This is a genomic window from Lacinutrix jangbogonensis (assembly GCF_000797445.1).
Lineage (GTDB): Bacteria > Bacteroidota > Bacteroidia > Flavobacteriales > Flavobacteriaceae > Lacinutrix > Lacinutrix jangbogonensis.
In genome coordinates this window covers 57,672-115,342 of record NZ_JSWF01000016.1, presented here as the reverse complement: position 1 = coordinate 115,342, position 57,671 = coordinate 57,672, and the positions used below count along the sequence as shown (strand labels likewise).

At 31.5% G+C, this 57,671-nt stretch carries 53 protein-coding genes and 1 other RNA gene (2 of these 54 cut by a window edge); 37 read left to right on the top strand and 17 right to left on the bottom strand.

Annotated elements, in window-relative coordinates:
• Window positions 1-982: the 3' portion of a DUF5018 domain-containing protein gene (locus RH82_RS03050; RefSeq protein ID WP_034057939.1), read on the top strand. The gene continues 512 nt to the left of window position 1, outside the view; only the last 982 of its 1,494 coding nucleotides appear in the window; its start codon lies off the left edge, out of view; its stop codon occupies window positions 980-982.
• A 207-nt stretch (window positions 983-1,189) separates the two neighbouring features.
• Window positions 1,190-1,723: a CIA30 family protein gene (locus RH82_RS03045; protein WP_034057937.1), complete on the top strand. Its 534-nt coding sequence runs from the start codon at window positions 1,190-1,192 to the stop codon at window positions 1,721-1,723.
• Between the two features lie 38 nt (window positions 1,724-1,761).
• On the opposite strand, the gene RH82_RS03040 is transcribed toward RH82_RS03045, so the two are convergent.
• The 3 genes from RH82_RS03040 to RH82_RS03030 all read right to left on the bottom strand — a co-directional run bounded on the left by RH82_RS03040 (window position 1,762) and on the right by RH82_RS03030 (window position 5,086).
• The gene (locus tag RH82_RS03040) at window positions 1,762-2,760 is read right to left on the bottom strand and encodes a hypothetical protein (RefSeq protein WP_034057936.1); all 999 of its coding nucleotides are present in this window, start codon (window positions 2,758-2,760) and stop codon (window positions 1,762-1,764) included.
• A gap of 129 nt (window positions 2,761-2,889) precedes the next feature.
• Window positions 2,890-4,101, bottom strand: coding sequence for a peroxiredoxin family protein (locus RH82_RS03035; RefSeq protein ID WP_034057935.1), 1,212 nt, complete (start codon window positions 4,099-4,101; stop codon window positions 2,890-2,892).
• Between the two features lie 115 nt (window positions 4,102-4,216).
• Window positions 4,217-5,086 carry a hypothetical protein gene (locus RH82_RS03030; RefSeq protein ID WP_034057934.1) on the bottom strand — a complete coding sequence of 290 codons (870 nt, stop codon included), beginning with the start codon at window positions 5,084-5,086 and terminating at the stop codon, window positions 4,217-4,219.
• A 549-nt stretch (window positions 5,087-5,635) separates the two neighbouring features.
• On the opposite strand from RH82_RS03030, the gene pheT reads away from it, so the two are divergent.
• From pheT to RH82_RS03015, 4 genes are all read left to right on the top strand, one after another.
• Window positions 5,636-8,062 carry a phenylalanine--tRNA ligase subunit beta gene (gene pheT, locus RH82_RS03025; RefSeq protein WP_034057932.1) on the top strand — a complete coding sequence of 809 codons (2,427 nt, stop codon included), beginning with the start codon at window positions 5,636-5,638 and terminating at the stop codon, window positions 8,060-8,062.
• 128 nt (window positions 8,063-8,190) lie between these two features.
• The gene (locus tag RH82_RS19200) at window positions 8,191-8,457 is read left to right on the top strand and encodes a T9SS type A sorting domain-containing protein (protein WP_081979171.1); all 267 of its coding nucleotides are present in this window, start codon (window positions 8,191-8,193) and stop codon (window positions 8,455-8,457) included.
• Window positions 8,458-8,539: 82 nt separating this feature from the next.
• A complete protein-coding gene (locus tag RH82_RS03020) occupies window positions 8,540-8,740 on the top strand; it encodes a hypothetical protein (RefSeq protein WP_034057931.1) in 201 nt (66 codons plus the stop codon).
• 104 nt (window positions 8,741-8,844) lie between these two features.
• Complete coding sequence (locus RH82_RS03015; protein WP_034057930.1) at window positions 8,845-9,081, top strand: putative signal transducing protein; 237 nt, start codon at window positions 8,845-8,847, stop codon at window positions 9,079-9,081.
• 103 nt (window positions 9,082-9,184) lie between these two features.
• On the opposite strand, the gene RH82_RS03010 is transcribed toward RH82_RS03015, so the two are convergent.
• Entirely contained in the window at window positions 9,185-10,810 is a 1,626-nt protein-coding gene (locus RH82_RS03010; protein WP_034057928.1) for an ABC-F family ATP-binding cassette domain-containing protein, read from the bottom strand.
• A gap of 283 nt (window positions 10,811-11,093) precedes the next feature.
• On the opposite strand from RH82_RS03010, the gene RH82_RS03005 reads away from it, so the two are divergent.
• On the top strand, window positions 11,094-12,521 hold the full coding sequence (locus RH82_RS03005; RefSeq protein ID WP_034057927.1) for a TlpA family protein disulfide reductase: 1,428 nt from the start codon (window positions 11,094-11,096) through the stop codon (window positions 12,519-12,521).
• Between the two features lie 88 nt (window positions 12,522-12,609).
• Here RH82_RS03005 and fsa read toward each other — a convergent pair whose 3' ends face one another.
• The 3 genes from fsa to ffs all read right to left on the bottom strand — a co-directional run bounded on the left by fsa (window position 12,610) and on the right by ffs (window position 14,603).
• The gene (fsa, locus tag RH82_RS03000) at window positions 12,610-13,263 is read right to left on the bottom strand and encodes a fructose-6-phosphate aldolase (protein WP_034057926.1); all 654 of its coding nucleotides are present in this window, start codon (window positions 13,261-13,263) and stop codon (window positions 12,610-12,612) included.
• A 280-nt stretch (window positions 13,264-13,543) separates the two neighbouring features.
• Entirely contained in the window at window positions 13,544-14,344 is an 801-nt protein-coding gene (locus RH82_RS02995) for an SDR family oxidoreductase (protein WP_034057924.1), read from the bottom strand.
• Window positions 14,345-14,504: 160 nt separating this feature from the next.
• An RNA gene (gene ffs / locus RH82_RS18095) (signal recognition particle sRNA small type) lies at window positions 14,505-14,603 on the bottom strand.
• A gap of 87 nt (window positions 14,604-14,690) precedes the next feature.
• Between ffs and RH82_RS02990 the strand changes: the two genes are divergently transcribed.
• The 3 genes from RH82_RS02990 to RH82_RS02980 all read left to right on the top strand — a co-directional run bounded on the left by RH82_RS02990 (window position 14,691) and on the right by RH82_RS02980 (window position 17,839).
• Window positions 14,691-15,719 (top strand): glutaminyl-peptide cyclotransferase, encoded by a 1,029-nt coding sequence (locus RH82_RS02990; protein WP_034057923.1) that lies wholly within the window; start codon window positions 14,691-14,693, stop codon window positions 15,717-15,719.
• A 2-nt stretch (window positions 15,720-15,721) separates the two neighbouring features.
• Window positions 15,722-16,111 carry an acyl-CoA thioesterase gene (locus RH82_RS02985; protein ID WP_034057921.1) on the top strand — a complete coding sequence of 130 codons (390 nt, stop codon included), beginning with the start codon at window positions 15,722-15,724 and terminating at the stop codon, window positions 16,109-16,111.
• A gap of 171 nt (window positions 16,112-16,282) precedes the next feature.
• Entirely contained in the window at window positions 16,283-17,839 is a 1,557-nt protein-coding gene (locus RH82_RS02980) for a hypothetical protein (RefSeq protein ID WP_034057920.1), read from the top strand.
• A 74-nt stretch (window positions 17,840-17,913) separates the two neighbouring features.
• Here RH82_RS02980 and glyA read toward each other — a convergent pair whose 3' ends face one another.
• Window positions 17,914-19,188 (bottom strand): serine hydroxymethyltransferase, encoded by a 1,275-nt coding sequence (gene glyA, locus RH82_RS02975; protein ID WP_034057918.1) that lies wholly within the window; start codon window positions 19,186-19,188, stop codon window positions 17,914-17,916.
• A gap of 221 nt (window positions 19,189-19,409) precedes the next feature.
• On the opposite strand from glyA, the gene fahA reads away from it, so the two are divergent.
• The 4 genes from fahA to RH82_RS02955 all read left to right on the top strand — a co-directional run bounded on the left by fahA (window position 19,410) and on the right by RH82_RS02955 (window position 26,211).
• Window positions 19,410-20,711 carry a fumarylacetoacetase gene (gene fahA, locus RH82_RS02970; RefSeq protein WP_034057917.1) on the top strand — a complete coding sequence of 434 codons (1,302 nt, stop codon included), beginning with the start codon at window positions 19,410-19,412 and terminating at the stop codon, window positions 20,709-20,711.
• Between the two features lie 56 nt (window positions 20,712-20,767).
• Window positions 20,768-22,966: a hypothetical protein gene (locus RH82_RS02965; protein WP_034057916.1), complete on the top strand. Its 2,199-nt coding sequence runs from the start codon at window positions 20,768-20,770 to the stop codon at window positions 22,964-22,966.
• Window positions 22,967-23,643: 677 nt separating this feature from the next.
• Window positions 23,644-24,825 (top strand): hypothetical protein, encoded by a 1,182-nt coding sequence (locus RH82_RS02960; RefSeq protein WP_034057915.1) that lies wholly within the window; start codon window positions 23,644-23,646, stop codon window positions 24,823-24,825.
• Between the two features lie 204 nt (window positions 24,826-25,029).
• On the top strand, window positions 25,030-26,211 hold the full coding sequence (locus tag RH82_RS02955; RefSeq protein ID WP_034057914.1) for a hypothetical protein: 1,182 nt from the start codon (window positions 25,030-25,032) through the stop codon (window positions 26,209-26,211).
• A gap of 60 nt (window positions 26,212-26,271) precedes the next feature.
• Here the strand turns inward: RH82_RS02955 and ytxJ are convergent, their stop codons facing one another.
• Window positions 26,272-26,649, bottom strand: coding sequence for a bacillithiol system redox-active protein YtxJ (gene ytxJ / locus RH82_RS02950; protein WP_034057912.1), 378 nt, complete (start codon window positions 26,647-26,649; stop codon window positions 26,272-26,274).
• A 240-nt stretch (window positions 26,650-26,889) separates the two neighbouring features.
• Here ytxJ and clpB point away from each other — a divergent pair, with 240 nt between their 5' ends.
• A complete protein-coding gene (gene clpB / locus RH82_RS02945; RefSeq protein WP_034057911.1) occupies window positions 26,890-29,496 on the top strand; it encodes an ATP-dependent chaperone ClpB in 2,607 nt (868 codons plus the stop codon).
• A 263-nt stretch (window positions 29,497-29,759) separates the two neighbouring features.
• Here clpB and RH82_RS17645 read toward each other — a convergent pair whose 3' ends face one another.
• Window positions 29,760-31,187 (bottom strand): hypothetical protein, encoded by a 1,428-nt coding sequence (locus tag RH82_RS17645; RefSeq protein WP_052158185.1) that lies wholly within the window; start codon window positions 31,185-31,187, stop codon window positions 29,760-29,762.
• 152 nt (window positions 31,188-31,339) lie between these two features.
• Between RH82_RS17645 and RH82_RS02935 the strand changes: the two genes are divergently transcribed.
• A complete protein-coding gene (locus RH82_RS02935; RefSeq protein WP_052158184.1) occupies window positions 31,340-34,474 on the top strand; it encodes a CRTAC1 family protein in 3,135 nt (1,044 codons plus the stop codon).
• 27 nt (window positions 34,475-34,501) lie between these two features.
• Here the strand turns inward: RH82_RS02935 and mqo are convergent, their stop codons facing one another.
• The gene (gene mqo / locus RH82_RS02930; RefSeq protein ID WP_034057910.1) at window positions 34,502-35,989 is read right to left on the bottom strand and encodes a malate dehydrogenase (quinone); all 1,488 of its coding nucleotides are present in this window, start codon (window positions 35,987-35,989) and stop codon (window positions 34,502-34,504) included.
• A 106-nt stretch (window positions 35,990-36,095) separates the two neighbouring features.
• Complete coding sequence (locus RH82_RS02925) at window positions 36,096-36,749, bottom strand: OmpW/AlkL family protein (RefSeq protein WP_034057909.1); 654 nt, start codon at window positions 36,747-36,749, stop codon at window positions 36,096-36,098.
• A gap of 174 nt (window positions 36,750-36,923) precedes the next feature.
• Between RH82_RS02925 and deoC the strand changes: the two genes are divergently transcribed.
• From deoC to RH82_RS02890, 7 genes are all read left to right on the top strand, one after another.
• A complete protein-coding gene (gene deoC / locus RH82_RS02920) occupies window positions 36,924-37,592 on the top strand; it encodes a deoxyribose-phosphate aldolase (RefSeq protein WP_034057908.1) in 669 nt (222 codons plus the stop codon).
• A gap of 54 nt (window positions 37,593-37,646) precedes the next feature.
• Entirely contained in the window at window positions 37,647-38,345 is a 699-nt protein-coding gene (gene deoD, locus RH82_RS02915) for a purine-nucleoside phosphorylase (protein ID WP_034057907.1), read from the top strand.
• A 10-nt stretch (window positions 38,346-38,355) separates the two neighbouring features.
• Entirely contained in the window at window positions 38,356-38,862 is a 507-nt protein-coding gene (locus tag RH82_RS02910; protein WP_052158183.1) for a SixA phosphatase family protein, read from the top strand.
• On the top strand, window positions 38,855-39,388 hold the full coding sequence (locus RH82_RS17640) for a GNAT family N-acetyltransferase (protein WP_052158182.1): 534 nt from the start codon (window positions 38,855-38,857) through the stop codon (window positions 39,386-39,388). The genes RH82_RS02910 and RH82_RS17640 overlap by 8 nt, the downstream gene beginning before the upstream one ends.
• A 43-nt stretch (window positions 39,389-39,431) precedes the next feature.
• Entirely contained in the window at window positions 39,432-39,887 is a 456-nt protein-coding gene (gene smpB / locus RH82_RS02900; RefSeq protein ID WP_034057904.1) for an SsrA-binding protein SmpB, read from the top strand.
• Window positions 39,888-40,066: 179 nt separating this feature from the next.
• Window positions 40,067-42,532, top strand: a complete 2,466-nt coding sequence (locus RH82_RS02895) for a DUF5686 and carboxypeptidase regulatory-like domain-containing protein (protein WP_034057903.1) — start codon at window positions 40,067-40,069, stop codon at window positions 42,530-42,532.
• Window positions 42,533-42,737: 205 nt separating this feature from the next.
• Window positions 42,738-43,481, top strand: coding sequence for a L,D-transpeptidase family protein (locus RH82_RS02890; RefSeq protein WP_034057902.1), 744 nt, complete (start codon window positions 42,738-42,740; stop codon window positions 43,479-43,481).
• Between the two features lie 138 nt (window positions 43,482-43,619).
• Here the strand turns inward: RH82_RS02890 and RH82_RS02885 are convergent, their stop codons facing one another.
• Window positions 43,620-43,832, bottom strand: coding sequence for a hypothetical protein (locus RH82_RS02885; RefSeq protein ID WP_034057901.1), 213 nt, complete (start codon window positions 43,830-43,832; stop codon window positions 43,620-43,622).
• Window positions 43,833-44,018: 186 nt separating this feature from the next.
• Here RH82_RS02885 and RH82_RS02880 point away from each other — a divergent pair, with 186 nt between their 5' ends.
• The 4 genes from RH82_RS02880 to RH82_RS02865 all read left to right on the top strand — a co-directional run bounded on the left by RH82_RS02880 (window position 44,019) and on the right by RH82_RS02865 (window position 47,397).
• Window positions 44,019-44,558, top strand: coding sequence for a Crp/Fnr family transcriptional regulator (locus tag RH82_RS02880; RefSeq protein ID WP_034057900.1), 540 nt, complete (start codon window positions 44,019-44,021; stop codon window positions 44,556-44,558).
• Window positions 44,559-44,642: 84 nt separating this feature from the next.
• Complete coding sequence (locus RH82_RS02875) at window positions 44,643-45,212, top strand: YceI family protein (protein WP_034057899.1); 570 nt, start codon at window positions 44,643-44,645, stop codon at window positions 45,210-45,212.
• A 50-nt stretch (window positions 45,213-45,262) separates the two neighbouring features.
• On the top strand, window positions 45,263-45,715 hold the full coding sequence (gene ribA / locus RH82_RS02870) for a GTP cyclohydrolase II RibA (protein ID WP_052158181.1): 453 nt from the start codon (window positions 45,263-45,265) through the stop codon (window positions 45,713-45,715).
• Window positions 45,716-45,888: 173 nt separating this feature from the next.
• Window positions 45,889-47,397 (top strand): glutamate synthase-related protein, encoded by a 1,509-nt coding sequence (locus RH82_RS02865; protein ID WP_034057898.1) that lies wholly within the window; start codon window positions 45,889-45,891, stop codon window positions 47,395-47,397.
• A 154-nt stretch (window positions 47,398-47,551) separates the two neighbouring features.
• On the opposite strand, the gene RH82_RS19195 is transcribed toward RH82_RS02865, so the two are convergent.
• Window positions 47,552-47,755, bottom strand: coding sequence for a T9SS type A sorting domain-containing protein (locus tag RH82_RS19195; RefSeq protein WP_081979170.1), 204 nt, complete (start codon window positions 47,753-47,755; stop codon window positions 47,552-47,554).
• 406 nt (window positions 47,756-48,161) lie between these two features.
• Between RH82_RS19195 and RH82_RS18760 the strand changes: the two genes are divergently transcribed.
• From RH82_RS18760 to RH82_RS02845, 4 genes are all read left to right on the top strand, one after another.
• Window positions 48,162-48,629: a WG repeat-containing protein gene (locus RH82_RS18760; protein WP_241147995.1), complete on the top strand. Its 468-nt coding sequence runs from the start codon at window positions 48,162-48,164 to the stop codon at window positions 48,627-48,629.
• Window positions 48,626-49,066, top strand: a complete 441-nt coding sequence (locus tag RH82_RS18755) for a WG repeat-containing protein (protein ID WP_034057896.1) — start codon at window positions 48,626-48,628, stop codon at window positions 49,064-49,066. The genes RH82_RS18760 and RH82_RS18755 overlap by 4 nt, the downstream gene beginning before the upstream one ends.
• 104 nt (window positions 49,067-49,170) lie before the next feature.
• A complete protein-coding gene (locus RH82_RS02850; RefSeq protein WP_034057895.1) occupies window positions 49,171-49,680 on the top strand; it encodes a hypothetical protein in 510 nt (169 codons plus the stop codon).
• A gap of 200 nt (window positions 49,681-49,880) precedes the next feature.
• Window positions 49,881-50,387 carry a DUF4377 domain-containing protein gene (locus RH82_RS02845; protein ID WP_034057894.1) on the top strand — a complete coding sequence of 169 codons (507 nt, stop codon included), beginning with the start codon at window positions 49,881-49,883 and terminating at the stop codon, window positions 50,385-50,387.
• Window positions 50,388-50,464: 77 nt separating this feature from the next.
• Here RH82_RS02845 and RH82_RS18750 read toward each other — a convergent pair whose 3' ends face one another.
• The 3 genes from RH82_RS18750 to RH82_RS02835 form a co-directional block, all read right to left on the bottom strand.
• Window positions 50,465-50,836: a T9SS type A sorting domain-containing protein gene (locus tag RH82_RS18750; RefSeq protein WP_052158180.1), complete on the bottom strand. Its 372-nt coding sequence runs from the start codon at window positions 50,834-50,836 to the stop codon at window positions 50,465-50,467.
• An 89-nt stretch (window positions 50,837-50,925) separates the two neighbouring features.
• Window positions 50,926-51,744, bottom strand: a complete 819-nt coding sequence (locus tag RH82_RS18745) for a cyanophycinase (RefSeq protein WP_052158179.1) — start codon at window positions 51,742-51,744, stop codon at window positions 50,926-50,928.
• 36 nt (window positions 51,745-51,780) lie between these two features.
• Window positions 51,781-52,422 (bottom strand): protein-L-isoaspartate(D-aspartate) O-methyltransferase, encoded by a 642-nt coding sequence (locus tag RH82_RS02835; RefSeq protein ID WP_034057892.1) that lies wholly within the window; start codon window positions 52,420-52,422, stop codon window positions 51,781-51,783.
• Window positions 52,423-52,544: 122 nt separating this feature from the next.
• Between RH82_RS02835 and RH82_RS02830 the strand changes: the two genes are divergently transcribed.
• The 6 genes from RH82_RS02830 to RH82_RS02805 all read left to right on the top strand — a co-directional run.
• Window positions 52,545-53,504 (top strand): Gfo/Idh/MocA family protein, encoded by a 960-nt coding sequence (locus RH82_RS02830; protein ID WP_034057890.1) that lies wholly within the window; start codon window positions 52,545-52,547, stop codon window positions 53,502-53,504.
• Window positions 53,505-53,616: 112 nt separating this feature from the next.
• The gene (locus tag RH82_RS02825) at window positions 53,617-54,300 is read left to right on the top strand and encodes a hypothetical protein (protein ID WP_034057889.1); all 684 of its coding nucleotides are present in this window, start codon (window positions 53,617-53,619) and stop codon (window positions 54,298-54,300) included.
• A gap of 56 nt (window positions 54,301-54,356) precedes the next feature.
• A complete protein-coding gene (locus RH82_RS02820) occupies window positions 54,357-55,247 on the top strand; it encodes a 3-hydroxybutyryl-CoA dehydrogenase (protein ID WP_034057888.1) in 891 nt (296 codons plus the stop codon).
• 52 nt (window positions 55,248-55,299) lie between these two features.
• The gene (locus RH82_RS02815) at window positions 55,300-55,668 is read left to right on the top strand and encodes a four helix bundle protein (RefSeq protein WP_034057887.1); all 369 of its coding nucleotides are present in this window, start codon (window positions 55,300-55,302) and stop codon (window positions 55,666-55,668) included.
• Window positions 55,669-55,705: 37 nt separating this feature from the next.
• A complete protein-coding gene (locus tag RH82_RS02810; protein ID WP_034057886.1) occupies window positions 55,706-56,944 on the top strand; it encodes a DUF1015 domain-containing protein in 1,239 nt (412 codons plus the stop codon).
• Window positions 56,945-57,021: 77 nt separating this feature from the next.
• Window positions 57,022-57,671: the 5' portion of a YggS family pyridoxal phosphate-dependent enzyme gene (locus tag RH82_RS02805; RefSeq protein ID WP_034057884.1), read on the top strand. It continues 16 nt past the right edge of the window; the window shows 650 of its 666 coding nt (coding positions 1-650); its start codon is at window positions 57,022-57,024; its stop codon lies off the right edge, out of view.

The following is a 57,671-nucleotide window of genomic DNA, read 5'->3' as shown; positions in this document are numbered from 1 at the left end:
TTTAAATGTAGCACAAGACTTCTCTCTTCCTATTTCTTATACTGTTACTGCCGAAAATGGAGAACAACGAACTTACAGTGTTATTATTAACAATACTCCACTCTCTAATGAGAAAAGAATATTGAGTTTTGAAGTTACTTTGGATGGCGAAACTTTTATTGGTGTAATAGACGACACGAACCTAACTATAGCTTTAGAATCTTACATTTTAGATTTTTCAGGAGCCGTGCCTACACTTACTATTTCTGAAAACGCAACAGTTAACCCAGATACAAACGTACCACAAAACTTCAACATTGGTGTGCCATATACAGTAACAGCCGCCAATGGATCTTCTAATATTTATACCGTTATAACCAAGAAATTTCTATTTTTAACACTAAACACTTCTCCAATAACAAGTAATTCAGCCAGCCTATATTACCAAAATGCAAATCCTTTTGTAAGGACACAAAATATAGATCTCACAATTCCTAATGCTAAAATATTTATAGAGAATTCTGCAAATAGTTATGAATTATCTTATACTAATTACACATCAAACGGTTCTAATAGCAACATATCAACAAGATTTAAAATAGATTTTCCAATAAATATTACATCTGCAACAGATTACAAAATTGTTTACAAAGTTAATAATGTAATTAAAGCAATAACACCTTATACAATAGATATTCTAGCAGAAAATGTACCAATAATATCAAGTACAAATCAAACTAGTTACAATTATGGAGATACTATGGTTTTGTCTGGGAATAATTTAGTCCCAGGATTAAGAGTATCGGCACACAACATAAGTATTTACCAATACAATCAAAATTTCATGTCGGTTAATAGCGCTTCGGACACTCTAACTTTCCCGTTGACTGTTAACCACCTAATGTTTCCAGGTTTTGCAGGACAACCATCTCCTCACCCAACACCTGTAACTATATTTCACCAAGGTAGACATGGTGCTACAGTAATTTTAGATTTTAATTAATAGTATTAGAAATCACAACAAACCTAGTAATTACAAACTAACTGGCATTCTCAATATTTAAGCTAAATTTACTTTAGTAGAATACTAATCCATTTAAAAGCGATACATAATTTAGATTTCATGCTTTCTCAAGAGTAACAAGCCACTTTTAACTTTTTATTGACAGAAAAGCCATAGATTAATCTGTAAATTTGCTAAAAAAATACTATGAAACCTATAGCCTTCATTTTATTATTTACTGCAACTATGATAAGCTCAACAACTATTTTCGATTTTACTAAAGAGGCTAACATTTCTAATTGGCGAATTGTTGATGATGTTGTTATGGGCGGACGTTCTAGCGGAAACTTTGCTTTAAACAAAGATGGACATGGTAAATTTAGTGGTAAAGTCTCTATAGAAAATAATGGTGGATTTTCTTCTTTGCGTTATGATATGGACGCTATAGATGTTTCTAATCATACCAAAGTTTCTATTAAATTAAAAGGAGATGGAAAAGCGTACCAATTTAGAATAAAACACAATAAATACGAGCGTTACTCTTATATTACAGCATTTACTACTTCTGGTACATGGGAAACCATTACTATTAATTTAAAAGATATGTATCCTGCTTTTAGAGGACGTACACTTAACTATCCAAACTTTAATAAAAATAACATAGAAGAATTAGCCTTTTTAATAGGAAATAAAAAGGCTGAAAGCTTTGAGTTGCTGATTGATTCAATTACACTTAAATAAAAGCAGTTTCTCCTACACAAAATAGCTTAACACTACTATTAAGGAAGATGTTTTTTAATAAACTTTATAATATCTGCAAGAATTTCTTCTTCCAATTCTTTTGTTGCGCTAAAAGGTTTACCGTTAGCAAATCTAGCTATACTTCCATTGCCATCTGGACTACAATGGTCTACATCGATAGATTTTCGCCAAACTACAGCATGATTTGTCCATTCTTTCGTATTTGCTTTGGTAGGCGCATCAAACCAAACATTCCAAGCCAATATATTTCCTTTTTGTAACATATTACCGGAACCTGCATTAAATGCTTTCATTATGAGTTCGTTAAATTCTGTTACTAAATCATGTTGACTTGCATCAATATCTCCTATTTCCACTTCAAGATTTGCATGATTCCATGCTTCGGTGGAATGGTCTGTAAACGCTGGTATATTACCACCTAAAAACAAGCCATCTCTTAAAGAAATTGTACGTGTTTTCTCTTTATCTGTACGAAAAGTATTTAATTGTATTGCTTTATGTTTTTCGGAAGGAAAATTAAACCCAAGATGATTTAATTCGAAAATAGACCATAATAATTTACCATAAGCAGATTCTTTCGCGCTTGGACTAAACCAAATTTTAGGTTTTACCATTAAATCTATTGCTTGAGTTTTAGTAGACTCGTCCACCCATCCTTTTTGACCCGTTACTGTAACTTCAACATTTAAAGTTCCAATACCTGGAATAAAAGTACCTTGCTGAGGACAAATAATAGACCATGACTGCCCTGAATCATCATAACCCATTCTTGAAATATCTGGTGCAAACATTTGGAAACAACGCTTTGGATCTTTAGCTCCTTTTTCTGTTTCCCAAGTAAATTCAGGCCATAAAACGCGTTGTTGTCTCGTTATCAAACCTATATTATCTAGGTTACCAGTAAACTCCAAACCATGATTAAGGTTAGGTTTTGGATAATTTGCTTCAGGATGTTTTTTTAGAAATCCACCTTTCCAACCTTTGGCTGGAATATGGTTAGGGATAAGTTTTTTCATAAATATTGATTTTTAAGTTTGAATACGCTAAGCTATTTAGAATTTAACTTCTAAATAGCAGTATAACTTCTCTTAAAAAAAAACAAGTAGTTATACGTGTTCATCCATTTCAGAATTTTATTACAAAATTTATTCCTTCAACAACTCATCAACAAAATCAATAAACTCTTTCTTAAACTCCACAAATTCCTCACCTGTTGCAGGACCATTAAAACCTGTGTGTATTTTACGTACTTTACCTTTTTTATCTACAAAAACGGTAGTTGGATAACTTAAAACATGATTAAGCATTGGTAGTTTCTCTTGTGCCTTTTGTTTACTTGTGGTTCCAGTTTGTGCTAATAAAATTGGGTAGGTTATGCCTATTCTATTTTGAAGACGTTTTATGCTAGCAAAAGCTTTCTCATTGGTTTTGGCATACTCAAAAGCCAAGGCTACAATTTCTAAACCTTTTTCATTGTTTTTTTTGTAGAATTCTGTGTAATATTTACTTTCATCTAAACAATTTGGACACCACGTGCCCATAATTTGAACTAGCACCACTTTATTTTTAAAACGATCATCTGTTAGCGATATCATTTTTCCATTAGCGTCTGGAAAGGTAAATGCTAAACTGTCGTAGCCTTCATTTAGGTATGTTAAGTCGTTTGCACTTGGCAATTGGTAATTTGCATTGCGTATTGCAGAGAAAGGTTCTTTCCAGTGGCTTCCGGAATAAAAGGTTCCGTTAATAGTAGAATCGGTGATTTTACCTTTAAATAAAAAGGCATGTGCTCCATCGAACGTTGAAAGCTTTAAATCGTTTCCGTTTACTACTCCTTCCAAAAAACGGTAATCTCCAGTTTCGGTTAAAAAAGTTCCTGATACTTGATTTCCATTTTGTTTAAACACACCTTTGGCTATATAGGCATCGTCTGGAGTATTTGGACTAAAAACAGTTTCCCAATTTCCAGAGATATTAGCCTCGGCCTTAGCAGTAACATTAAAACGTGTTTTGCTTTTTTTAGCTGTAAATGGTACTACTCTATCTTTCCCTTTTATTATAAAGTTCCCAGTTAGTGTTTCATTTTTAATTTTTGCTGCTAAAAGAGCTTCAAAAACTGGCATATTTATAAAAACTGAGTCGTTTCTGTATTCAATTTCATTAACTTCTATTTGTTCTTCAGCATTAAATACGGTGAGATTATTAACATCTTTTACTTTAAAGGTAAATGGTATTACTTCTGTATCACTTATTTGCAATTCTGCTCTGTAGTCGCCAAAAATTAGCAATTCTTGAGTAGATTTATCTTCACAAGATAAAATCATAAATGCAATTAAAAACGTAAAAACATCTCTCATAATTAGGGTTTATTGTATTCGTCGAAATATTGACATTTTACTCACAAAAAAAAAAAAATGAATGACAATACATCATTCTTTTTTAGTTTTTAAAATTAAACTTCTATATTAATCCTTAATTAGAACAGTTCCCATCTATAATATCCTGAACAGTTGGATCGTATGCATTACCTAGAGCGTTAATTTCTTCAGAATAAGTGTTTTGTATAATTAAGTTGTTTAGTGCACAATAATCATTTAACTGTGTATTAAAACTAAAAAACATATCACCTCCTAGAGACTCTACACTAGAGAGCCCATTTAAACTTGTTAAAGGTGTGAAGTTTATAGATAATGTTCCTCCAATGAGTTTTAAATTAGATAATGCACTAATATTAGTTAATAAAGGAGACTCGGTAATACTAAATTGGCCATCTTCAATAGCTTCTAAATTATTAAGTCCATTAAGACTTAACAAATCTGCATTTCGTCTTACAATGGCATATTGCTGAATATTAGCAACACCACTTAAACCTTCCATATTTTTTAAAGCATCGTTATCTTCTACTTGTAAAAACGTAAGCTCTAACACATTAACTAACGGAGACAATGTAGTAATGATAGCATTCTTTCTAAATTCTAATCCGCGGATAAAATTTAAAGCATTCAGTCCTTCTATATTTGATAAAATTGGATTATTTGATATGTTAAGCTTTCCTCCTATTGCTCTTATTGACGTTAATTGACTTAGACTAGTGATGTCTGACATTTGAGTAGAACTCGCATTAAAACCAATTAACAAATCGCCATCAATTGTGTTATAATTTTCCGCAGCGAAATCATTTACTTGTGCTTGAGAACTGAGCACAGCGTTCCCATCAAACACTTTATCTATAGACGCTACTACTTGAGCCGGAGTAACATCTTCATCATCTTTACAACTAGTGAATGCTACTGGTAAAACACAAATTAACAATACTAACTTTTTTAAAATATTACTTTTCATAGTTTATTTACTTTTATTGCTAAGTTAAAATTTTATATTAAAAAAACATTACTTACCCAATGTCATTTAAAATTAAGTTTAATGCTACTGTATTATTTAACAGGACAAACATAAACTTCATCTCAATAATCGGTTTCAAATTCAAGTTTTCTCTCTTACCTGTAAAATAATAAAAATTCAAATATTAAAAACCGATAGTCCTTTGCAGTTATTTGGTGTTTAGCTATTTCTTAATCGTGACTTTCCATAATTTTAATCACTTCTTTTTTTATATCAATTTGTTCTTCAACTTTTTAATTTAGGTTTGGAGCTACTTATGATTTTACAAATTAGTTGGCTGCAATCGATAATATGATTACTAAAAACAGTACTAATTTTAAATAGATTAATAATTTTTAGTCGATATCGGTGACAAAACTAAATCATTTTACAATTTTAAATACTGATAATCAAAAGTTTAATAGAAATACAAATACTACAATAAAAACCATTTTATCTGTTTTAATACGCCGTAACTATTCTTATATTTGTGCTCTTAACGTATATTAAATGAAGATTTCTTACAACTGGATAAAACAGTTTATAAAAACAGATTGGACACCAGAGCAAACCAGCGAATTACTTACAGATTTAGGCTTAGAAGTTGAAGGCATAGACACTTATCAAAGCGTAAAAGGCGGATTGGAAGGTATTGTTGTTGGAGAGGTTTTAACCTGCGAGCAACACAGTAATGCAGACAAACTAAAGGTAACTACTGTAAATATTGGCACAGAAACTCCCGTGCAAATTGTTTGTGGAGCTCCAAATGTTGCCGCTGGACAAAAAGTACCTGTTGCTACTATTGGTAGTACTTTATATACAGAAGAAGGCGAAGCTTGGACCATTAAAAAAGGTAAGATTCGAGGAGAAGAAAGTTTTGGGATGATTTGCGCTGAAGACGAACTTGGACTAGGGAAATCTCACGATGGTATTATGGTTTTAGCCAAAGATACTATTGTTGGTACCGCTTGTGCAGATTTGTTTAAAATTGAAAATGATCAAGTTTTCGAAATTGGACTAACTCCAAATAGAGCTGATGCCATGAGTCATTTTGGTACTGCTCGCGATTTAAAAGCAGGTTTACAACATAAAGACATTAATTTAGAATTAATAACACCTTCTGTAAGTTCGTTTCACGTAGAAAGTCGCTCACTTAAAATAGATGTTGACGTTTTAAATAAAGAGTTAGCACCACGTTATTGCGGTGTAACAATCTCTGGCGTTAAAGTTGCAGAATCTCCTTCTTGGATGCAGCAAAGACTAAAAGCCATTGGTTTATCTCCAATAAATAATATTGTGGATGCTACAAATTACGTATTGCACGAATTAGGGCAACCGTTACATGCTTTTGATGCTAATAAAATTTTTGATAACAAAATTCAGGTTAAAACAGTTGCTAAAGGCACAAAGTTTACAACCTTAGATGGTATTGAACGCGAATTACATGAAGACGATTTAATGATTTGCGATACAAAAAAACCACTATGTATAGCTGGTGTTTTTGGGGGATTAGATTCTGGAGTGTCTGAAGACACAACAAATATTTTTTTAGAAAGTGCTTATTTCAATCCTGTTAGTATTAGAAAAACAGCTAAGCGACATGCTTTAAATACAGATGCTTCTTTTAGGTTTGAACGCGGTATTGACCCAAACATTACAGAATACGCTTTAAAACGTGCCGCTATATTAATAAAAGAAGTTGCTGGTGGTAAAATTACTAGCGATGTTTCTGATGCTTATTCTACAAAAATCAAAGATTTCGAGGTTCATTTAACTTTCGATAAAGTAACCAAACTTATTGGCCAAGAAATTCCAAAAGAAACGATAAAAAGCATTCTATCGTCTCTTGAAATTAAAGTTAATAATGTTACAGAAACAGGATTAGGATTAACTATTCCTTCTTACAGAAACGATGTGCAACGAGAAGCAGATGTTATAGAAGAAATTCTTCGTGTCTATGGCTACAATAATATAGAAACGACTACCAAACTTAACGCATCGATTTCAAATTCATCAAAATTTGAAGATCATAAATTACAAAATGTAGTTGGAAACCAATTAGCTGCTCAAGGTTTTTATGAAATCATGGCAAATTCGTTAACCACACCAAACTATATTGCACTTAGCGAACAGTTAAAGGAAGAACATAATATTACGATGTTAAACCCATTAAGTAACGATTTATCTGTTATGAGACAGTCGTTATTATTTTCTGGATTAGAGGCCGTATCATACAATATTAACCGAAGACGAAGTGATTTAAAGTTTTTTGAATTCGGAAAAACATATCACGACTACAATGGTACTCATGAAGAATATAAGCATCTTACTTTATTTGTTACTGGAAATAAATCTCAAGAAAGTTGGGCTACCGTACAACAAAAAAGTGATTTCTTTTACTTAAAAGGTACTATTGAAGGGACTTTAGAGCGTTTAGGGATTTCGCGTTATAGAGCAACTCCTACAAAAAATGATGCTTTTACAGAAGGTGTACAATATAGCCAAGGCAAAACTGTTTTAGTAGATTTTGGAATTGTAAAAACGAAAATTACTAAGCATTTTGATATTAGTCAAGACCTATTGTTTGCAGATTTTAATTGGGATAACATTATTGAAGTTGCAAAACGCAATAAAATCAAATTTATAGCCATACCGAAATACCCAGAAGTAAGACGGGATTTCGCATTGTTACTAGACGATAAAGTTACGTTTGAAAACTTGCATACTATTGCAAAGCAAACCGAAAAGCAACTACTTAAAAACGTGAGCTTATTTGATGTCTATCAAGGCAAAAATCTACCCAATGGGAAAAAAAGTTATGCTGTTAGTTTTATATTTCAAGACGAGTATAAAACACTTACAGATAAAGTGGTAGATAAAGTAATGAAAAAACTTCAAAACAACTTTGAAAGTAAGCTTGGAGCTGAATTGAGATAATTAAATTATTAGGCTATTCAATAGTACCTTAAAAAAAACAGAAATACAAGAAGTCTATAGCATCTAGTTCGTTTAGTATGTATTAACTTTTAGCATTACTGTATCATTAGAAAGTATATACAGATTCAATTGTTTTATCTGTAAATGAATTTGAATCACTAATCTTACAAGTATCGACAAACACTATAAATGGAATTATTAATATCAAACTACAAGATAGTAGTGATATAACAATTCAAATTATTAATTTATCGGGTAAAGTTATCTCAACTAAAGACTATAATAATCTTGAAATAATTTCTATTAATATTAATTATTTACAGTCTGCAGTTTATTTCTTAAAAGTTACAACTGCTTCAGGAGCCACAAATACTGCAAAAATTACAAAAGAATAAATACATTTACATTTTATATTATCACATCATAAAAAAGAATACCTAATATGACTTCTTAAAGTCATTTAATAATAACAATATTATGAAAACAGAAAACAATCAACCACAACAAAAAAGTATTTGGAGCTTATTCTCTGGACTAATATTTTCAGGCCTTGGATGTTATATTGTTTACAGATACTTTTTTGTAGACGACTCAGTCTCTACTTTAAGACTCGTTCTTTCTATAGCAATGATTGGCTTAGGAGCATATAGACTTTACAATTATTTAAAAGCAGAATAAATGCTGTGCTTTAGTTTTCTTAAAAGAAACTTAAACACAATCTAGCATGTAAGGTTTTACTAATTATTTCGTATATTTAAGTATAACCTTTAAATACAATAATTATGACAGATTCTGAATACATAAAAATTTACACCGGTGGAACTATAATTGTTCAAGTAATAAAACAACGTTTGGAAGCCGTTGGTATTAATCCTGTAATTAAAGATGAAACTGAGTCTGGTCGTTTGGCAGGGTTTGCAACTGCTCTTCCTTCTTTTCCAGAAATATACGTTCATGAAAGCGAAACAGAAAAAGCAGTACTTATTGTTGAAACTGTTCGTGGTGAAATGGAAGCTTAATTTAGTAGAAGGCATTCAAATGACAGTCTAACTCAAATACATGAAAAAAAGCCTCATTATTATAGATTTTAGAGGCTTTTTTCTACTGTTAACTACATACTATTTACGCAGTAACAGTATACATTTTCTCTCTCTGCTCTTTAATTTTTGGATCTTGCATATACTCATCAAAAGTAGTATGTTTATCTATTACACCATTTGGTGTTAGCTCTATTACTCTATCGCCTACAGTTTGTGCAAACTCATGATCGTGTGTCGTAAATAATACTGTGCCCTTAAAATTCTTTAAAGAGTTATTAAAGGCTGTAATACTCTCTAAATCTAAGTGGTTTGTTGGCTCATCTAATTGTAAAACGTTTGCTCTTGTCATCATCATTCTAGATAACATGCAACGTACTTTTTCTCCTCCAGAAAGCACTGTAGATTTTTTAAAAGCTTCTTCGCCACTAAAAATCATTTTACCTAGAAACCCACGAATATTTACTTCTTCGCGTTCCTCTTCTGTTTGTGCCCATTGACGTAACCAATCAATTAAGGTTAAATCGTTATTAAAAAAGGCACTATTATCTAATGGAAGATAAGACTGGGTCGTTGTAACTCCCCAAGCAAATTTTCCGGAATCTGCTTTTCGTTTATTATTTAAAACCTGATAAAAAGCTGTTGTTGCTCTAGAATCTCTAGAGAATACAACGACCTTCTCTCCTTTATTAAGATTAAAATCGATGTCTTTAAATAATACTTCTCCTTCTTGTAAAACAGTTAGACCTTCGACATTTAATATTTGATCTCCTGCTTCTCTATCGCGTTCAAAAATAATTGCTGGGTAACGACGACTTGTGCGTCTGATATCTTCAATATTAAGTTTGTCAATCATTTTTTTTCTACTTGTAGCTTGCTTACTTTTTGCTACGTTGGCAGAGAAACGACGAATAAATTCTTCTAATTCTTTCTTTTTATCTTCAGCTTTTTTATTTTGCTGTGCGTGTTGTCTTGCTGCCAATTGAGAAGACTCATACCAAAATGTATAATTTCCTGAGAAATGTGTGATCTTACCAAAATCGATATCACTAATATGTGTACAAACCGCATCTAAAAAGTGTCTATCATGAGAGACAACAATAACACAATTATCATAGTTTGCTAAAAAGTTTTCTAACCAAGATATCGTTTCGTAATCTAAATCATTGGTTGGCTCATCCATTATCAGTACGTCTGGATTTCCAAAAAGAGCTTGTGCTAATAATACACGTACTTTTTGTTTTCCATCAAGATCTTTCATCAAAGTGTAATGAAAATCGGCCTTAACACCTAAATTGGATAACATTGCTGCTGCGTCGCTATCTGCATTCCAACCATTCATTTCTTCAAACTGTACTTGAAGCTCACCAATTTTTTCTGCATTCTCGTCTGTATAATCTGCATACAAGGCATCTATTTCAGACTTTAATTTATATAATGGTTGATTCCCTTTTAAAACAGCTTCTAAAACGGTATCCTCATCATGCTTGTTGTGGTCTTGTGTTAGAACAGACATGCGTTTTCCAGATTCTAAATGCACATGACCAGAATTAGCATCTTGCTGTCCAGAAATTATTTTTAAAAACGTCGATTTTCCGGCTCCATTGGCACCAATAATTCCATAGCAATTTCCATTGTTAAAAGTTGTATTCACTTCATCGAAAAGTATGCGCTTACCAAATTGTACCGAAAGATTTGAAACTGATAACATCTATTATATATTTTTAACTCAGATGGTTTTTATTCAACTTTTAAACTAAAAACTAACAAACTAAATACTTTTTACTCCTTGACATAAAAGCGCTTGTTAGCTTTTTTGCAAAAGTAAATAATATCTTCGGTTTGAAAAAACAAAAGCACTGTTATATAAACTTTTGTAAAAGCTTAGAGGTTAATATTTAACTTATTTTATTTCCAATTTAACAACGCATTAACACCACTGCACGTTTACATAACATATTTTTGTTTCTACGAACTATTGCATTTGATTTTTTATGAAATCTATTTTTTTATTCCTTACCCTAATACTAGCAATATCTCTATCGGCTTGTAAAAAAGATACGGAGAACACTTCTATAAACAACGCCTATTTAGGTGGTGAAATCATAAACCCGACTAGCAATCATATTATTATTATTAAATCTGGAGTTCCTTTAGATACCATTGCGTTAAATAAGTACAATAGATTTTCTCACAATTTCAAAGATTTTGAACCTGGTTTATACAGTTTTTTTCATGGTAGAGAATTTCAAAGTTTCTTGATTGAACCCAACGATAGTTTAAGATTACGTTTAAACACATTAGATTTCGATGAGTCTCTAGTTTATACTGGAATTGGCGCAAAAGAGAATAATTTTTTAATGGAAATGTATTTGCTTAATGAAATAGAAGATGACAAAATTCTTGGTTTAGGTCAAAAAACTGCAGAAGAGTTTGATAGTATTTATAAATCTTCAAAAGATTGGAAATTAAAAAAACTAGCGAAACTTAAGCTTAAAAATGAGACTTCGAAGTTGTTTGATGAAATAGCTGAAGCAAGTATTAATTATGAATATTACGCACATAAAGAGCTCTATCCTCTAGCAAATTATAAAACATCTGAATTGGATGCCTTTAAAAATCTTCCAGAAGATTTCTATAACTACAGAGAGACTATAGATTACAACAATACGACCATTAAAGATTACGGTCCTTATCTTTTATTTTTAAGATTTCACATTAACAACCTAGCTCTAAGAAACCATTTTCAACATTCTAAAGATAGCCTTTACAACAAATTAGACATACATTATAATCTAGATAAGCTTAGTATTATTGAAGAAAAGGTAAGCAACGAAGACATTAAAAATAGTTTATTACGATTTGTTTTAAGACAATTTATTAGTGTCTCTAAAAACACTGAAGATTACGACCAAATGCTTCAGTCCTTTAATGAAAAGAGCACAAACACAAAAGATATAAAAAATGCAACTCAATTTGTTAGTTCTTACAAAAGGTTAAAGCCAGGAAAAAAAATCCCTCTTGTTAATTTATATGACAAAGACAACAAAGAAATTAGCATCTATTCGTTAATAAAAAAACCTACAATAATCTACTTTTGGTCTAAAAATAACAAAAACCATTTAATTTCTTCACACAAACGCTCAAAAGAGCTCAAGGTAAAATACCCTGAATTTCATTACATAGCTATTAATGTTGATTCTATTTCTTATCAAGAACAAGAAAAAACACTAAACCGCTATAATGTTAAAATTCATAACGAATACCGTTTTAAAGCACCAAAACAATCTAAAGTGTTACTTTCTGTAAACCCAATACAAAAAGTATTTATTCTCAATAAAAAAGCACAAATAGTAAACGCGAAAGCCAATATGTTTAACATAGGTTTTGAACAGGAGTTACTGGGTTTGTTAAACCAATAATATTACAAATATTAAAACAATAAAAAAGTCCTGAAAAAATTAATTTTCAGGACTTTTTAGATCGTAATACTTTAAAAGGTATTGAACTTTAATTCCCTTTTTTATAGTCTGATAAGAATTTAGCCAATCCAATATCTGTAAGTGGATGTTTTAGTAAACCTTCGATAGAACTTAAAGGACCAGTCATAACATCAGCACCTAATTTAGCACAATCAATAACGTGCATTGTATGGCGTACAGATGCAGCAAGAATTTGAGTTTCGAAAGCATAGTTATCATAAATATGTCTAATCTCAGCAATAAGGTTTAATCCATCTGTAGAAATATCATCTAACCTACCTATAAAAGGCGATACATATGTTGCACCAGCTTTTGCTGCTAATAATGCTTGACCAGCTGAAAACACTAAAGTTACGTTTGTCTTAATCCCTTTATCACTAAAGTATTTACACGCTTTTATACCGTCTTTAATCATAGGTAATTTAACTACAATTTGTTCGTGTAATTCAGCAAGTGCTTCACCTTCTTTTACCATACCTTCAAAATCCGTTGCAATAACTTCAGCACTAACATCTCCAGCAACTAAGTTGCAAATAGCAACGTAGTGCTTTAAAATATTATCGGTTCCAGTAATGCCTTCTTTAGCCATTAAAGATGGATTTGTGGTTACGCCATCTAAGATTCCTAAATCTTCGGCTTCTTTAATTTGTTCAAGATTAGCAGTGTCTATAAAAAATTTCATATTAAATATTTAGTTGTGTTTAATTATTTAGGCGTTACCTAAAGGTCAGGCTTTCGGAAGTCGCTCTCTGCGAGGAGCTTCAACAAAGCCTTAATCCTTAACGCAAAGCTCACGATTACATTAAAAATTATAATTTATAAGTTTTCCAACGCGATGCAAAGTTACGGTTTAACTTAAGCTAGAAGAAAAAATGATATAAAATGATATTAACAAAACAAGAATTTATGACTCTTATAAATTTTAACTTGAAATATTTGACGTTCAAATTTGGAGTTTGCGTTTATAGTTTATAATGTTTAATCAACATCTTTTCATAAACCTTATCTGGCAATAAAAACTTTAAAACAATAGAGAATTTCTGCATAAAAGAACCTACTTTATAGTGCGTTTTAGGCTTTTTAGTATTTACAACTTTCAGCACCATCTTTGCAACTGCAATAGGATCGCCACTTTCTTTTACATGTGTGTCGATATCATTTAAAACACTTTCGTAATTTTTATAAGGCGAATCCTCTTTTAAAGGCGAATGATAACGTCCTGCAGCAATATTAGTAGCAAAATCGCCTGGAGCAATATTAGACATATTAACATTAAAATCTTTTAACTCTATTCTAAACGCTTCAGTTAATAACTCTAGAGCGCCTTTGCTTGCACTATAAATACCACGATAAGGCAATCCCATAAAACCAGCAATAGATGTAATATTAATTATAAGTCCGTTATTTTGCTTTCGCATTTGTGGCAAAACAGCTTTAATAACGTGTATTGGTCCAAAAAAATTGGTGTCGAAATTATTTTGTATTTCAACTTCAGAAATTTCTTCAATTGGTCCAGTAATTCCAACTCCAGCGTTATTTATAAGTACGTCTAATTTTCCTTCAGCAGCAATAACTTCAGCAACAGCGTTAGTAATAGAACTAACATCTTTGACATCTAAACCTACAATTTTAAAAGGATGGTTGGTATATTTTTCTGGACTTCTACTTGTACCATAAACTTTAAAACCGTGTTGTTTTAAATATTCGCCAATCGATTTCCCGATTCCGGAAGATCCTCCTGTAATTAATATTACTTTAGCCATTAAAATAAGTTAAACGTTAAAAAGTTAAAAGTAAAAAAGTTGTGAGTTTAAAACTAATTATGATTAAGAAATAATTTGAAGAGACCGCAGTACATTGGGAGATATAAACTAAAAAATCTTGATTCGCCATGGCTTTCAAGATTTAAATTTATTGCATAAAAAAAGGCAAGCTACCTACATCACACTGCTACGACCATTTACCTTTGCTTCGTTCCCGACCTGGAGGATTCAACAGGAGCTAGTTGTGTAGGACTTGCCGTTGCAAAGATACAATCTTTTAAATTTATCGCAATCATTTTTTAAACCGAATTTTAATAAATATCTTGCTAAAAATTACAAGAATAAAATGAAAGTATTTAAACACCTTATTATCATAATTTTAGCGATTACATTATCTAATTGTGGAGACAGTATCGCTAAAAAAAACTTTGGCATTTCTACAAATGCGACAAATAACACTATTGCTTTAAATGAAGAATTAAAACTCACCATAAAAAATCCGAAAAAACTTGAAATAGAGTCGGTTAGCTACACATTAGACGGTATAGACATTAAGGCATCCACTTCACTTACAGATTTTAAGCTTGGAAAACATGATATTATTGCTACAATAAAATATGATGGAGACCTTGAAACTGCCACACAAAACGTAGCTATTGTTAATAATGTAGCGCCTAAAGTCTATGGTTACGAAATTATAAATACCTATCCACACGATATTACTTCTTACACACAAGGTTTAGAATTTTACAATGGAGAACTTTACGAAAGTACCGGACAAAAAGGTGAGAGTAAGTTGCGTAAAGTAAATTACAAAACAGGAGCCGTTTTAAAAAACGTTGATTTAGCCGACAATTATTTTGGTGAAGGCTTAACCGTTTTAAATAAAAGCATCTACCAATTAACCTGGTTAAGTGGTAAAGGTTTTGTTTACAATGTTGATACTTTTGAGCGTACAAGTACTTTTAAATTTGGAAAAAGCCAAGAAGGATGGGGAATTTGCAACGATGGGAGCATCCTTTATAAAAGTGATGGTACAGAAAAAATATGGCATATAAACCCAGAAACTTTAGTTGAAGATGGAAATATCCAAGTTTATACTAATAAAGGTAAAATAGGAAAGCTTAATGAACTGGAATGGATAAAGGGAAAAATCTACGCTAATATCTATCAAAAAAATGGTGTTGTAATAATAAACCCAAAAAATGGTGCCACTGAAGCTGTAATTGATTTCTCTCCTTTAAAAGAACGAGTAACCAAACATAATGGATTAGATGTTTTAAATGGTATCGCTTACAATCCAGAAACACAAACTATTTTTGTTACTGGTAAGCGTTGGGACAAATTGTTTGAAGTTAAAATTATTGAGAAATAGCAATGCAAAACTTCACCAAAACACTAACAGTAACCAAAGAGGATCTCGACGAACTTAATCACGTCAACAACGTTCGTTACATAGAATGGGTAAATGATATTGCTAAGTCGCATTGGCTAGAAAAGGTTTCAAAAAGCATAACTGAAACGTATTTTTGGGTTTTAATATCTCATACTATTGAATATAAAAGAGCAGCCGTTTTAGGTAACGAAATACTTTTAAATACTTATATCACCAATACTGCAGGTGCTACAACAACAAGAATAGTAGAGATTTACAATAATAAAACTCAAGCTATTTTGGCTAAATCTGAAACCAAATGGTGTTTTATGAGTTATTCTAATAACAAGCCACTTAGAATTTCTGATGAAATAAAAAATATATTCAGTTAAATAATAAGAATACATACTAAAACATAAATCCAAAAGTTATATTTTAGTCGCTTAAAGCTACTTTATTTAATTACCTCATATGAAACGAGCATGTTAGAAGTTTTATCACCTAATTAGGGATAATGGACGGCGAACAACATGTGACCTTAAAAAAACAATAAATATTAATACATGAAACGCATATTTTACTTTCTTGCCTGTTTTAGTTTTTTATTATTTTGGAGTTCTTGTCGACAAGATTTTGACTTCGCTCCTAGTACTGGAAGCCTTGAGTTTTCTAAAGACACAGTCTATTTAGATACGGTTTTTACAAATATTGGATCAAGCACTTATAACCTTAAAGTTTATAACCGTAGTAATAACGATATCTCTATTCCTTCTATAGGTTTAGAACGTGGACAGACCTCTAACTACAGGTTAAATGTTGATGGAAACGCTGGACAAACTTTTAATAACGTAGAAATACAAGCCAAAGACAGTCTTTTTATTTTTATTGAAACGACTATTGACATTGAAGACCAAACACTTTCAGATACTGAGTTTTTATATACAGACAAAATAAATTTTGATGCTGGTAGTAATTTACAATCAGTAGATTTAGTAACATTGGTTAAAGACGCTGTATTTATTTATCCAGATCGCGATAACACTACAGGAATTATAGAAACGCTAACGCTGACTGTAGATGGGCAACAAATAGAAACCGAAATACAAGGTCGGGAATTATTAACTTCAGAATTAACGTTTACAAGCCAAAGACCTTATGTTATTTTTGGTTATGCTACTGTTCCAAGTGGAGAAACACTTATTATTGATGCGGGAGCAAGAGTTCATTTTCATGCTAATTCAGGACTTCTAGTTTCAGAAAATGCATCACTTCAAGTTAATGGAAGTTTAAGCGCAGACCAAGATCTTATGGAGAATGAGGTTGTTTTTGAAAGTGACAGACTGGAGCCTGCTTTTGCAGATGTTCCTGGACAATGGGGAACCATCTGGCTTTTCGAGAATAGCGTAAATAATATAATTAACCATGCGACAATTAAAAATGGAACCGTAGGTATTTTAAGTGATGGTAATCCAAACGCGGCTCAAGACAAATTAACGATTACCAATTCTCAATTATATAATTTTGGAAACTATGGTATTCTAGCTCGAAACAGTTCTATAAAAGCAGAAAATTTGGTTGTTAATAATGCTGGACAATCTTCTGTTGCTCTAACTCAAGGTGGAAAATATAATTTCACGCACTGTACAATCGCTAATTACTGGAATAATAGTTTTAGACAGTTTCCAGCGCTTTTGGTTAATAACTTCTTTGTCGATGCAGATAATGTTACAAACGTATTTACGTCTACCGAAGCTTATTTTAATAATTCTATTATTTATGGAAATGACAACCCCGAATTCTTAATGGATGAAGTATTAGATGCTGCTGTAACTTTTGATTTTAAGTTTACAAATTGTTTGGTAAAATTTTCGGAGTCTTCAAGCAGCCCAAGTGGTGATAATTACGATTTTACGGATACAACACACTACGAAAACCTAATGCGTAATCAAGAACCAGACTTTAGCGCGCCTTTTGCTAACAATTTATTTATTGGTGACGATTCTGCCGCAAATGCAAAAGGAAATGCAACCTTTGCTTCTCAAGTGCAACAAGATATTTTAGGAGTTAGTAGAACGACGTCTCCAGACTTAGGAGCTTATCAGCATATTACTTTTGAGTAAAAAGCTACAATCTTAAACTAAAAAAATCCCTCGAGAGAGTGGATTTTTTAGTTTTATATCTTCAATAAGTATTTCTACATATTAAACAAAGGCAAATCACTCATCATAGCATTTACTTTTACCGCTATAGCTTCTAAAACAGCATCATTATCATGGTTATTTATTACTTCGTCTATTAAATCTACAATAGCTTCCATTTCATCTTCTTTTAAACCACGTGTTGTAATTGCAGCAGTACCAATTCTAATTCCAGAGGTAACAAAAGGAGATTTATCATCAAAAGGCACCATGTTTTTATTAACTGTAATATCTGCTTTTACCAATGCTTTTTCGGCATCTTTACCTGTAATGTTTTTATTTCTTAGATCTATAAGCATCATATGGTTATCTGTACCACCAGAAATAATTTTATAATCTCTAGCTACAAATGCGCTTGCCATAACATCTGCATTCTTTTTAACTTGTAGCATATAATGCATGAACTCATCGGTTAATGCTTCACCAAAAGCAATAGCTTTAGCGGCAATAATATGTTCTAAAGGCCCACCTTGATTTCCTGGAAACACTCCAGAATCCAATAATGAAGACATCATTTTTAAATTTCCATTTTTAAATTTTTGCCCGAAAGGGTTTTCAAAATCTGTTCCCATTAAAATGAGACCACCTCTTGGTCCACGTAATGTTTTATGAGTTGTAGTCGTAACAATGTGGCAATGTGGAATAGGATCGTTTAAAATACCTTTAGCAATTAAACCAGAAGGATGAGAAACATCTGCTAATAATAATGCGTCTACACTATCTGCTATTGCACGAAAACGTTTAAAATCGATATCGCGAGAGTAAGCAGAAGCTCCAGCGATAATCATTTGTGGCTTTTCGCGAGTCGCAATTTCTTGAATTTTATCATAATTTAAAACACCTGTTGCTTCCTCTACTCCATAAAACACAGGATTATATAATTTACCTGAAAAATTAACAGGAGAACCATGCGTTAAGTGACCACCATGAGACAAATCGAACCCTAAAATTTTATCACCAGGATTTAAACAAGCATGATATACTGCCGTATTAGCCTGACTTCCAGAGTGTGGTTGCACATTCGCATAATCAGCTCCAAACAATGTTTTAGCGCGATCGATAGCAATTTGCTCTACTTCATCGACCACCTCACAGCCTCCATAGTAACGTTTACCGGGATAACCTTCGGCATATTTATTAGTTAAAACAGAACCTGCCGCTTCCATAACTTGGTCGCTTACAAAGTTTTCTGATGCAATTAACTCTAAGCCATTTAATTGGCGTTGTTTTTCGGCTTCTATTAATTCAAATATTTGTTCGTCGCGTTGCATAAAAGTTTCATTTTAATGATTACAGCAAAAATAATAAAAAGTATACTTTTTTTTGCTTAAAAAATTCAGATTCTAATAGATTGTTATTATCTTTTCAAATATGTTTATAACTCAAAAATTGAAATAGAATTTTAAGTTTAATTTAATAATAAAAATAATTCAAACTGATAAAAATTATGTAGGTTTGAATAGAATTACTAACAAAAAAATAACTCAAATATATGCCATTATCAGCCAATAATCCAGATAGAAAATCGTGGTTGCACGTCGATAAGAATTCAGATTTTCCTATTCAAAACATTCCTTTTGGTGTTTTTTTAACAAGAGACGATATTATTACTATTGGAACTCGAATTGGAGATACAGCAATAGACTTAGGTGCTCTACATCAACTAGGTTATTTTGAAGGTATTCCATTAACCGATGATATTTTCCTTCAAGATACCTTAAACGATTTCATTGCAGATGGTCGTAAAACTTGGCGTTTAGTGCGTAATAGAATTGCTGAAATATTTGATGCTGAAAATAAAAAGTTAAAAGGAAGCCCAAAACATAAAGAAGTTGTTTTGTTTCGTTTAGACGAAATTGAAATGCAATTACCAGTACAAATTGGAGATTATACAGATTTCTATTCGAGTATAGAACATGCAACAAATGTAGGTACCATGTTTAGAGATCCAGATAATGCTTTATTACCAAACTGGTTGCATATCCCTGTTGGTTATCATGGTAGAAGTAGCTCAGTCATTCCTTCTGGAATTCCTGTACATAGACCTCAAGGACAAACTTTACCTGCTGGAGAAACACAACCTGTTTTTGGACCAAGTAAATTAATAGATTTTGAACTTGAAATGGCATTTATTACTACTGATGCGAACGATTTAGGTGAACCTATACCTATAGAAGAAGCTGAAGAATATATTTTTGGATTAGTTTTATTTAACGATTGGAGCGCAAGAGACATTCAAAAATGGGAATACGTTCCATTAGGACCTTTTCTAGCCAAAAGTTTTGCATCGTCAATATCTCCATGGATAGTTACTTTAGATGCCTTAGAACCCTATCGTGTTGAAAGCCCTAAACCGCTTAAAAAGCAACTAGACTATTTACAACAAAAAGGTAAAAAGAGTTTCGATATTAATTTAGAAGTCTCTATTCAACCTGAAAAAGCCAAAGAAACCATTGTAAGCCGTTCTAATTTTAAATACATGTATTGGAGCATGGCACAACAACTTACCCACCATACCATTAATGGATGCCCAATAAACTCTGGAGACATGATGGGAAGTGGTACCATTTCTGGACCAACACCGGATTCTTATGGCTCTATGTTAGAATTAAGTTGGAGAGGCGAAAAACCTGTAAAATTGAAAGATGGCTCTGAACGTAAATTTATAAATGATTACGATACCGTAATTATGAGAGGGCATTGCGAAAAAGATGGTACTCGAATTGGTTTTGGTGAAGTAAAATCTCAATTACTACCAATATTCAACCCTAAAAAAAAGGATAAAGCACATTAAACCATTTTAATTTTTTCACGTCCTAATTGCGTTGAACAATTAATAACAATTTAAAAATGAAAAAAATATTATTATCGAGCTTTTTACTAAACTTTATATTTCAAATAAGTTTTGCCCAAGAATCTGTAAACGACAAAGCAATGTCACTAATAAACAGTGACTATTTTCATGCTTACAAAATCGAAAAATTCTCACTTCACACCAACAAAACACTATATTTTGCAGGTGAAAAAATTTGGTTTAAAGCTTATATTGCCGAAGATGATACTAATACTGCGTTTACAGAATGTGCAAATATCTATTTAAATTTATACGATGCCAATTTCAAACTGGTTCTTAGTAATTTGTTTTATGCGGAAAACGGGAAATCTTATGGAGAACTTGAACTTCCTGACACACTAGAAAATGGAAGTTATTATTTGCAATTAGATACACAATGGAATAAAAATTTTAATCGTAATTCAATATTTCCCATTAAAATTGTTGATTTATCTGACATGAACTCGGTTAATATAAATCAAGAAATATTAACAGAAACAGTAGATGTTTCTAGGCTTAAAGCTAACACAGAAAGCTTTGAAATTAACAGAACCGATTCTAATAACAAAGCCGCTTTAACTTTCGAAATTGCACCTAAAACAACTATTATTTCGAATTTAGATAATAGCTATGGTTTTGCAGTTTTACATCGCGAAGGCTCTGTAAGGTCAATGGCTCCAATAAAATTCAATAAAGATAAAGAGATTTACAAAATAAACTTTGCTAAAAATGATGTGTTAGAAGGTTTGAATACCATTTCCGTTTTTAATGATAAAAAAGAAGAACTCTACAGTAAAAACTTCTTTATTTACGATAGTAATAGCATCAATTTAAATGTAATTAAAGATGCCGTTTCTGAAGATTCATTAACCGTGAATTTTAATTTATTTGGCACTGATAAATTAGCAAACATTAGTGTTTCTGTATTACCAGAAGAAACTTTGGTATACAAAAATAAATCTAACATTATTTCAGATTATCTTATAAAACCATATCTAAAAGGTGACCACTATAACACCGCAATGCGAATAAATAATTACAAGCAAGAAGATTTTGATGCCATAACACAGTTAGAAGCAAAAAATAATGTGTTTGTATATAACACTTTGTCCAATAGAAACACACCTTATGCAAGTGAAGCCGGAATTATTTTAAGTGGAAAAGTAACGACCAAAAAGAAAAATTTATCAAAATATAAAGTATTGCTTTCTTCTACAGAAAATAAAATTACAGCACTTACAGAGATAGATAACGAAAACAGATTTAAGTTCGAAAAGTTACTTTTAAATCATCCTACAAAATACACCCTCTCTCTTATAAATGAAAAAGGGAAAATCGAAAAATCTAATTTCTTCGTTTACAATACGTATATAGATTACCGAGCTAATCCTTCTCTAAATATTGACATTAACATTAAAGAAGTTCTAGACAAAACGGACAGTCTAAATAGGACAGTTAAAAACACAGAAAATCTTAGATTACCTGAATTTTATGGCGCAGAGCAATTGGATGAAGTGAATATTGAAGTTTATAAAGCTAAAAAAGAACTAGAACTAAAAAGGAAAATAAAAAATAGTGGCATTTTTGGACTTTCATCTTCCAGAGTGGTTAAACCAGAAGACACAGGATTTAATAACACTTTATTTTTAACATTCTTACAAACTTTACCTAATACAATACTTACTTATACCGCAGCTGGTATTCCACAACTTGTAAACACAAGAGGACCAAAAAGCATAAATGATGCTATTAATCCTCCTATTGCTGTTGTTTGGGACGGTGCCATACTACAAGATTTATCTCTACTCGCTTTTATTTACGCCAATGAAATCGATTATGTTGTGCTCAATATAAACGGAACAGGCTATGGCTCAAATTTCCCATATGGTGTCCTTCATGTTGTATCAAAGAATGGTAATGATCTAGAGAAGAGAGTTATAAAAAATAGAAATATAAAAGAGTTTGATACCAAATTTGGGTTTATCAATCCTAAAGAAAAATACAAGCTTCCGGATCTTGCTTTTTCCAGCCAAAGAACAATAGACAATTTTAGCACTATAGATTGGGTTCCTAATTTTAACATTAAACCAAATAGTGATAATCTTTTAAAAATAAATAGAAGAGATTACGATAACATTAAACTTATTATAAACGGTATAACCGAAGATGGCAAGCCCTTTTACAAAGAACACATTATCAATCTTTCTAGTAATTAATTTTATAAACCAAAATATATTAAAAGCCTTTAAACATTCTGTGTTTAAGGGCTTTTTTTTTATTTCAACGGCATGTGACATCTAAAAAAAAGCAAGTACAATCCTACAAAAACTTCTTAATAATCAAAATTTTTGAATAAAAAACCTTATATTAATATTATCTAATTCTACTTAATTAACACAAGTTTACTATGAAGAAACCATTATTTATAAGTTTAGTATTCTGTTTAATTTTTCAACTAAATTTTGCGCAAGATGCTTTAAACGATAAAGCAATGTAATTAATAGATAGTGATTACTTTCATAGATATAAAATTGAAAAATTTTCACTTCATACTAATAAAACAATATATTTTGCAGGTGAAAAAATTTGGTTTATAGCCTATATTTCCGAAGATGACACAAATATACCTTTTGTAGAATCCGCTAACATTTATCTAAATTTATACGACGCAAACTTAAATCTCGTTCTCAGTAATTTATTTTATTCTAAAAAAGTAAAGTTACCGAAGATGGAAGCCATTTTACAAAGAACATATTATTCACCTTCCTAGTCATTAATTTTATAAACCAAAACATTTTAAAATCCCTTAAACACTATGTGTTTAAGGGATTTTAAGGTTTTGGCACACTAATTGATTTTATACTTACAGTATAAACATATAAATCACAAGAAGATGAAAAATGTCACACTATTCACAGTAGTTCTTCTAATACTAACATCCTGTGTTGGAAGAAAACAAATTGAAAAGCAACTACATTCTGGAAATTATGACCAGGCCATTAGTAACGCACTCAAAAAGCTAGAACGTAACAAAGACAAAAAGCGTAAGCAGGATTACATTGTGATGCTTCAAGATGCATTTTATAAAGTAGTAGATGAAAATTACAATACCATCCACCACTTAAAAAAAGATGGTAATCCAGAGCAGTTTCAACAAGTTTATAATATCTATTTAGATTTAGAAAATAGACAACGTGCTATAAAAGCAGTAATGCCAATATATATAAACGAAAAACTATTGACTTTAAATTTTAATAATTATTCAAATTCTATAGCAGAATATAGAGCTAAAGTATCAAACTACAAATACGACACTGCTGTTTCTTTAATGGAAAGCAGCAACAAAACCGATAATAGAAATGCCTATGAAGCTCTAAATTATATTGAAAGTATAAACACAAATTTTAGAGATGTTAGACATCTTATGACTATTGCACATCAACAAGGCACAGACTTTGTAATTGTAGCTATAGAAAACCAAACACAACAAATAATGCCAATACGTTTACAAAACGATTTGTTAAATTTTGACACCTACGGTTTAAACGATTTCTGGACTGTATATCACGCAAATGTAAATCAGAATATAGATTACGACTATGCAATGGCATTGCAATTAAAACGTGTTAACGTATCTCCAGAACATATTACAAAGAAGCAATTACTAAGAAAAAAGAATATTGTAGACGGTTGGGAATATGTTTTAGACACCAACGGAAATGTTATAAAAGATAGCCTCGGAAACGATATTAAACAAGACAAAATTATTACAGCAAAAGCAAGGTTTACTGAATTTACACAGATTAAAACTACTCAAGTTATTGCAAAAGTTGTGTATAGCGACATAAAACAAAATCAAATTTTAGAAAGCTTTCCTATAGATAGCGAGTTTGTTTTCGATAACCTTTATGCCACGGTAAGAGGAGACCGCAGAGCTTTGAACACCAAAGACATACAAATTCTTAAAAACAGAAGAATACGTTTTCCAAGTAACGAGCAAATGGTTTACGATACTGGTGAGGATCTTAAACTAAAACTCAAAAATATTATTAACAAATATAATTTTAGAAGTTAATACAAAAGCCCAAAGAGATTTGGGCTTTTGTATTTATAACGACATCTAATCACTATTCCATTAAAAACATTCCAAACAAACAACGCTAGTATTTAGTTTACAACTATTTTGAAACTTAAAATAATGACAGAATATCAATTAAAATATTAATGCTTATTATATTTTTGCACAGTACTTTATAACGATGCCAAAAACTTAATCTAAATGAAAAAAATACTAATTCTAATTGTATTAGCAACAACTATAATTGCTTGTAATACCACACGTGGTATTGAAAAACAAATAAACAACGGCAACTATGAGGTTGCAATTAATGATGCTTTAAAAAAATTAAGTACCAATAAAACTAAAAAAAGTAAACAAGCTTCTATCCTATTATTAAAGAATGCTTTTAATAAAGCAACCGATAGAGATCTGAATGATATAGTGTATCTAAAAAAAGATTCTAATCCAGAAAATCTTGAACGCATTTATAATATTTACCAGAAATTAAATAATCGTCAAGAAAACGTTAAACCTATTTTACCACTCTACTACAATAATAAACAGGTAAGATTTGAATTCAAAGATTATAATTCAAACATAATAAAATACAAAGAAAAAACTACTAAATACCTATATGGTAAAGCAACATCGTTGTTAACTAGTAATACTAAATTTAATGCACGTCAAGCTTTTGATGATTTCAAGTATATAGATAACATAAATCCTAACTACAAAGATGTAAAACAACTTATGGACCAAGCATTACGTATAGGTCAAGATCTTATTTTATTATCTCTTGAAAACGATACGCAACAAGTAATACCAAAACGCCTAGAAGAAGATTTACTTAATATAAGTACTTATGGATTAAATGATTTGTGGACCGTTTACCATAACAAAAAAGTAGACAACATTGATTACGACTACAGTTTATCTTTAATTTTTAAAAATATCATTATCTCACCTGAGCAAATAAAAGAGCGTGAGATTAGTAAAGAGAAATTGGTGAAGGATGGCTTTAAATATACTTTAGATAGTAATGGAAATGTTAAAAAAGATTCTTTAGGTAACGACATAAAAGAAGTTAAATTTAAAAAAGTAGCCTGTCAATATTTTGAAACACGCCAATTTAAAACGTCTACCATAGTCGCTTCTGCAGAATTTAAAGACCTCAACACAAAACAGCTGTTAGATCGTTTTCCTGTGGAGACCACTTTCTTATTCGAACATTTTTTCGCCACTTTTCAAGGTGATAAAAGAGCAATTGACGGTGTGCTTTTAGATTATATAAATAATCGTATTGTTCCTTTTCCAAGTACAGAACAAATGATTTTTGATACTGGAGAAGATTTAAAGCTCAAGCTCAAAAATATTATTACCAGATATAATTTTAGAGGTTAAAAGCAAAAAAAAACTCCCAAATAACTTTGGGAGGTTTTTTATGAACTCTTGTTTTAAAAGCTAAACAAAACGCTCCAAATCAACCTCATTAATGGCGCCATGACTTGCGTGCGACACCACTACTCCATTTTTAATTACCAATAACTGTGGCGATTGGTGCATAACTTGAAACTTATAGCCTACTTCGTTAGAGACATCTCTAAAGCTTAATAAATCTAGGTAATACAAATCTAAATTAACATCTACATTATACGCAGACACGAACTGGTTCATTACCATAGAACTTATTCCACAACGCGTAGAGTGTTTAAATATAACTTGCGTTTTTCCTTTAGATAATTTGGCGATTGTACCTAACTGTGCTACAGTCGTTAACTGTTTCCAAGGCAATATTTTTTCTTCTTTTGGTTCTTTAGAACCGAATAATTTTTTAAACATAAAATTTAACTTTTTTTTTCATTTCCATATAAACAGAAATCTTTCACTACTTTATAGTCGAAATAATTCCCAAACATTACAAACAGACAAAAAGTCATACAAGTTTAGTGCTTATGAGACGTTTTGTCATGTAATTTTATTTGGTAAGGTAATTGAAATATAGCAAATTATAAAAAGAAAAATATTAAGATTTCTGTGTCTCAAAATTTGGAGATAAAGAAGTAAAAAAACTATTATCATATGAATTTAAATAACTACACAACAAAATCGCAAGAAGCCATACAACAAGCGCAACAGCTTGCTCAAGGCTTAAGCAACGGGCAAATAGAAAATGAGCATATTTTTAAAGCCATTTTTGAAGTAGATGAAAATGTGTTGCCATTCATTTTGAAGAAAATGAATGTAAACGTACCCATGCTAAAACAAATTTTAGACAAACAAATTGAAAGTTTCTCTAAGGTTTCTGGTGGCGAATTAGGGATCTCACGAGACGCTTCGAAAACATTAACTGAAGCCTCTATTATTGCTAAAAACATGAACGATGAATATGTTTCTATCGAACATTTAATTTTAGCTATTTTTAAATCTAAAAGTAAAATTGCTCAGGTTTTAAAAGATCAAGGTGTAACTGAAAAAGCACTAAAAGCCACTATAGATGAGCTTAGACAAGGCGATCGTGTTACCTCTCAAAGTCAAGAAGAAACCTACAATGCCTTAAATAAATATGCCAAGAACTTAAATCAATTAGCAAAAGACGGCAAATTAGATCCTGTTATTGGTCGTGACGAAGAGATCCGTAGAATACTTCAAATTCTATCGCGTAGAACCAAAAACAACCCAATATTGGTTGGTGAACCTGGAACTGGTAAAACAGCGATTGCAGAAGGTTTAGCGCATAGAATTGTTGATGGAGACATACCAGAAAACCTTATCGATAAGCAAATTTTCGCACTAGATATGGGATCACTTATTGCTGGAGCAAAATTTAAAGGTGAATTTGAAGAGCGTTTAAAAGCAGTAATAAAAGAAGTTACAAATAGCGATGGAGACATTGTGCTTTTTATAGATGAAATCCACACGCTTGTTGGCGCTGGTGGCGGACAAGGCGCAATGGATGCCGCAAATATTCTAAAACCAGCTTTGGCTCGTGGAGAACTGCGTGCCATTGGAGCAACCACTTTAGATGAATACCAAAAGTATTTTGAAAAAGACAAAGCCCTAGAACGTAGATTCCAGAAAGTAATGGTGAATGAGCCAGATACAGAAAGTGCTATTTCTATTCTTCGTGGTATTAAAGAAAAATACGAAACACATCACAAGGTTCGCATTAAAGACGAAGCTATAATTGGTGCTGTAGAATTATCTACACGCTACATTACCAATCGCTTTTTACCAGATAAGGCTATTGATTTAATGGATGAAGCTGCTGCTAAATTACGCATGGAAATTAATTCTAAACCAGAAGAACTTGATGTTTTAGACAGAAAGGTAATGCAATTAGAAATTGAAATAGAAGCTATTAAACGTGAAAAAGATGAAGTAAAGCTAAAGTCTCTGCGGAGTGATTTAGCAAATATAAAAGAAGAACGTAACGAAATAAACGCCAAATGGAAAAGTGAAAAAGCCGTTGTAGATAGTATTCAGAATAAAAAACAAGACATTGAAAACTTTAAGATTGAAGCAGAAAAAGCAGAACGTGAAGGTGATTATGGCAAGGTAGCAGAGTTGCGCTACGGTAAAATTAAAGAAGCACAAGAAGTCCTTGAGAAGCTACAAACCGAATTTAATACACAGTCTGAAACGTCTTTAATTAAAGAGGAAGTGACTTATGATGATATTGCAGAAGTTGTAGCTAAATGGACAGGTATTCCTGTTACCAAAATGTTACAAAGCGATCGCGAAAAACTTCTAAGACTTGAAGACGAATTGCATAAACGTGTTGTTGGTCAAGAAGAAGCTATTGTTGCCGTTAGCGATGCTGTACGTCGTTCTAGAGCAGGTTTACAGAATCCTGAAAAACCTATAGGAACCTTCTTGTTTTTAGGAACAACTGGTGTTGGTAAAACAGAACTTGCAAAAGCTTTGGCTGAGTATTTGTTTGACGATGAAAGCGCTTTAACACGTATTGATATGAGCGAATACCAAGAGCGACATGCCGTAAGTAGACTTATTGGTGCGCCTCCAGGATATGTTGGTTACGACGAAGGTGGACAATTAACAGAAGCGGTAAGACGTAAACCGTATTCGGTTGTTTTACTAGATGAAATTGAAAAAGCACACCCAGATACTTTTAATATTTTATTACAAGTGTTAGACGAAGGCCATTTAACAGACAATAAAGGACGTACTGCAGATTTTAAAAACACCATTATTATCATGACTTCAAACATGGGAAGTCAGTTAATACAAGAGCGTTTTGCTGCTACAAAAGATATTGACACTGCTATGGAATTGGCAAAGGTTGATGTTTTAGGTTTGTTAAAACAAACCGTAAGACCTGAGTTTTTAAATAGAATTGATGATACTATATTGTTTACACCTTTATCTAAAGAAAACATTACAGAAATTGTAGGGCTCCAACTTAAAAGTGTCACTAAAATGATTGCACAACAAGGCATAACATTCGATGCTACACCAGAAGCTATTGCTTACTTAGCAGAAAAAGGATACGATCCAGAATTTGGTGCAAGACCAGTAAAAAGAGTCATACAGAAAGAAGTATTAAATGCTTTAAGTAAAGAGATTTTATCTGGAAAGGTAACAACAGATAGTATTATTCTATTAGATGCTTTCGATAAGCAATTAGTCTTTAGAAATCAAGGCGATATGGTTGTTGAGGAACTATAAAAGTGAAAGAAACTAAAACAAGTTCAGCTTGAAAAATCATAAAGTATTGTTAATTCAAAATAGAACTATAATAAACGAAGCATTAGTACGTTTTTGAGACAATGGTTAGTTAGTTAGTTTGAAAAAGCGACATAAAACGTAAAGTTGAGTGTCGCTTTTTTATTTAATATATTCTTAACACCCTTTAGTTTTTAAATTTTGTTAAACAAAAAAAAACCACCTATTGCGAGTAGATGGCTATTTCTATATTACTATTTTTAGTATTATCTCTTTTTTAGAACTTGTTGCATTTGCGCTTTTAATACACTAATTTCTTTTTTCAATACTTCTATTTCACTTAAAGCATTGCTTAAGTCTTTATTAGGTTCAGCAGTTTTACCACTAGAAACACTAGACGTTGTAATGTTCTCTGCATATTTAGCCCTTAAAGCATAAGGTACACTAACAAATTGTGTAGTCCCAATTATTGCAAAAGTAGTACCTCCAGTAATATCGGCTTCTACTTGTAATGAATTGTTATGAGACCAATCTACATCTGCAAAAACACCTGTTGTTGGCGTTCCACTTCCTATTGTTAAACTTACTACTCCATTTGATGTTGTAGTTTGCAAATGCGTTTCTGCATATGGAGTTGTAGCTGTGTTAGAATCTAGAATACTAAATCTTAAATTAACAGCTTGATCTGCTATAAAATCTCCAGACGCATCTCTCATTGCTGCTTGATAATTTAATAATTCTGGAACACTTCCAGAACCAGAACCCGAATTAATAGCAATCTCTTCCCATGCTGTACCATTCCATACATATAATCCTAATGCATCTGTATCATAAACCATCATTCCTGCTGCAGTAGCATCTAAAGAAGTCCCTAAAGTTGTTTTTGCAGCTGTAGTTAAACGGTTTAATAATAATCCTTTATCTACTGCTGTAAGTGCTAAAGATGCATTTGCGTTTGGAATAACACTACCAATACTAGCTTGACCAGCAATAAGAGCATTACCTGTAATTGCTGCATTACCATTTACCTCTAACTTTTCTGAGGGTGAAGTATCCCCTAAACTAACATTACCTGTATTTGCAATATATAGTGAATTTGTTGCAGCTCCAGGCAGAATTTTAAAAGGTAAACGACCACCATTAGTGACATCTCTTACAAAAAAATTAGTCTCGTTACTACCAATATCCCAAGTTTGAGCAGTAAAACCACTAGAACCATCTTGTTCTAAACGCAATGTAGCTGTGTCACCATCTAAAACATGCAACTCTACTATAGGAGCAGCAGTACCAAACCCAACATATCCACTGTTATTAATAAACAATGCATTATTTCCAGCTCCCGCAGTAACAGTAAAAGGTGTTGTTCCAGCTGTAGCATCTTGTACTGCAAAATAATTTGCACCACCATTACTAGAGTCGTTAATTGCAATTCGCCAATCATTACCAGGAAATGTAGAAGAACCCGAAGTGTCATCAAAATGGATTCTTAAATTATTTTCTTTTAACCTAACAGTATCAAAACCAAAGTTTTCGCCATTAACAGCATCCATACCAACAGCTAAACTTCCGTCAACAATTAAATCATCAAGAATAACTTGGTCTTCTGGCACTGGTATATCTTGATCTATTTGCGCAAATAAGGACGTTGAACAAAAAATAGATAAGATAAATAAATAAGGTAAATGTTTTTTCATAATAATTAAGAGTTAGATTAAGTAGCATTCAAATTTAGTCTTTTTGATAATGAATTAAAATTATTTCTTTCTTTTAATCCAAAATACAATAATCATAAAATTATTTTCTCGATATTTTATTTACTTTTACGATATCTAAACAAATCAAATTAATGAAAACTCAAAGTTTCTATACCACTGTTTTCTTATTGCTTATTTTCTTTCCAAAGGAAATTTTATCTCAAGAAAAAACAGCTATTTCAGAAATTATTTCTAAAATCTATGATTTGGAAAAAGAAAAAGATCCAAAATGTTATGCTACAGCAAATAGGCTTGAAGATTTTATATATGGAACACCTTTAAATGAAAATGCTAGAAATTTAAAAATTGAAGTTCAGAAAGAAATAATCTACTACCTAAGAAAAAACGGTTCTGAAAAAGCAGAAAGTGACGGTTTAAAATTTATACAAAAAAAACATATTCAACCTATAATTGATAATTTATCTTCTTACACCAAAAATGATTCTGGAGATTACAGCTTCGAGTTAAAAGAGCGTTCTATTACAGTGTTAAAATTGGATTACAAGCAATACGCTTCTGTGTCTTACACTTATCGTTCTTTACTTTCGGTAGAGCAAGATTTACTGTTTTTTTCAACAAACACCTTATTACCTTTTAATACTGACGCTTTAGAATTAGCAAATCATTACGTTAACCTTATTACTTTAGTTACGCTACAAATTGCGGATGTAAAAGCTAGAGAAAACAACGTATCCTTTATAACCAAAGATATTATTTCTAACAGTTGGATTTCTGTACTTAGCCAATTTAAAAATGCTGAAAACATCTCGAAAAATGAATATCCAAATGCTTCTAAGAATAGTAACACGAATAATGTAGCCAACAATAGTATTGTTAAAGAAATAATTAAACAGAAACTAAAATCTTACGAAAAATACAATCAGTTAAATACTAGTGTATTTTTAAGAAACATTCAAGTCTATTTTGCAAAACAAAAATGGCCAACAGATAAGGCTTTATCTAATGCATTAAGACAGTATTATCTAGAATCCTTGATTCAATTTACTACTGCGCTTATTCAGTTTTCAGAAAAAAAAGCAACCAATAATTCTAATACAATTATTAGAGTAGAACATGTTCAAAATGCATTAAATGCATTTTTACCTGCTTCAATAAATATGTTTGAAGATGTTACCTTTTTTCCTAATAGTGAAACCAATCAAATAACCATAGAATCTTACGATTTAGATGCTTTTAGAGATAGTGGTTTTCACTGGAACATTTTAGATTATGCATTAAACGACCTTCAAAAAAAGGGTGTAAAAAATATAGGTCCAAATGCAGCAGAATTATTAGTTGAAGGGATTGCGCAAATGGGCGTTTTAGTTTTAAGATTAGCAGGAGAATATTCGCATAGTGAAGAAAAAAAACACTTAGACATTACAGATATTGAACAAGGATTTATAATCACACAAGACTATATTAATACCTACGACTTTTCTAAAAAGCAAGTAGCTGAAACCAAAATTTATTCGGCTAACACAAATAGAAAAAGCAATACAACTTTTAAAAACAGTAATAAAAAAACAGGATTAGAGTTTACCCATAAATCGTCTGATTGGTTAAGCAGACACATACGAAGCTATACCGTTTCAAATGCTGAAGGTGTTATAAAACTAGCTATCCCTCCTGCTTTCGGTGGTTCTGGCGTAGCTTGCGAAGATATTAATAACGATGGTCTTATTGATATTTTACTTCTAGGTGGATTTGGAAACAAACTCTTTTTAAACTCAAAGTCTGGTAAATTTAAAGATGTAACTCAAGTGAGTAAAATCAATAATTGGGATGCTTCTTTAAATTCTTATGGTGAGCCTAGACAACCCATTATTGCAGATTTTAACAACGATGGGTTTCAAGACATTTTTATAACGTATGTAAATATGCCTCATAAAATGTATAGCAATACCGATGGATTACATTTTAATGATGTAAGTACGTTAACTAATCTTGGTGGTAAAAATGCCGTTGCTGGTCCAGCCACAACTTTTGATTATGATAACGATGGGCTTTTAGATATTTTTATTGGATATTTCGGCAATTATATTGAAGGCAAATTACCAAACTTAAGTAGAGACAATCAAAACGGAATGCCTAACAAACTTTTTAAAAATTTAGGAGATTTTAAATTTGTTGAAGTGCCGTTTACTCAAGAAACATCTTCAAACAATGGGTGGACACAAGCTTTAGGGCATTCAGATATTAACCAAGATGGATTACAAGACCTTATTATTGGTAATGATTTTGGTGTAAATAAATACTATTACAATTCTAAATCTGGTGTTTTTAATGAAGTAAGTAAGCAATTAAAAACAGATAAACCTTCCTACACAATGAATGTTGGGATAACAGATTTAAATGGCGATTTATTTCCAGATTTTTACATTTCGAATATTGTGGTTATGCAAAAGGATGAAAAATATGTGAGTCCGAATGAGAATACTACCATGAAATTTGACAGAGATAAAATGAGTAGAATTAGAACTATAGAAGCTAATGATTTATTTATTTCTGAAGTAAAAAACGACAGCTTAAAAGCGTTCAACCTTTCCTCTAATATCGGAAGAGGCTACTCGGCAACTGGATGGTCATGGGACGCCGATTTTTTTGATTTTGATAATGATGGAGATGAAGATTTATATTGCTTAAATGGCATGAATGACTTTAGTGTCTATTCTATTGATAATCCATTTTATTTTAAAGATAGTGAGCAATCAAGAACCGTTACCTATGCTAAAAGTAATCGCGAAAAAAATGTGTTTTTTGTTAATAATGCTGGTGTTTTAATAAATGAAGCTGAAACTTTAGGAGCAGATTTAAATAGTAATGCTAGAAGCGCAAGTTATTTAGATTATGATAATGATGGTGATTTAGATATTATTATTAATAACTATCATGATAATGCTACATTACTTGAAAACGAAACGTCTAATGAAAACCGTTGGATAAAGATTAAACTGATAGGAAATCCAGAATCTAAAATTAATAGAGATGCTATTGGCTCTTCTTTAATTTTAAATAGTCCAAATCATAAAAATATTTGGAGAGAAATACATAGTACAACTGGTTATCTTTCTGTGCATCCTAAAATGCAGCATTTTGGTTTAGGCCATGATAAAAAAACCGATGTTAGAATAAAATGGAGTAATGGCGAGGTTTTCAACCTAGAAAATGTAGAAACCAATACCACCTATCACATAACCTATCCTAACATCCTTTTAAAAATTTAATACTAAATTTTTCAATTTTAAATTTCATTATAATTTTAATGCTTTTTTAGATTTTTCTAATTGTGCATTAAAAATTTTGGAATCTAATTCTAACTTCCAAATAGGAACAATTTTTTTTAGCTTTTCTTTTCCTTCTTTAGAATTTACAACTTCAGGAAAAGCGATTTCAAAAACTTCTAGCATTACATGTGTTGCTGTTGACGCACCTGGCGAAGCACCAAGTAAGCATGTAATACTACCATCTTTACTCCTAACGACCTCTGTTCCAAATTGAAGTTTTCCGCCTTCATATTCATCTTTTTTTATAATTTGAACACGTTGTCCTGCAACTAAAATTTCCCAATCCTCGCTTTTAGCCTCTTTTACAAACTTTCGCAAATCGTTCATTCTATCTTCATGAGATGCTGTTACTTGTTCTATAAGGTATTTAGTAAGTGGTAAATTATCCCAAAAGGCACTAAGCATTGGTTTTATATTATCGGTTTTTATAGATTTAAACAAGTCTAAAGACGACCCTTCTTTTAAAAATTTAGGACTAAAACCTGCAAAAGGACCAAACATTAATTGTCGTTTACCGTCTATAAATCGCGTATCTAAATGTGGTGTAGACATTGGAGGATCGTTTGGGCCTGCTTTACTATACACTTTGCCTAAATGCTGTTGTATTAGAGCTTCATTTTTACAAACTAACCATTCTCCACTTACAGGGAAGCCTCCATAACCATCCTTCCCTTCTATTTCAACTTTCTGCAAAAGCAGTAAACTTCCTCCTCCTGCTCCAATAAACACATGTTTAGCATCTAGAAACTGTTTGTTTCCTGTTATGGTGTTTTTTACTTCTACAGACCATTCTACAGTCTCGTCTGGATCGATATCCAAGACTTCTTCATTACAATATACTGGCGTATTGTATTTGGTTTCAAGAATAGAAAATAATTTTTCGGTTAGTGCTCCAAAATTAATTTCTGCTCCACGTTCTATTCTCGTGGCAGCCATTACTTCATCTTCACCTCTATTATTTGTAATTAACGGAAACCAAGTCTTCATTTTTTCTAAAGCGTCTGTAAATTCCATCCCTTGAAACATAAAATGATCTTTTAATGCTTCGAATCTTTTCTTCAAAAAAGCAACATTATCTTGTCCTGTAACCCAACTATGATGAGGAACAGGATTTATAAAATCTTTAGGATCTTCGATAAGATTTTCTTCAACTAAAAAGCTCCAGAATTGCTTAGAAAGCTCAAACTGATTACAAATTTTATAAGCTTTAGAACAATCTATAGAGTTTTCTTTTTCTGGAGTGTAATTTAATTCGCATAAGGCAGAATGGCCTGTCCCTGCATTGTTCCAGGCAGCAGAACTTTCTTGAGCGGCTTTACCTAGACGTTCTAAAATTAAGATATTAAGTTCTGGCTTAACAAGTTTTACCAATAATGCTAATGTTGCACTCATGATACCAGCACCAACACAAACTAAATCGTAATCTGTGTTTACATTTACTTTATTTTGACTCATCTCAATTATTTTAGTTAAATATAAAATAAATGAAATGCATAATTCAATTTTACTCAAAAAAAAAGACTGCCTTTTAAGACAGTCTTTAATAATAAATTAGTTTGATTTAGAATAATCTATAACCAATACCAATACCTGCTATAAAAGGATTTATATCTACTTCTGCACCTACGGTAGCACCTAACGCTGTAGTTGCATTTACGGTAACATCTGTATTTAGCATTAAATATTTAGCATCTAAATTAATAAACCATTTATCGTTAATATCGAAATCGAATCCAATTTGAAAAGCAAAACCAAGAGCACTGTCATAATCCACTTTATCTGCTACAGGACCAGAGTTCGCGTCGAAAAATAAAGTATAGTTTATACCAGCACCAACATAAGGATGTACAAGATCTCCATCAAAATGGTATTGTACTGTTAAAGTTGGAGGTAATAATCTTACATCTCCTAATGGAATATCTCCTGCCACTGTAGAAATTGCATTAACATCGTGTTGTGTTGTTGCTAAAATTAATTCGGCAGCTATATTTTTAGTAAAAAAATAGGTTAAATCTAATTCTGGCACATAAGCATTAGTAATTGTAGCATCTCCTCCAATAGTTTCAATTGTTGCAGACTCATTTGGCACTACAGCCAAAGCTCTTAATCTTACTTGAAACTTAGTAAACTCATTATCTACTGTTGTATTTTCTTGAGCGTTTGTTTTGGTAATAGCGACACAAGCTATTAGAGCAATAAAAAATAATTTCTTCATAATTAATTGGGTTTATATTTTATACAAAACTAATTATGAAAAAGACGTTAAAAGATGACTTAAATCATAGGTGAAAATTTATTATTTTAAGAGTTTAGCAAAACAGTAATCTATTACAATAAACTTTAGTTTTTCGAAAAAATAAGGTAATTTTAAACTCAATTTAATATTCAAATGAAATTAAACAAATACATAGATCACACACTTTTAAAAGCAACAGCTACAAAAAGTGATATTATTAAACTCTGTGAAGAAGCTAAAACACACAATTTCTTTTCCGTTTGTATAAATTCTTGCTATGTTTCGTTAGCAAAAGAAGAATTAAAGAACACCGCTATTAAAGTCTGCAGTGTTATTGGATTTCCTTTAGGAGCAATGAGCACCAATGCTAAGGCCGAAGAAACCAAACAAGCGTTAAAAGATGGCGCAGATGAAATTGATATGGTTATAAATCTTGGTTTTCTAAAAAGCAAAGATTTCGATGCGGTTTGGAAAGATATTGAAGCCGTTAAAAAAGAAATACCAAATAACACACTTAAAGTTATTTTAGAAACATGTTACCTCGAAGAACTTGAAATTATTAAAGCTAGTGAGTTAGCCATAAACTCTGGTGCAGATTTTATTAAAACATCTACTGGATTTGGAACCGGAGGCGCAACACTTGCCGATGTAAAACTCATGAAAAGTATTATTGGAGATTGTGGTACTAAAATAAAAGCATCCGGAGGCATTAGAGATACTAAAACGGCATTAGAATTTATTAATCTTGGTGTGGATAGAATTGGAACATCTAACGGAATAGCTATTGTAACGGGAAGCGCTTCCGAAGGAAATAATTATTAACTGCAAGCGTAAAACTTTTCAACCCAAACACTTTTAACTTTTAGACATAATAAAATGAGCACACATATTGGAGCCAATAAAGGCGATATCGCAGAAACCATATTATTACCAGGAGATCCTTTAAGAGCAAAATGGATTGCCGAAACATTTTTTGAAAACCCAGTTTGCTTTAACAAAATTAGAGGTATGCTTGGTTATACAGGAACTTATCAAGGTAAACGCATTTCGGTTATGGGAACAGGAATGGGAGTGCCAAGTATTTCTATTTATGCACACGAATTGATAACGCAGTTTGGTGTTAAAAATCTTATTCGTGTTGGTAGTGCTGGATCTTATCAAGAGCATATAAAAATTAGAGATATTGTATTAGCAATGGCAGCTTCTTCCAATTCTGGAGTAAACGAATTACGGTTTGGTGGCGCAGACTACGCTCCTACGGCAAATTTTGAGTTATTTCAAAAAGCAGTGGAAGCCGCAAAAAACAAAAATATTCCTATTAAAGCTGGAAATGTATTTACTAGTGATGAATTTTATGCAGACGATTTCGAATCATATAAAAAGTGGAGTAAATTTGGTGTGCTTTGTGTAGAAATGGAATCGGCTGGACTCTACACAGTGGCTGCAAAGCATAATGTAAATGCACTGACTATACTTACTATTTCAGATTCTTTAGTGACTGGAGAAAGAACTACAAGTAAAGAAAGAGAGACTACATTTAAGGATATGATAGAAATTGCATTAGATTTAGCATAAATTACTTATTATGAAAAAACTACTCTTAATTATCTTACTATTTGTTTGTTTTGGATGTAAAAATACTTCCGAAGAAAAAACAGATACAACCACTTACTATCTTATTCGCCATGCTGAAAAAGACAAAAGCGACCCAAGCAACAAAAACCCTAAATTAATAGAAAAAGGACTAAAAAGAGCTAAAAACTGGTCAAATCACTTTAAAAAAGTCGATTTTGACGCTATTTATTCAACAAACTACAAGCGCACAATCGAGACCGCTTTACCAACAGCAACGCATCAAGATTTAGAAATAACATCTTACAATCCTAGAACCCTAGACATTAAAGCTTTTTTAGAGAAAACCAAAAACCAAACCGTTTTAATTGTTGGTCACAGCAATTCGACTCCTGCATTTGTAAATAAAATGATAGGTGAAGAGAAGTACGACACTATAGACGAAACTATAAATAGCAAACTTTTTATGGTCACTATTAATAAAGGCAAAACCACTTCTAAAGTTATTGAGGTTGATTAATCTTAACGAGAACACACAACTAGATCCAGTTACTTTAGAGTCACATTCAAAACTAATTAAACTAGTAAAACGTGTTTATCCTCCTGCCTATAAGCACTTATGGAAAAATGAAGACTCCTCTTTTTACATCAATAATTTCTATAACCCATTACAATTACAAAAGGAGTTATTAGTAAAAGATGCAGAATATTATTTTATAATCTATAAAAACGAACCTGTAGGCATTTTAAGAATTCTATTTAACAAACCTTTTAATACTATTAAAAAAGCCACATACATTAATAGAATTTATTTAGGAAATGAAGCGCAAGGCAAAGGTGTCGCAAAAGCCATTTTTGAATGGATTGAAATGAAAGCATTAGAAAACAAAAACAACTTATTATGGCTAAAAGCTATGAACACTCAAGAACAAGCTTTAAAATTTTATACTAAACAGCATTTTAAAATTAAGGGTAAAACCAGTTTGGATTTCGAATTAATGCATGAGGAGTTAAGAGGAATGATAATTATGACTAAGGAATTATAATATTTCTTTTAAAACAACTAAAAATGTTTAGTTTTGTCCCACAATGCAGAAAACCGTAAACATACTTAATAAAAAAGCTAAATTTCAATACGAAATATTAGACAAATACTCTGCTGGAATTGTTTTAACAGGTACAGAGATTAAATCTATTCGCGATAGCAAAGCCTCTATTACAGAGAGCTTTTGTGAATTTAATACGAAAAATGAACTGTTTGTTATTAACATGACCATTCAAGAATATGTTTATGGTAACTACTACAATCATGCACCAAAAGCAGAACGCAAACTATTATTAAACAAAAAAGAATTAAAAAAACTAGAGAAAGAAGTTACTAATTCTGGTTTAACTATTATTCCTTTGCGTTTGTTTGTCAATGAAAAAGGCTATGCAAAATTAGATATTGCTTTAGCAAAAGGTAAAAAACTCTTCGATAAGCGTGAAAACATTAAAGACCGTGATAATAAGCGTGATTTAGATAGAATTAAAAAGAATTTTTAGAATCTAAATCAATTTAAAATCGCATTTCAATACCGTTAAGCGCTTCAAAAAATAAAATAGTTTAAAATTTTAGCTTTTTTATAACACCTTCAAGTTCGTTTTCTTTTTATGTTTGAATTGTTGTAGGCAACCATTTCAATAAATTAAGCGTCTATAGTAATAGAAACACAAACCAACTCATGAAAAACGCTTTACTCTTAATTATAGCATTTGCTATTTCTTCTTTTGCATTCTCACAAATTACAGGAAATGTAACCTCTATAACAGGCGAAACTTTACCTTTTGTTAGCGTGTATTTAAATAATACTTATACAGGAACTACAACCAACGAAGAAGGAAATTATACGTTAGATTTCCAAAAAACTGGAGAATATACTATCGTTTTTCAATATCTAGGTTTTAAAACACTAAAAAAAACGGTTTCAATTTCGGCGTTCCCTTATGTTTTGGATGCAGAACTTATTGAAGAAAATATTTCTTTAAGCGAAGTCGTTATTAATTCTGAAGAAAATCCTGCAAATCAAATTATAAGAAATACAATTGCCAAACGAAAAGAAGTATTAGAGAAATTGAGCGAATACAAGGCTAATTTCTATTCGCGTGGACTTATAAAAATTGTAGATGCTCCAGAAAAATTATTTGGGCAAGAAGTGGGAGATCTTGACGGCGCTTTAGATTCTACACGAACAGGAATTATTTATTTATCTGAAACAATTTCTAAACTAGAATACCAAAAACCGAGACGCTTAAAAGAAAAAATATTAGCTTCTAAAGTCAGTGGTGACGCCAGTGGTTTTAGTTTTAATAATGCTACAGATGTAAATTACAACTTTTACAATAACACGTTCAATCTTGGAAACACTGCAATTTCTCCAATTGCAGATTACGCCTTTAATTATTACAGATACAAATTAGAAGGTGTTTTTTATGATGACAATAATAACCTCATCAATAAAATACTAATCACTCCAAAACGCGATAACGATGCTGCGTTTTCTGGCTACATTTATATTGTAGAAGACCAATGGTTAATTTATGCAATAGATGTTTCTATTTCTGGAAAACGAACAGGTATTCTTCCTGTAGATTTACTAACTTTAAAACAAAGTTTTTCGTATTCTGAAACCGATGACATTTGGGCATTAATAACACAAACAATCGATTTTAAATACGGCTTTTTTGGATTTAAAGGAGAAGGTAGATTTACTGCCGTGTATAGCGATTATGATTTTACACCAGAATTTGATACTAAAAACTTTACAAGAGAAATCCTTTCTTTTGAAGAAAACTCTAATAAAAAAGATTCACTCTTTTGGGATGCAAAACGCCCTGTGCCTTTAACTGTTGAAGAATCGACAGATTATGTAAAGAAAGATAGTATTCAATTGGTTAGAGAATCTAAACCGTTTTTAGATTCTATAGATCAAAAAAACAACAGGTTTAAACTAGGTAATATTATCGGTGGTTACAGTTATCAAAACTCACACAAAAACTATCGTTTTAGTATAGATTCTCCTTTAGAAAAAATCACATTTAATACAGTGCAAGGTTGGAACGGAAGCGTTGGAATGCGTTACACAAAAAATTATGACGACTATAAACGTTACTTAAGTTTATCTGGAAATGTAAATTATGGAGAAGCAGACGATCGCTTGCGTGGAACAATAGCAGCGCGCTTTAGGTTTAATCCAATTAATAATCGCTACATTTCTCTTTCTGGAGGAATTAAAACAGAGCAATTTAACAGCTCTAACCCAATTTCTAATGTAGAAAACTTAGTAAGCACCTTATTTTTTGAAGATAATTACATAAAACTTTACGATAGAAGTTTTGTCCAAGGACAATATTTTCAAGAGGTCTTTAATGGTTTTAGACTAAATTCTACTTTAGGCTTCGAACGTAGAAAAGCGTTATTTAATACTACCGATTATGTGACTATTAATGAAAAAGGAGATACATACACGAGTAACAATCCACAAAACGAGACCGATTTTACTTCTCAACCTTTTAAAACACATAATATCGCAAGGCTTAATGTAAATGCAACAATTAATTTCGCTCAAGATTATTTAAGCTATCCTGATGGCAAATATAATGTTCCAAATAGTAAATTCCCAACACTATATATTGGCTACGAAAAAGGCTTTACTGCTACACATTCTAATTATAATTTCGATCAGTTTAAAGCCAGGTTAAGACAACGTATAAATGTTGGAAACAAAGGTGAATTTGCCTATAATTTACTTGGTGGTGTTTTCTCTAATGCCGACGACATTGCCTTTATGGATTATCACCATTTTAATGGTAACCAAACCAATGTAAAGCTAGATGGATCTTACTTAAATTCCTTTAAAAACTTACCATATTATGGATTAAGTACAAATAACAGCTATGCCGAGTTTCATGCCGAACATCGTTTTAATGGTTATATACTAAATAAGCTACCGCTAATAAATAAATTGAATTTCAATCTTATTTTAGGTGCAAATGCAGCTTTCACACAAGACAATAAACCATACTCAGAGTTTTCTATTGGTGTAGATAATATTGGCTTTGGAAAATTTAGATTCTTAAGAGTGGATTATGTGCGTTCTTACCAAAGTGGATTCATTAATGACGCTGTACTGTTTGGAATTAGTTTATAATTCAAATTAAGGCTTGGAAATAAACACATGTTTAGCGCTTGGCGCAATTGATTATTAGAAACTTATAGATTTTATTTTGTCAAAAAAATCAGCGAGCTTCGTTTACTTGTTCGGCACTAGTTTCAGTAACCTCTGATAAAAAACACTCGTGCTGAACTTGTTTCAGTATTGAAACGTTTTTTATAAATGAAACATTTACAACAATATGAAAAAGTTACTCCTAATTAGCATATTACTTTTATTAAACTCAAGCTATTTACTTGTAAATGATTTTAAAAACACTCAACTCAAACACCCTAGAGTCAAACAAGCATTTCTAGATAAAGGAAAATGTATTAATAAAATGCTTCTGAATCTCGATATTAAAAAAGTACATATTTACATTCGTGCGTTTAAACTAGAAGAAAAACTCGAAATTTGGGGAAAAGAGAAAACTGAAAACAAATTCAAACTTATAACTTCATTTCCATTCTGTTATTCATCTGGACAACTAGGACCAAAAAGGAAACAAGGAGATTATCAAATACCTGAAGGATTCTATGAAATAGATAGATTTAACCCAAAAAGTAATTATCATCTTTCATTAGGAATTAATTACCCTAATTCTGCAGATAAGATACTATCAGATGCAAATAAATTAGGTGGTGATATTTTTATCCATGGGTCTTGTTTTACTATTGGATGTATTCCAATTACTGATGATTGGATTGAGGAATTATACGTTCTAGCTGTTGAAGCGAAAAACAATGGTCAATTAAAAATTCCAGTCCATATCTTTCCAACTAAATTAAGTGAAGAAAATTATCAAAAACTGATTAATGATAAGTATATAGATTCAGAAAATTTTGAATTCTGGTTAAATTTGAAAGAAGGATATGACTATTTTGAAAATACTCAACTATTGCCAAATATTGAAGTAAGTGATTCAGGACAATATATTATTAATTAAATTTACAACTGCTAACAAAGTAAGATGGTAAAAAACACTTCTATAGCTGTCTTAGCATATTAATTTAATTTTTACCACAGCAACAAATCACAGACCAAACGTTAAACGAACCGCTCTAAAAATTACTCCGTTACCATTTTAAAAGCTTAGACGATATTTTAAAGCAATAATGCCAGATACCTGCACATTGGTATCAATAGCGTTTCCGTTTCGAACTAAAGGAATAATCCTACCGAAAACATCAAAATATTCAATTTCTATATTTGATTTGTTTTCAACAATAGCAATTTCATCTTGAAAAGGATTTAGAAATAATTTGTAATACAAATTAAAACCAAAGAATAAACACATGTTTAGCTTATAGTTCTAATTTGTATTAGAAATTTATAGACTTGACTTTGTCAAGAAAAACCGGTAACTTCGTTTACTTGTCATGAACTAGTTTCAGTAACATCTCATAAAAAACACTTGTGCTGAACATATTTCAGTATTGAAACGCTTTTTTATCAATAAAACATTGGCGTGCATTAAAAAAGAATGGAAAACATTAAAGAAATATTAAATCTTGACTCAGAAAAAATTACCTCACATTTTAATAAAGGGGATATCCTTCAGAGAGATGGAGAAAATTGCTCAAAAGCTTTCTTTGTTAAAAAAGGGTTATTAAGAAGCTATACTATTGATGATAAGGGAAAAGAACATATTTTCATGTTTGCTCCCGAAAGTTGGGTGATTGCCGATATTGAGTCTCAAGAGTTTAAGCAACCTGCCAAACTTTTTATTGATTGCGTTGAAAAATCAGAAGTAATTATTTTGGATAGAAGCCTACTATTAAAATCCGATTTGAATATTATCCAGCTAAAAAACAATATCAATCTTTTATCAAGACGTGTTGCTGTCTTACAAAGGAGAGTAATCATGTTAATGAGCGCTTCAGCAAAAGACCGCTATGAATTGTTTTTAGAAACATATCCTGAATTGCCCAATAGAGTGCCGCAGCGAATGATTGCATCTTATGTGGGCATCACTCCAGAAGCTCTTAGTAAAATTCGAGGAAAAATAGCAAAATCAAAATAATTCCTACTGTTTCATTTCTTAATCTAGGTTAATGCAATTCTTTTCATTGCTTTGGATATTTGTATCTAACAAAATCTTAAAAAAATGAAAACAACAAGTTATTTATTTGCATTAGTCTTAACACTATCAAGTTTTGGATTATTTGCCCAAACGCAAAAAGTTAACACAGAAAAATCAACAATCAATTGGTTAGGCAAAAAAATTGGCGGACAACATGAAGGTCTAATCAAACTAAAAAATGGAGTATTAGAAGAAAAAAACGGAAAAATTGTATCTGGTTCTTTCGTAATTGATATGACGAGTCTCACAAATACCGATCTTCAAGATGAAGGGTATAATAAAAAATTAGTAGGACATTTAAAATCTGATGACTTCTTTGGAGTTGAAAAATTCCCAACAGCAACACTTAACATTACAAAAGCTACAAAATTTTCAAATGGAAAGGCTTCTGTAACTGGCAATTTAACCATTAAAGGCAAGACTGAATCTATAACTTTTGATTTCGTTAAAAACATAAATCATTATACCGCAAAAATAGAAATTGACCGTTCAAAATTTAATGTACGATATGGTTCTGCTTCATTCTTTGATAGTTTGGGAGATAAAGCTATCAACGATATTTTTACATTAGATGTGAAATTAGTAGTTAACTAATAAATATTCATTTTGAGATGGTTATCACCTAAAAAACTCATAGTAGCACTATGAAAACTCTATTTTCAAACAAGGCAGTATTACCTACTAATTATGGCAATTTCAATATTATTTCCTTTAAGCAAGAAGGAGACATACATGAACATTGTCTATTATATAAAGGTGAATTAACTACTCAAGAAAATGTGCTAACAAGAATTCATTCAGAATGCTTGACGGGTGATATTTTTACATCTAAAAAATGTGATTGTGGTGAACAATTAGAAGAAAGTATGAGAATGATGTCAGAAAAAGGTTCTGGTATCATTCTTTATTTAAGACAAGAAGGAAGAGGAATTGGTTTATTTAATAAAATCAATGCATACGCTTTACAAGATCAAGGACAGGACACTATTCAAGCAAATCACTCACTGGGTTTCGATACTGATTTAAGAGATTTTTCAATTGCCATTGAAGCACTTGAATATTTAGAAATCAAATCGATAGAACTACTTACTGTCTAATAATCCTGAAAAAATAAATATAATAAAAAATTCAAATATTAATGTAACGCGAAGAATTCCTTTAATTATTGAAACTAATGAGTATAATTTAGACTATTTGGAGATCAAAAAAGAAAAACTAAACCACCTGCTTTAATTTAGTTTGTATTAAAAACTAATAAAATAATTTAATTATGAGTAAGCCAAAAATAGCTGATAGAAAACCTATCAAAGTAGAATTAAAAAAAGGAGAAGAACAATACTGGTGTGCCTGTGGGTTAAGTAAAAACCAACCTTATTGTGATGGTTCTCACAGAACAACAGATATTACGCCTGTAAAGTTTGAAGCAGAAGAAACGGGTGATGCTTACTTATGCATGTGTAAACATTCAAAAAACGCACCTTATTGTGATGGATCTCATGCTAAATTAAAAGAAGAAAGTGATGCTCCAGAATCACCAGCTCCAGCAAGTTCTGGATCAACAAAAGAAGAACCAACGTTAGCGTATATCAAAGCCCTAGCAAAAGATGGTTTATCTAAAACTGGTCACCATGGTGAAATGGGTGCAATGGGTGTTCCTATTCCTGAATTACCACAATGGAAAGACATACAACTATTAGCTGCCCAAATGGCAACCAAACCATTAATGGAAGATGTTGCTGTTGCTTCAGAATTAATCATTGGTCCAAACGCTAAAAAACCACTTAAATTAGATATTCCATTATTCGTTTCAGATATGAGTTTTGGTGCTTTATCTGAAGAAGCAAAAGTATCTTTAGCCAAAGGAGCAGAAATGGCAGGAACAGGAATCTGTTCAGGAGAAGGTGGAATGTTAGATGACGAACAACAAGCCAATGGCAAGTATTTTTACGAATATGCGTCTGCAAAATTTGGTTTTGAATGGGATAAATTAAAAAGAGTGCAAGCCTTTCATTTCAAAGGCGGACAAGGTGCAAAAACAGGAACTGGCGGACACCTTTCCGGAAATAAAGTCATTGGGAAAATAGCAGAAGTAAGAAATCTAAAAGAAGGTACCCCTGCAGTTTCTCCACCAACTTTTGATGACTTGCATACAACAGAAGATTTTAAAAACTTCGCAAATAAAGTACGAGAAATTACAGGCGGAATTCCTATTGGTTTTAAACTATCCGCAAATCATATTGAAGAAGACATACAGTTTGCATTAGATGCAAGTGCCGATTATATTATTTTAGATGGAAGAGGTGGCGGAACTGGTGCAGCACCATTGATTTTTAGAAACAATATTTCTGTACCTACAATTCCTGCTTTAGCCAGAGCAAGACATTATTTGGATAAAGTAAATAGAAAAGATGTGACTTTAATTATTACCGGTGGTATTCGTGTTCCTGATGATTTCATTAAAGCAATGGCATTAGGAGCTGACGGTATAGCTTTATCTAATTCTGCATTACAATCTATTGGTTGTGTTGCAGCAAGAATGTGTAACACAAATAATTGCCCTGCAGGCATCGCTACACAAAAACCTGAATTAAGAAAATTGATAAATATAGACAAGTCGGCAACCCAACTTTATAATTTCTTTACTGCTTCTACTGAATTAATGAAAGTTATGGCGAGAGCATGTGGACACAATCATTTGAATCAATTTGAGCAAAGAGATATTACCACATGGAAAAAAAATATGGCTGAATTAACTGGAATTAGGTTTGCCGGAATGTAAAAAACGATACGCCAACACTATGTATAAATAATAGCGGTTTGGGTTTAATCTCAAACCGTTTTACGTTATATTAAGTATATTAGGCTTTTAAAGTGTTAGTAAAATAACCCGCTACTACTCATAACATTGAAAGTTAAACGAAACCCTCTAAAAATTACTCTTTTATCATTTTAAAAAGTCTAGACAATGTTTTGGTAGACACTTTAAAGAAATAAATACCAGATGCCAGTGTATTAGTGTTAATAGTATTTCCGTTTTGAACTAAAGGAATAGTCCTTCCGAAGGCATCAAAACATTTAATTTCAATATTTGGTTTGTTTTCAGTAATAGTAATTTCATCTTGAAAAGGATTTGGAATTAGCTTATAATATAAATAAAGACATGTTTAGCGCTTGGCGCAATCGATTATTATAAATTAATGGACTTGACTTTGTCCTAAAAAACGGCAAACTTCGTTTACTTGCACTAAACTTGTTTTAGTATTGAAACGCTTTTTTATCAATAAAACGCTAAACGAAATGTTCAAAAAAGGAAAAATTTTAAATTTAGATGCTCATCACTCTTCGACTATTTAGTACCAGAACGACAAACTTGACATTGTTGAAAATTAACACTAGCTTCGTTTAAGCATAAAATAAAACGTTTTCATCTCAACATACTAGAAAACCAAAACTATGAAAAGAATATTTTTAATACACCTTATAACATTTTTTACTATTTCCTGCTTTTCGCAAGAAATATCAAAAAAAGAGATTCGCAAAAAAATGAAAGCTAAGGAGATAATCTTTAAAGATTACCACGGCGAAGAAATGGTTTTGGCTAAAATGAAAAGCACAAAAAAATGGGGGCTCTATAGTATTTCTACAGCAATGGAAATTGACGATTTTTCTTATGAAGAAGTTGTTTCTCCTAAATTCGATTCACTAAGCTTTTTTGGAACAGAGGATCGCTTTCAAATCGTAAAACAAAAAGATAAATACGGTATTTTATTACTGCCTTATGAAATTGAAGATGCTGAGGACAGAGTGAATTGCAAATTTGATAAAATCATCCATAAGAATATAGATGGAGAAGATTTTTTACTGGTTAAGGAAGGCAACAAATGGGGCTTAATAGATTGTTTTGAAGGATTTTATATTATAGACCCAATTTTTGACACACCAGACGAAGTACCATTAATTAAAATGGAAAGTTGGATGGTAGAAACCTTCAAATTAGCAAAAAAAAATTGAATGCCGACCTTATTATTTTTGATCCAAATAACGGAGATGGTGCTTTGAAAGCGCGAAATAAGGACACTAAAAAATGGGGAATGTACCAATTTTTAGATATCAATATGGAGGAAAAAGAATTAATACCCATGCAATACGATAACTTAAACTTTTTTTCTTTTAATGGAAAGTACACTGCAGTTTATAATGACGGAAAAGTAGGCTTTTACCTCTCTTATTGGAGTTATGATGACCAGACCAAACAAACTGTAGCTTGTAAATATGAAGATTATAAACGTTTTGATGCCGATGGTGTTTCAAAACTTGCTGTTAAAAAAAACGGTAAATGGGGTTGGGTAGATTGGCTAACAGGAATAGAAAAAAGTGAATTTATTTACAACAGTACTGATGATTTGCCTTATCCACACTACAAACAAAATTATTGGTTTGATGATTAGAACTATTACTTTAGCAGGTACTTACATCGAAAATTACATTATAATTTTCAAGGATTAGTATTTGTTTACTACATTAGTTGTTAAACAGGTAATTAATCAAACATATGAAAATTTATCTACGAACCTTAATTGGAATTTATATTTTAATGGTTTCTTGTAAACAAAAAGAAACTCCGAACATTGTAACGGAAAACAAATATAATAAAACCGTTATTGCAGAACAATACATTGAAAATGACAGCCTATTTATTCTTTTAAAATCTAATTTATATACTATCGCTTTTAATCCCATTTTTAACGGAGAAGAATTACCTAAATCTAATATAAAAAACGAAACAAGTGATGCTACAAATAAAACACTTGTTTTTGAGCAAACTAAAATTCACTTTTATAAAGAAGGATTTATAGAAGAGATTATTTCGGCTACAATAAAGAATTCTCAATTTAAATTTTTAGATTCCATTTCTATTGGAATAAAAATAGAGACACTTGAAAAACAAATAGGAACGGAATTAAAAACGAACTTAATTAACATCCTGAATTTTGACAAAAAATCAATTTTCACTTTTAAATTTGAGGAAGGACTATTGAAAGAAATAAATTATGAAGACTAGGGCGGTTAAAATATATTTGCTAATGCTATGAATAATTAATTTCTAGCCTGTTAGCAAATTTCTAAAATACCATTGAAATTTACTATCTGTGATTTATTTTCTAATTTAGTTGATTAACTAGGCTATTAAACAACACAAAGCCATTATTAATAAATTTAAAAATGAAACTGTTTTTAATCCACGTGATAACATTTTTATCTATGAGTTTATATGGTCAAACCGTATTAAATAAGACCATTACTATTGCGCCCAATTTATCTTTTCAAAACTATGAACATTTTAAAAGATTAACTCTAAATTCTCCAGATTCATCTATTGAATATTTGGATAGATTTAACTTTGATTGGGGTTATAGCTATAAAGTAAGTGTTAAGGAAACAAAACTAAGTACAATCTTGTCTGATGGAACACAATATGACTATGCATTAAATCATATCATTTCTAAAACTAAAGTGCCAGATACTACTCAATTTAAATTATTTATTGACCCATCTAGGTACTACCATAAAGTTGAATCAAGTGAACAATTAATTAATAATACTTTAAAACGTATTAATGATAGCACTTATATTTATTTTGATAAAGTTGAAATTGAAGTCCCGACTAATTTAAAAATGATATTTAACCAAATTGTTGAAGGCAAAACATCAAAGCTGGGACATTTTATTTTTATCAATAAAAAACGCATTAGACTTGTACACTTTTAAGAAACGAATACTAACAAAACCTAAACTGTATTACGGCGTAGTTTAGGCCACCGCTAGAGGGATTCTTCGAAAAACTATCATTCTTTTATCATTTTTATAAGCTTAGATGCTTTTTCAGTAGAAACCTTAAAAAAATAAACACCAGAAGTTAAGTTTTTGGTATTTATAGTTTCACCACTAAAATCTAAAATCACTTTTTTTCCTAACACATTAAAACATTCAATTTTAGTGTTTTGAGTATTTTTAGTACATGTAATTTCATCTTGAAAAGGGTTTGGAAACAACTTTATATTTTCAAACTCAAATTCAGCAATAGCTAAAGAACTACAATTAGGATTTATACTACTTGAGGTATTAAAACTCCCATTAGTTACATACCAATTCTCCCAACTTCCACCAATTCCTGTAGTCCAATCGCTTAAATCGAAATAATTTTCTCCTGAGGTCATTCCTGGGACTTTATAAACTTTAAGGGCTTCACCATTTTTGTTCCAATTTAAGGCGTTTCCTGCTGTACAATTTTCTGGTTCAAAATCTGTTAGAGTACAATTGGTCTGTAAAAAAAAGCATGTTCTTCGTAATTTGGGTAATCCCCATAAACATATGCTTTTCCATCACTCTCTATGCAAACAGCAGTATATTCGTTACAGGCAATCCCAAAAGAACGTGCGTTATTATCTTTAGCAAAACGGGCTAAAAAAACGGTGTGTCGCGCGCGTCTGTCTGGATCATCATAATGTGTATCTGTAATCACATTATTCAAAAAGGGAACGTTTAAAAAATCGTTATAACCTAAAGTCATTCTAGTGTGATATGGATTTGCTAAGGCTTGCGTATTGGTAACTGTACCATTTTCTGCACTAAAATAAGCACTACCCAAAATAGCCATTCCTGCACTTGTGCCACCAATAACACCTTGTTTTGTATTAATAAAATTGTTAAGCGCAACTGCAACAGCATTGTCTTTAAAAAAATTAACGTAGTTATATTGATCTCCTCCAGCAAACCAAATCGCTTCGGCTTTTTCAATTTTGTCAAGGACGTATTCATCTGTTGCACCAGCCTCATTATTAATAACAAACGTGCGAACAGAGTTGACTGTTACTCCTAAACCCGTATAAAAATAATTATTATACCCATCGCTTCCAGAGGCTCTTAATACTAAAACATCTCCACCATTTGCTTTATTTAAAAACCAAACCATAGCTTCATCACTTTCACTTGCTCCACCCATTAAACAGACTCCCGAGTTTGGTGTTACTACTAAATCGGTTGTACTTCCTGTATGGTATTCTGTGTAGTTTTGCGAGAAACTAAACTGAGTTATTAAAATGAGTAGTATTATAATTTTTTTCATAATTATTCTTTTTGACTGCCTACTGACTTCTACTTACTAATTTTTATCTTCTAACAAAGGTACAAACCTAAATTCACCTAACTCGGTTTTATCAAACTCCATGACTCCTTTTCTAACAAAAAGTGTCATAACCTGCACATTATCTCCAACAGGAATTACCAAACGCCCACCAATTTCTAATTGTGCTAATAAGGGTTTAGGAACAAAAGGTGCTCCTGCTGTAACAATTATGCTTTTAAAAGGTGCTTCTTCTACCAAACCTTTATAACCATCTCCAAATATGAGTTTTTTTGCTCTATAACCTAATTTTGGCAGGAATGTACTTGTTTTTCTCCAGAGTTCTTTTTGCCTTTCAATACTATAAACTTTAGCTCCTAAATGGCATAAAACTGCAGTTTGGTAGCCACTTCCTGTTCCAATTTCAAGTACTTTATCTCCTTTTCTAATTTCCATTAGTTCCGTTTGAAATGCTACAGTATACGGTTGCGAAATGGTTTGATCTGCCGCAATAGGAAACGCTTTATCCTGGTAAGCATGGTCCAAAAAACTGGAATCCATAAACAAATGTCTTTTAATTTCTCCAATGGCATTTAATACTGCAACATCAGTAATGCCCTTATTTTTAAGTGTTTCAACTAATTGTTTTCTTAAGCCTTTATGTTTAAAAGTATCTTGCAAATTATAGATTGTTTAGAATGCTAAAATTAACTAAAATCTAGTAATTGAAACTAGACAATTTTATATTTTCTTTTTCTTTTTTCTGCTTCAAAAAAGCTATTTTTGTTAAAAACGTAAATAGAATGCTAAACGCTGGAGTTTTAGGTGCTGGACACCTTGGGAAAATTCATTTAAGATTACTTAATCAGTCTAAAAAATATAACCTCGTTGGTTTTTACGATTCAAGTGAAGAAAACGGCAAAAAGGTAGAAGCAGAATTTGGTTACAAATACTTCAATTCTATTGAAGCCTTAATAGACGCTGTAGATATGGTGGATATTGTAACACCAACACTTTCGCATTACGATTGTGCCAAACAAGCCATTGCAAAAGGCAAGCATATTTTTATAGAAAAGCCTATAACCAATACCGTCGAAGAAGCTGAAACCTTAAGGAATTTAGTTGCCGAAAATAACGTTAAAGGTCAAGTAGGACATGTGGAGCGTTTTAATCCTGCTTTTATTGCGATAAAAGAGCAATTGGATAGCCCAATGTTTATAGAAGCCCATCGCTTAGCAGAATTTAATCCAAGAGGAACAGATGTTCCTGTGGTATTAGATTTAATGATTCATGATATTGATGTGATATTAAGTGTTGTACAATCCAAAGTTAAAAACATTTCTGCAAGTGGCGTTTCTGTTATTAGTGACACACCAGATATAGCAAATGCACGTATAGAATTTGTAAACGGTTGCGTTGCTAATTTAACGGCAAGCAGAATTTCGTTAAAAAATATGCGTAAGACACGTTTCTTTCAAAAGGATGCTTACATATCTGTAGATTTTTTAGAGAAGAAATGTGAGGTCGTAAAAATGAAAGACGCTCCAGAAACACCTGGAGATTTCGATATGATTCTTCAAAATGCAGAAGGGATCAAAAAACAAATCTATTTCGATAATCCTGAAATTGCCAATAACAATGCTATTTTAGACGAGTTAGAAAGTTTTGCTGATGCCATAAATACAAATACAAAACCAATAGTAACTTTACATGATGGTACAGAAGCGTTGCGTGTTGCTTCTATGATTATTGATCAATTTTAATCCAAATCTGACTCTTTCTCGAAGGGAAAGACATGCGAATAGAGAGCATAAATAATATTAACTAAAACATAAAAGTTTCCTTTATTTCGGAAAGGATTAAGAATAATGATTCATGAAAAAACGTTTTATTATCGTCATACTAATTAGTTTGTTAGCCTTTTCTTGCAACGGTGAAAAAAAAATAGAAACGAATAATTATAAATTTGAGTTTTCTAAAGCTTCAATTTTCCATCGAGACTTTATTAATAAGACTTATACCAAACCTCTGCAAGTAGCAGCTAAAAAAATAACTTTAAAAAATTTGCTTAATACAATATTTAAAGAAGAATCTGTTTTCTTTAAGTTCGAAAATGAAAAGCTAGCCGGGACAAATTTAGAAACAACAATAGTATTTAAAAATGAAAATATTTCTATTAAAAAAGAAGTGTTTCAATTAATATTAAACGAATTAAATCTAAAAAGTGCTATTGAAAAGGAAATTTTATTTGAACTCAAAATACAAGATACTACTAAGCTTTTCAAACATTATTCTTCAAACGCATCAAATAATAGTTCTAAAGTCTATAGACATAAGGATTCAATTGCTATTAATAACGTATCATTAAAGGAGTTTTCAAAGTTAATAAACGATAGATTTAATATATATTCATTTAGTAATAATTCCACTGCAGTTATCGACTATACTTCTCGTTCAGAAGACTTTGTGTCTTTTAAAAAAGAATTAAAAAATAATCTCGGTTTAGAATTAGTTGAATCTAATAGTAAACAGAACACATATTTAATTAGTGTAAAATAAATTAATCATAAAACATAACAATTTCCTTTCTTTCGGAAAGGATCAAGAATAGGAATATGAAAAACGTAGCAGTAATTGGAGCAGGAACTATGGGAAACGGTATCGCTCATACCTTTGCACAGTCAGGTTTTAAAGTACAATTAATAGACCTTAGTGAAGAATCTCTAAAAAAAGGCTTAGCAACCATTACTAAGAATTTAGACAGAATGGTCGCTAAAGAAAGAATAACTGAAGCTGATAAAGCAGAAACTTTAGGAAATATAACGACTTACACCAGTGTAAACGAAGGTGTCGAATTTGCTAGCTTAGTTGTAGAAGCTGCCACAGAAAACCTCGATTTAAAACTAAAAATCTTTAAGCAATTAGACGAAGTTTGTCCCGAAGATACTATTTTGGCAACAAACACATCGTCGATCTCGATTACACAAATTGCGGCTGTAACCTCTAGACCGGAAATGGTGATTGGAATGCATTTTATGAATCCGGTGCCCATTATGAAATTGGTAGAGATTATTCGCGGGTACAATACCAGCGATGACGTAACAAATACCATTATGGAATTATCTAAGACTCTTGGTAAAACACCAACTGAGGTTAACGATTATCCTGGATTTGTTGCCAATAGAATATTAATGCCAATGCTTAACGAATCGATAGAAACACTTTACAATGGCGTTGCCGGAGTCGAGGAGATTGATACTGTTATGAAATTAGGAATGGCGCATCCAATGGGACCATTACAACTAGCAGACTTTATTGGTTTAGACATTTGCTTGTCTATATTAAATGTTATGCACGACGGCTTTAAAAACCCAAAATACGCACCTTGTCCATTATTAGTAAATATGGTTCGTGCAGGAAAACTAGGCGTTAAATCTGGTGAAGGTTTTTACGATTATTCTGAAAACAGAAAAGCTGAGAACGTTGCTAAGCAGTTTTTGAAGTAAGCAGTGTTCAGTGTTCAGTGTTCAGTAAGTTTATAAATTAGTCAATTGTAATATGTTAAGATTTCAAGATTTATTGGCTTACAAAAAAGGATTTACTTTAGCGATGACCATTTATAATATTTCAAAGACATTTCCTAAAGAAGAAACTGACTCACTTACTGACCAAGTGCGTCGCTCATCAAGAAGTGTATGTGCTAATATGGCTGAATCTTACAGAAAAAGGTTATATCCAAAACATTTCTTAAGTAAATTAACAGATTGCGATGCTGAAAATTCTGAAACTCAGACTTGGCTAGAATTTGCATTTGCGTGTGAATACATTTCAGAATTACAATTTCAAGAATTAACAAAAGAAAGTGTAGAAGTTGGAAAGTTAATAAATTATATGATTTTAAACCCAAAGAAGTTCGGTTCGAGTTAGTACTGCTAACCGATTACTGAACACTGATTCCTAAAAAATGGCAAAAATAATTCCGTTTCAAGCAGTAAAACCAACACGTGATAAAGTGAGTCTTGTAGCCTCTCGCTCCTACCAAAGTTATACGCAAGCAGAACGCGAAGCACGTTTAGATTATAACCCGTTTTCGTTTTTACACATTGTAAATCCAGGCTATAAATATGCTAAAGAAATTTCTGGAAAAGCGCGTTATCAATTAGTAAAAAACAGGTATTTAGAATTTAAAGAAGATGGTGTTTTTGTTAAAGACAAAAAGCCATCGTTCTACATTTATAAAATTGTAGATCGCGATCAACAGACCTTTAATGGTATTGTTGCGGCGGCGAGTGTTGAAGATTACCAAAATGATATTATAAAAAAGCACGAAGATACTATTGCCAGTCGTGAAACCGTTTTTAAAGCGTATTTAAAAACCGTAGGATTTAATGCAGAACCTGTGCTCCTCACCTATCCTGATAACGCTGTAATATCAAATATTTTAGCTGAGATACAACAACAAAGAGCAGAATTCGAATTCACAACAACTTATCGCGACACTCATTATTTATGGCAAATAGATAATGAAGCACATATTAAGACCATTGTTGAAGCTTTTGCCGCAATGGAAACGCTTTATATTGCAGATGGTCACCATAGATCTTCTTCCTCTCTATTGCTTTGTAACGATTTAAAAGCAAAAAATAAAAATCATAAAGGAGACGAAACTTATAATTATTTTATGAGTTTTTTGATCCCAGAATCTGAATTACAAATTCATGAGTTTAATAGACTTATTAAAGATTTAAACGGGTTTACTAAGGAAGAATTCCTAATCGAATTGGATGCACTCTTCCGTATTGAAAATCGTGGTATTATACCTTATAAGCCTTCGAAATCACATCATTTTAGCATGTATTTAGATGGTGAGTTTTATTCGCTGTTTTTGCGAAAATCAAATTATGTTTTTAAAACCTCATTAGACAAACTTGATGCGCAATTACTTTACCAAACCATTTTAAAACCTATTCTAGGCATTATAGATTTACGAAGCGATAAACGTATCGATTATTTAAGCGGAAAGAAAGATATTATAAACCTTAAAAGCAAAATAGATAGTGGTGAATTTAAGGTTGGTTTTGGTATGATTCCTGCTACTATAGAACAAATGAAACACATTGCCGACGATGGCCTTAAAATGCCTCCAAAAAGCACTTATATTGAACCTAAATTGAGGAGTGGCGTTACTATTTATGAATTCTAAAAAATGTTTATTCGATTTCTGTTTAGCTGTTTATTTGACACAACTATTCAACAAGCAATTAAACATCAAACAACAAAATGAGCATACAAAATAACCTAAACACCATAAAACAAACACTTCCAGAGCATATAACATTAGTTGCTGTTTCGAAAACAAAACCTGTTAGTGATTTAATGGAAGCTTACAACGCTGGACAGCGCATTTTTGGAGAAAACAAAATCCAAGAAATGGCAGAAAAGCACGAAGAAATGCCAAAAGATATCGCGTGGCACATGATTGGACATGTACAACGCAACAAGGTTAAATACATGGCTTCTTTTGTCAATTTAATTCATGGTGTTGAGAGTTTTAAATTATTAAAAGAGATTAATAAACAAGCTTTAAAACACGACAGAGTTATAGATTGCTTGCTTCAAATTAAAATAGCTGAAGAAGATTCAAAATTTGGAATGTCTCAAAATGAGGCTTCAGATATATTGCAATCTGAGGACTATTCAGTATTAAAAAACATAAAAATAACTGGTGTTATGGGAATGGCAACTTTTACTGATGATACGCTTCAAATTGAAAAAGAATTCAAGCTTTTGAAATCTACTTTTGAAGATTTAAAAGCTATAAATTCGGCAAACACAAACCTACATACTATTTCTATGGGAATGAGCGGCGATTACCAGTTAGCAATTGCTTGCGGCAGTACGATGGTTCGCGTTGGAAGTAGTATATTTGG

What these genes read in the sequence shown, in the direction of transcription:
- RH82_RS02960 (WP_034057915.1), top strand. Translation starts at nt 23,644, where the DNA reads ATGAAAAATGTCACACTATTCACAGTAGTTCTTCTAATACTAACATCC.
- RH82_RS02825 (WP_034057889.1), top strand. Translation starts at nt 53,617, where the DNA reads ATGAAAAAACGTTTTATTATCGTCATACTAATTAGTTTGTTAGCCTTT.
- deoC (WP_034057908.1), top strand. Translation starts at nt 36,924, where the DNA reads ATGAAATTAAACAAATACATAGATCACACACTTTTAAAAGCAACAGCT.
- RH82_RS03030 (WP_034057934.1), bottom strand. Translation starts at nt 5,086, where the DNA reads ATGAAAAGTAATATTTTAAAAAAGTTAGTATTGTTAATTTGTGTTTTA.
- mqo (WP_034057910.1), bottom strand. Translation starts at nt 35,989, where the DNA reads ATGAGTCAAAATAAAGTAAATGTAAACACAGATTACGATTTAGTTTGT.
- RH82_RS02925 (WP_034057909.1), bottom strand. Translation starts at nt 36,749, where the DNA reads ATGAAGAAATTATTTTTTATTGCTCTAATAGCTTGTGTCGCTATTACC.
- RH82_RS03005 (WP_034057927.1), top strand. Translation starts at nt 11,094, where the DNA reads ATGAAATCTATTTTTTTATTCCTTACCCTAATACTAGCAATATCTCTA.
- RH82_RS02820 (WP_034057888.1), top strand. Translation starts at nt 54,357, where the DNA reads ATGAAAAACGTAGCAGTAATTGGAGCAGGAACTATGGGAAACGGTATC.
- RH82_RS18745 (WP_052158179.1), bottom strand. Translation starts at nt 51,744, where the DNA reads ATGAAAAAAATTATAATACTACTCATTTTAATAACTCAGTTTAGTTTC.
- fsa (WP_034057926.1), bottom strand. Translation starts at nt 13,263, where the DNA reads ATGAAATTTTTTATAGACACTGCTAATCTTGAACAAATTAAAGAAGCC.
- clpB (WP_034057911.1), top strand. Translation starts at nt 26,890, where the DNA reads ATGAATTTAAATAACTACACAACAAAATCGCAAGAAGCCATACAACAA.
- RH82_RS03020 (WP_034057931.1), top strand. Translation starts at nt 8,540, where the DNA reads ATGAAAACAGAAAACAATCAACCACAACAAAAAAGTATTTGGAGCTTA.
- RH82_RS02995 (WP_034057924.1), bottom strand. Translation starts at nt 14,344, where the DNA reads ATGGCTAAAGTAATATTAATTACAGGAGGATCTTCCGGAATCGGGAAA.
- smpB (WP_034057904.1), top strand. Translation starts at nt 39,432, where the DNA reads ATGCAGAAAACCGTAAACATACTTAATAAAAAAGCTAAATTTCAATAC.
- RH82_RS02890 (WP_034057902.1), top strand. Translation starts at nt 42,738, where the DNA reads ATGAAAAAGTTACTCCTAATTAGCATATTACTTTTATTAAACTCAAGC.
- RH82_RS02845 (WP_034057894.1), top strand. Translation starts at nt 49,881, where the DNA reads ATGAGTTTATATGGTCAAACCGTATTAAATAAGACCATTACTATTGCG.
- fahA (WP_034057917.1), top strand. Translation starts at nt 19,410, where the DNA reads ATGCCATTATCAGCCAATAATCCAGATAGAAAATCGTGGTTGCACGTC.
- RH82_RS02875 (WP_034057899.1), top strand. Translation starts at nt 44,643, where the DNA reads ATGAAAACAACAAGTTATTTATTTGCATTAGTCTTAACACTATCAAGT.
- RH82_RS03045 (WP_034057937.1), top strand. Translation starts at nt 1,190, where the DNA reads ATGAAACCTATAGCCTTCATTTTATTATTTACTGCAACTATGATAAGC.
- RH82_RS02965 (WP_034057916.1), top strand. Translation starts at nt 20,768, where the DNA reads ATGAAAAAAATATTATTATCGAGCTTTTTACTAAACTTTATATTTCAA.
- ytxJ (WP_034057912.1), bottom strand. Translation starts at nt 26,649, where the DNA reads ATGTTTAAAAAATTATTCGGTTCTAAAGAACCAAAAGAAGAAAAAATA.
- RH82_RS02910 (WP_052158183.1), top strand. Translation starts at nt 38,356, where the DNA reads ATGAAAAAACTACTCTTAATTATCTTACTATTTGTTTGTTTTGGATGT.
- RH82_RS18750 (WP_052158180.1), bottom strand. Translation starts at nt 50,836, where the DNA reads ATGACCTCAGGAGAAAATTATTTCGATTTAAGCGATTGGACTACAGGA.
- RH82_RS03040 (WP_034057936.1), bottom strand. Translation starts at nt 2,760, where the DNA reads ATGAAAAAACTTATCCCTAACCATATTCCAGCCAAAGGTTGGAAAGGT.
- RH82_RS17645 (WP_052158185.1), bottom strand. Translation starts at nt 31,187, where the DNA reads ATGAAAAAACATTTACCTTATTTATTTATCTTATCTATTTTTTGTTCA.
- RH82_RS02990 (WP_034057923.1), top strand. Translation starts at nt 14,691, where the DNA reads ATGAAAGTATTTAAACACCTTATTATCATAATTTTAGCGATTACATTA.
- RH82_RS02850 (WP_034057895.1), top strand. Translation starts at nt 49,171, where the DNA reads ATGAAAATTTATCTACGAACCTTAATTGGAATTTATATTTTAATGGTT.
- RH82_RS02980 (WP_034057920.1), top strand. Translation starts at nt 16,283, where the DNA reads ATGAAACGCATATTTTACTTTCTTGCCTGTTTTAGTTTTTTATTATTT.
- ribA (WP_052158181.1), top strand. Translation starts at nt 45,263, where the DNA reads ATGAAAACTCTATTTTCAAACAAGGCAGTATTACCTACTAATTATGGC.
- RH82_RS18760 (WP_241147995.1), top strand. Translation starts at nt 48,162, where the DNA reads ATGAAAGCTAAGGAGATAATCTTTAAAGATTACCACGGCGAAGAAATG.
- pheT (WP_034057932.1), top strand. Translation starts at nt 5,636, where the DNA reads ATGAAGATTTCTTACAACTGGATAAAACAGTTTATAAAAACAGATTGG.
- RH82_RS02985 (WP_034057921.1), top strand. Translation starts at nt 15,722, where the DNA reads ATGCAAAACTTCACCAAAACACTAACAGTAACCAAAGAGGATCTCGAC.
- glyA (WP_034057918.1), bottom strand. Translation starts at nt 19,188, where the DNA reads ATGCAACGCGACGAACAAATATTTGAATTAATAGAAGCCGAAAAACAA.
- RH82_RS02880 (WP_034057900.1), top strand. Translation starts at nt 44,019, where the DNA reads ATGGAAAACATTAAAGAAATATTAAATCTTGACTCAGAAAAAATTACC.
- RH82_RS02810 (WP_034057886.1), top strand. Translation starts at nt 55,706, where the DNA reads ATGGCAAAAATAATTCCGTTTCAAGCAGTAAAACCAACACGTGATAAA.
- RH82_RS02935 (WP_052158184.1), top strand. Translation starts at nt 31,340, where the DNA reads ATGAAAACTCAAAGTTTCTATACCACTGTTTTCTTATTGCTTATTTTC.
- RH82_RS02830 (WP_034057890.1), top strand. Translation starts at nt 52,545, where the DNA reads ATGCTAAACGCTGGAGTTTTAGGTGCTGGACACCTTGGGAAAATTCAT.
- RH82_RS02955 (WP_034057914.1), top strand. Translation starts at nt 25,030, where the DNA reads ATGAAAAAAATACTAATTCTAATTGTATTAGCAACAACTATAATTGCT.
- RH82_RS03035 (WP_034057935.1), bottom strand. Translation starts at nt 4,101, where the DNA reads ATGAGAGATGTTTTTACGTTTTTAATTGCATTTATGATTTTATCTTGT.
- RH82_RS02885 (WP_034057901.1), bottom strand. Translation starts at nt 43,832, where the DNA reads ATGTGTTTATTCTTTGGTTTTAATTTGTATTACAAATTATTTCTAAAT.
- deoD (WP_034057907.1), top strand. Translation starts at nt 37,647, where the DNA reads ATGAGCACACATATTGGAGCCAATAAAGGCGATATCGCAGAAACCATA.
- RH82_RS02865 (WP_034057898.1), top strand. Translation starts at nt 45,889, where the DNA reads ATGAGTAAGCCAAAAATAGCTGATAGAAAACCTATCAAAGTAGAATTA.
- RH82_RS02815 (WP_034057887.1), top strand. Translation starts at nt 55,300, where the DNA reads ATGTTAAGATTTCAAGATTTATTGGCTTACAAAAAAGGATTTACTTTA.
- RH82_RS02895 (WP_034057903.1), top strand. Translation starts at nt 40,067, where the DNA reads ATGAAAAACGCTTTACTCTTAATTATAGCATTTGCTATTTCTTCTTTT.
- RH82_RS03015 (WP_034057930.1), top strand. Translation starts at nt 8,845, where the DNA reads ATGACAGATTCTGAATACATAAAAATTTACACCGGTGGAACTATAATT.
- RH82_RS03010 (WP_034057928.1), bottom strand. Translation starts at nt 10,810, where the DNA reads ATGTTATCAGTTTCAAATCTTTCGGTACAATTTGGTAAGCGCATACTT.